The organism is Pseudomonas sp. Larv2_ips, from assembly GCF_963879675.1.
Taxonomy (GTDB): domain Bacteria; phylum Pseudomonadota; class Gammaproteobacteria; order Pseudomonadales; family Pseudomonadaceae; genus Aquipseudomonas.
This window is the reverse complement of the sequence record NZ_CAWOAW010000014.1, coordinates 959,884-1,016,596: the sequence shown is the minus strand read 5'-3', so window position 1 is coordinate 1,016,596 and position 56,713 is coordinate 959,884. Positions and strand designations below refer to the sequence as shown.

General features: G+C 61.3%; 53 protein-coding genes and 1 pseudogene (1 of these 54 cut by a window edge). 20 read left to right on the top strand and 34 right to left on the bottom strand.

From position 1 onward, the window contains the following. The 5 genes from AACV02_RS11205 to sdhC form a co-directional block, all read right to left on the bottom strand. Positions 1-318: the 5' end (the start) of a 2-oxoglutarate dehydrogenase E1 component gene (locus AACV02_RS11205; protein ID WP_106576741.1), read on the bottom strand. Its footprint begins 2,514 nt before the window's first position; only the first 318 of its 2,832 coding nucleotides appear in the window; it begins with the start codon at positions 316-318; the stop codon falls past the left edge of the window. Positions 319-579: 261 nt separating this feature from the next. Beyond that, the gene (locus AACV02_RS11200; protein ID WP_003172807.1) at positions 580-1,284 is read right to left on the bottom strand and encodes a succinate dehydrogenase iron-sulfur subunit; all 705 of its coding nucleotides are present in this window, start codon (positions 1,282-1,284) and stop codon (positions 580-582) included. Positions 1,285-1,295: 11 nt separating this feature from the next. Continuing rightward, positions 1,296-3,068, bottom strand: a complete 1,773-nt coding sequence (sdhA, locus tag AACV02_RS11195; protein ID WP_106576742.1) for a succinate dehydrogenase flavoprotein subunit — start codon at positions 3,066-3,068, stop codon at positions 1,296-1,298. A gap of 3 nt (positions 3,069-3,071) precedes the next feature. Continuing rightward, a complete protein-coding gene (gene sdhD, locus AACV02_RS11190; RefSeq protein WP_003172805.1) occupies positions 3,072-3,440 on the bottom strand; it encodes a succinate dehydrogenase, hydrophobic membrane anchor protein in 369 nt (122 codons plus the stop codon). After that, positions 3,434-3,808, bottom strand: coding sequence for a succinate dehydrogenase, cytochrome b556 subunit (sdhC, locus tag AACV02_RS11185; RefSeq protein WP_106576743.1), 375 nt, complete (start codon positions 3,806-3,808; stop codon positions 3,434-3,436). Before sdhC ends, sdhD begins: the two co-directional genes overlap by 7 nt. Before the next feature lie 364 nt (positions 3,809-4,172). Between sdhC and gltA the strand changes: the two genes are divergently transcribed. Next, positions 4,173-5,462 (top strand): citrate synthase, encoded by a 1,290-nt coding sequence (gene gltA, locus AACV02_RS11180; protein WP_078047629.1) that lies wholly within the window; start codon positions 4,173-4,175, stop codon positions 5,460-5,462. Between the two features lie 337 nt (positions 5,463-5,799). Here gltA and AACV02_RS11175 read toward each other — a convergent pair whose 3' ends face one another. From AACV02_RS11175 to AACV02_RS11165, 3 genes are all read right to left on the bottom strand, one after another. Continuing rightward, on the bottom strand, positions 5,800-7,458 hold the full coding sequence (locus tag AACV02_RS11175; RefSeq protein ID WP_106576744.1) for a cation acetate symporter: 1,659 nt from the start codon (positions 7,456-7,458) through the stop codon (positions 5,800-5,802). Next, the gene (locus tag AACV02_RS11170; protein WP_106576745.1) at positions 7,455-7,766 is read right to left on the bottom strand and encodes a DUF485 domain-containing protein; all 312 of its coding nucleotides are present in this window, start codon (positions 7,764-7,766) and stop codon (positions 7,455-7,457) included. Before AACV02_RS11170 ends, AACV02_RS11175 begins: the two co-directional genes overlap by 4 nt. 217 nt (positions 7,767-7,983) lie before the next feature. After that, positions 7,984-8,835, bottom strand: coding sequence for a glycine betaine ABC transporter substrate-binding protein (locus tag AACV02_RS11165; protein ID WP_106576746.1), 852 nt, complete (start codon positions 8,833-8,835; stop codon positions 7,984-7,986). Between the two features lie 331 nt (positions 8,836-9,166). Here AACV02_RS11165 and AACV02_RS11160 point away from each other — a divergent pair, with 331 nt between their 5' ends. Beyond that, positions 9,167-10,720, top strand: a complete 1,554-nt coding sequence (locus tag AACV02_RS11160; RefSeq protein WP_119739563.1) for a glycoside hydrolase family 17 protein — start codon at positions 9,167-9,169, stop codon at positions 10,718-10,720. Positions 10,721-10,810: 90 nt separating this feature from the next. On the opposite strand, the gene AACV02_RS11155 is transcribed toward AACV02_RS11160, so the two are convergent. Then, a complete protein-coding gene (locus tag AACV02_RS11155) occupies positions 10,811-11,179 on the bottom strand; it encodes a hypothetical protein (protein ID WP_119739562.1) in 369 nt (122 codons plus the stop codon). A 235-nt stretch (positions 11,180-11,414) separates the two neighbouring features. Between AACV02_RS11155 and AACV02_RS11150 the strand changes: the two genes are divergently transcribed. Beyond that, the gene (locus AACV02_RS11150) at positions 11,415-12,713 is read left to right on the top strand and encodes a serine/threonine protein kinase (protein WP_106576749.1); all 1,299 of its coding nucleotides are present in this window, start codon (positions 11,415-11,417) and stop codon (positions 12,711-12,713) included. After that, on the top strand, positions 12,706-13,494 hold the full coding sequence (locus tag AACV02_RS11145) for an MlaA family lipoprotein (protein ID WP_119739561.1): 789 nt from the start codon (positions 12,706-12,708) through the stop codon (positions 13,492-13,494). The genes AACV02_RS11150 and AACV02_RS11145 overlap by 8 nt, the downstream gene beginning before the upstream one ends. A gap of 64 nt (positions 13,495-13,558) precedes the next feature. Here the strand turns inward: AACV02_RS11145 and AACV02_RS11140 are convergent, their stop codons facing one another. The 6 genes from AACV02_RS11140 to AACV02_RS11115 form a co-directional block, all read right to left on the bottom strand. Then, positions 13,559-13,930: a DUF805 domain-containing protein gene (locus tag AACV02_RS11140; RefSeq protein ID WP_119739560.1), complete on the bottom strand. Its 372-nt coding sequence runs from the start codon at positions 13,928-13,930 to the stop codon at positions 13,559-13,561. A gap of 146 nt (positions 13,931-14,076) precedes the next feature. Continuing rightward, positions 14,077-14,982 (bottom strand): DUF808 domain-containing protein, encoded by a 906-nt coding sequence (locus AACV02_RS11135; RefSeq protein ID WP_119739559.1) that lies wholly within the window; start codon positions 14,980-14,982, stop codon positions 14,077-14,079. A gap of 591 nt (positions 14,983-15,573) precedes the next feature. Further along, positions 15,574-16,986 carry an efflux transporter outer membrane subunit gene (locus AACV02_RS11130; protein WP_119739558.1) on the bottom strand — a complete coding sequence of 471 codons (1,413 nt, stop codon included), beginning with the start codon at positions 16,984-16,986 and terminating at the stop codon, positions 15,574-15,576. Further along, positions 16,983-20,108 carry an efflux RND transporter permease subunit gene (locus tag AACV02_RS11125; RefSeq protein ID WP_119739557.1) on the bottom strand — a complete coding sequence of 1,042 codons (3,126 nt, stop codon included), beginning with the start codon at positions 20,106-20,108 and terminating at the stop codon, positions 16,983-16,985. Before AACV02_RS11125 ends, AACV02_RS11130 begins: the two co-directional genes overlap by 4 nt. Positions 20,109-20,112: 4 nt before the next feature. Further along, the gene (locus tag AACV02_RS11120; RefSeq protein ID WP_106576755.1) at positions 20,113-23,175 is read right to left on the bottom strand and encodes an efflux RND transporter permease subunit; all 3,063 of its coding nucleotides are present in this window, start codon (positions 23,173-23,175) and stop codon (positions 20,113-20,115) included. 13 nt (positions 23,176-23,188) lie between these two features. Beyond that, positions 23,189-24,316, bottom strand: coding sequence for an efflux RND transporter periplasmic adaptor subunit (locus AACV02_RS11115; protein WP_119739556.1), 1,128 nt, complete (start codon positions 24,314-24,316; stop codon positions 23,189-23,191). Positions 24,317-24,557: 241 nt separating this feature from the next. On the opposite strand from AACV02_RS11115, the gene AACV02_RS11110 reads away from it, so the two are divergent. Together AACV02_RS11110 and AACV02_RS11105 are read left to right on the top strand one after the other, a co-directional pair. Next, positions 24,558-25,163 (top strand): TetR/AcrR family transcriptional regulator, encoded by a 606-nt coding sequence (locus AACV02_RS11110; RefSeq protein WP_083359383.1) that lies wholly within the window; start codon positions 24,558-24,560, stop codon positions 25,161-25,163. A gap of 209 nt (positions 25,164-25,372) precedes the next feature. Beyond that, positions 25,373-25,831 (top strand): REP-associated tyrosine transposase, encoded by a 459-nt coding sequence (locus AACV02_RS11105; RefSeq protein ID WP_119739555.1) that lies wholly within the window; start codon positions 25,373-25,375, stop codon positions 25,829-25,831. Positions 25,832-25,950: 119 nt separating this feature from the next. Here the strand turns inward: AACV02_RS11105 and AACV02_RS11100 are convergent, their stop codons facing one another. Then, positions 25,951-26,391: a GlcG/HbpS family heme-binding protein gene (locus tag AACV02_RS11100; RefSeq protein WP_106576758.1), complete on the bottom strand. Its 441-nt coding sequence runs from the start codon at positions 26,389-26,391 to the stop codon at positions 25,951-25,953. A gap of 256 nt (positions 26,392-26,647) precedes the next feature. Between AACV02_RS11100 and gcl the strand changes: the two genes are divergently transcribed. The 8 genes from gcl (at position 26,648) to AACV02_RS11060 (ending at position 36,116) form a co-directional block, all read left to right on the top strand. Further along, positions 26,648-28,423, top strand: a complete 1,776-nt coding sequence (gcl, locus tag AACV02_RS11095; protein WP_119739554.1) for a glyoxylate carboligase — start codon at positions 26,648-26,650, stop codon at positions 28,421-28,423. Positions 28,424-28,433: 10 nt separating this feature from the next. Further along, the gene (gene hyi, locus AACV02_RS11090) at positions 28,434-29,216 is read left to right on the top strand and encodes a hydroxypyruvate isomerase (protein ID WP_119739553.1); all 783 of its coding nucleotides are present in this window, start codon (positions 28,434-28,436) and stop codon (positions 29,214-29,216) included. A gap of 175 nt (positions 29,217-29,391) precedes the next feature. Beyond that, the gene (locus AACV02_RS11085) at positions 29,392-30,282 is read left to right on the top strand and encodes a 2-hydroxy-3-oxopropionate reductase (protein WP_106576761.1); all 891 of its coding nucleotides are present in this window, start codon (positions 29,392-29,394) and stop codon (positions 30,280-30,282) included. Between the two features lie 190 nt (positions 30,283-30,472). Next, positions 30,473-31,753: a glycerate kinase type-2 family protein gene (locus tag AACV02_RS11080; protein WP_119739551.1), complete on the top strand. Its 1,281-nt coding sequence runs from the start codon at positions 30,473-30,475 to the stop codon at positions 31,751-31,753. Then, a complete protein-coding gene (gene pyk, locus AACV02_RS11075; RefSeq protein ID WP_106576763.1) occupies positions 31,743-33,158 on the top strand; it encodes a pyruvate kinase in 1,416 nt (471 codons plus the stop codon). Before AACV02_RS11080 ends, pyk begins: the two co-directional genes overlap by 11 nt. A gap of 119 nt (positions 33,159-33,277) precedes the next feature. Next, on the top strand, positions 33,278-34,150 hold the full coding sequence (locus AACV02_RS11070; RefSeq protein ID WP_119739549.1) for an urea transporter: 873 nt from the start codon (positions 33,278-33,280) through the stop codon (positions 34,148-34,150). A gap of 31 nt (positions 34,151-34,181) precedes the next feature. Continuing rightward, positions 34,182-35,006 carry an ion transporter gene (locus AACV02_RS11065; protein WP_106576765.1) on the top strand — a complete coding sequence of 275 codons (825 nt, stop codon included), beginning with the start codon at positions 34,182-34,184 and terminating at the stop codon, positions 35,004-35,006. Between the two features lie 105 nt (positions 35,007-35,111). After that, positions 35,112-36,116, top strand: coding sequence for a sulfate ABC transporter substrate-binding protein (locus AACV02_RS11060; protein ID WP_106576766.1), 1,005 nt, complete (start codon positions 35,112-35,114; stop codon positions 36,114-36,116). 132 nt (positions 36,117-36,248) lie between these two features. On the opposite strand, the gene AACV02_RS11055 is transcribed toward AACV02_RS11060, so the two are convergent. Beyond that, a complete protein-coding gene (locus tag AACV02_RS11055) occupies positions 36,249-36,863 on the bottom strand; it encodes a DUF5666 domain-containing protein (RefSeq protein WP_119739547.1) in 615 nt (204 codons plus the stop codon). Positions 36,864-37,041: 178 nt separating this feature from the next. Between AACV02_RS11055 and AACV02_RS11050 the strand changes: the two genes are divergently transcribed. Further along, on the top strand, positions 37,042-38,238 hold the full coding sequence (locus AACV02_RS11050) for an MFS transporter (RefSeq protein WP_106576768.1): 1,197 nt from the start codon (positions 37,042-37,044) through the stop codon (positions 38,236-38,238). A 12-nt stretch (positions 38,239-38,250) separates the two neighbouring features. Here AACV02_RS11050 and AACV02_RS11045 read toward each other — a convergent pair. Further along, positions 38,251-38,337, bottom strand: a pseudogene (locus AACV02_RS11045) (type II toxin-antitoxin system HicB family antitoxin); the annotation flags it as partial. 18 nt (positions 38,338-38,355) lie between these two features. Continuing rightward, positions 38,356-38,529 carry a type II toxin-antitoxin system HicA family toxin gene (locus AACV02_RS11040; protein ID WP_119739544.1) on the bottom strand — a complete coding sequence of 58 codons (174 nt, stop codon included), beginning with the start codon at positions 38,527-38,529 and terminating at the stop codon, positions 38,356-38,358. A gap of 238 nt (positions 38,530-38,767) precedes the next feature. Here AACV02_RS11040 and AACV02_RS11035 point away from each other — a divergent pair, with 238 nt between their 5' ends. Continuing rightward, positions 38,768-39,424 (top strand): peroxiredoxin-like family protein, encoded by a 657-nt coding sequence (locus AACV02_RS11035; protein ID WP_119739542.1) that lies wholly within the window; start codon positions 38,768-38,770, stop codon positions 39,422-39,424. A 14-nt stretch (positions 39,425-39,438) separates the two neighbouring features. Beyond that, complete coding sequence (locus AACV02_RS11030) at positions 39,439-40,353, top strand: LysR family transcriptional regulator (RefSeq protein ID WP_119739540.1); 915 nt, start codon at positions 39,439-39,441, stop codon at positions 40,351-40,353. On the opposite strand, the gene AACV02_RS11025 is transcribed toward AACV02_RS11030, so the two are convergent. Then, positions 40,310-42,349, bottom strand: a complete 2,040-nt coding sequence (locus AACV02_RS11025) for a M10 family metallopeptidase C-terminal domain-containing protein (RefSeq protein WP_119739538.1) — start codon at positions 42,347-42,349, stop codon at positions 40,310-40,312. The genes AACV02_RS11030 and AACV02_RS11025 overlap by 44 nt on opposite strands. Positions 42,350-42,669: 320 nt before the next feature. Then, a complete protein-coding gene (locus AACV02_RS11020) occupies positions 42,670-43,788 on the bottom strand; it encodes a cytochrome P450 (RefSeq protein ID WP_119739536.1) in 1,119 nt (372 codons plus the stop codon). Between the two features lie 75 nt (positions 43,789-43,863). Here AACV02_RS11020 and AACV02_RS11015 point away from each other — a divergent pair, with 75 nt between their 5' ends. After that, positions 43,864-44,559, top strand: coding sequence for an ArsR/SmtB family transcription factor (locus tag AACV02_RS11015; protein WP_119739534.1), 696 nt, complete (start codon positions 43,864-43,866; stop codon positions 44,557-44,559). A 113-nt stretch (positions 44,560-44,672) separates the two neighbouring features. Here AACV02_RS11015 and phnP read toward each other — a convergent pair whose 3' ends face one another. From phnP to phnC, 13 genes are all read right to left on the bottom strand, one after another. Further along, positions 44,673-45,422, bottom strand: a complete 750-nt coding sequence (gene phnP / locus AACV02_RS11010) for a phosphonate metabolism protein PhnP (RefSeq protein WP_119739532.1) — start codon at positions 45,420-45,422, stop codon at positions 44,673-44,675. Beyond that, positions 45,413-45,985 carry a phosphonate metabolism protein/1,5-bisphosphokinase (PRPP-forming) PhnN gene (phnN, locus tag AACV02_RS11005; RefSeq protein ID WP_119739530.1) on the bottom strand — a complete coding sequence of 191 codons (573 nt, stop codon included), beginning with the start codon at positions 45,983-45,985 and terminating at the stop codon, positions 45,413-45,415. Before phnN ends, phnP begins: the two co-directional genes overlap by 10 nt. Continuing rightward, on the bottom strand, positions 45,985-47,130 hold the full coding sequence (locus AACV02_RS11000) for an alpha-D-ribose 1-methylphosphonate 5-triphosphate diphosphatase (RefSeq protein WP_119739528.1): 1,146 nt from the start codon (positions 47,128-47,130) through the stop codon (positions 45,985-45,987). Before AACV02_RS11000 ends, phnN begins: the two co-directional genes overlap by 1 nt. Beyond that, on the bottom strand, positions 47,120-47,839 hold the full coding sequence (gene phnL / locus AACV02_RS10995; RefSeq protein ID WP_119739525.1) for a phosphonate C-P lyase system protein PhnL: 720 nt from the start codon (positions 47,837-47,839) through the stop codon (positions 47,120-47,122). The genes AACV02_RS11000 and phnL overlap by 11 nt, the downstream gene beginning before the upstream one ends. Beyond that, the gene (phnK, locus tag AACV02_RS10990; protein ID WP_164487974.1) at positions 47,839-48,648 is read right to left on the bottom strand and encodes a phosphonate C-P lyase system protein PhnK; all 810 of its coding nucleotides are present in this window, start codon (positions 48,646-48,648) and stop codon (positions 47,839-47,841) included. The genes phnL and phnK overlap by 1 nt, the downstream gene beginning before the upstream one ends. Next, positions 48,609-49,475, bottom strand: a complete 867-nt coding sequence (locus AACV02_RS10985) for an alpha-D-ribose 1-methylphosphonate 5-phosphate C-P-lyase PhnJ (protein ID WP_119739523.1) — start codon at positions 49,473-49,475, stop codon at positions 48,609-48,611. Before AACV02_RS10985 ends, phnK begins: the two co-directional genes overlap by 40 nt. After that, positions 49,468-50,544, bottom strand: coding sequence for a carbon-phosphorus lyase complex subunit PhnI (locus AACV02_RS10980; protein ID WP_119739521.1), 1,077 nt, complete (start codon positions 50,542-50,544; stop codon positions 49,468-49,470). The genes AACV02_RS10985 and AACV02_RS10980 overlap by 8 nt, the downstream gene beginning before the upstream one ends. Beyond that, positions 50,544-51,134: a phosphonate C-P lyase system protein PhnH gene (gene phnH / locus AACV02_RS10975; protein ID WP_119739519.1), complete on the bottom strand. Its 591-nt coding sequence runs from the start codon at positions 51,132-51,134 to the stop codon at positions 50,544-50,546. Before phnH ends, AACV02_RS10980 begins: the two co-directional genes overlap by 1 nt. Then, on the bottom strand, positions 51,134-51,571 hold the full coding sequence (gene phnG, locus AACV02_RS10970; RefSeq protein ID WP_119739517.1) for a phosphonate C-P lyase system protein PhnG: 438 nt from the start codon (positions 51,569-51,571) through the stop codon (positions 51,134-51,136). The genes phnH and phnG overlap by 1 nt, the downstream gene beginning before the upstream one ends. Positions 51,572-51,582: 11 nt before the next feature. Next, on the bottom strand, positions 51,583-52,287 hold the full coding sequence (gene phnF, locus AACV02_RS10965; protein ID WP_164487918.1) for a phosphonate metabolism transcriptional regulator PhnF: 705 nt from the start codon (positions 52,285-52,287) through the stop codon (positions 51,583-51,585). A gap of 36 nt (positions 52,288-52,323) precedes the next feature. Further along, positions 52,324-53,106, bottom strand: coding sequence for a phosphonate ABC transporter, permease protein PhnE (phnE, locus tag AACV02_RS10960; protein WP_017136208.1), 783 nt, complete (start codon positions 53,104-53,106; stop codon positions 52,324-52,326). A gap of 148 nt (positions 53,107-53,254) precedes the next feature. Next, positions 53,255-54,256 (bottom strand): phosphonate ABC transporter substrate-binding protein, encoded by a 1,002-nt coding sequence (phnD, locus tag AACV02_RS10955; RefSeq protein ID WP_106576784.1) that lies wholly within the window; start codon positions 54,254-54,256, stop codon positions 53,255-53,257. 32 nt (positions 54,257-54,288) lie between these two features. Next, entirely contained in the window at positions 54,289-55,122 is an 834-nt protein-coding gene (gene phnC / locus AACV02_RS10950; protein ID WP_119739515.1) for a phosphonate ABC transporter ATP-binding protein, read from the bottom strand. 241 nt (positions 55,123-55,363) lie between these two features. Between phnC and AACV02_RS10945 the strand changes: the two genes are divergently transcribed. Together AACV02_RS10945 and AACV02_RS10940 are read left to right on the top strand one after the other, a co-directional pair. Beyond that, positions 55,364-56,062, top strand: coding sequence for a DUF695 domain-containing protein (locus tag AACV02_RS10945; protein WP_256680487.1), 699 nt, complete (start codon positions 55,364-55,366; stop codon positions 56,060-56,062). Positions 56,063-56,266: 204 nt separating this feature from the next. After that, positions 56,267-56,578: a DUF6124 family protein gene (locus AACV02_RS10940; protein ID WP_256680486.1), complete on the top strand. Its 312-nt coding sequence runs from the start codon at positions 56,267-56,269 to the stop codon at positions 56,576-56,578. Positions 56,579-56,713 lie beyond the last annotated feature (135 nt).

The window sequence follows — 56,713 nt, the reverse complement described above, 5'->3', positions numbered from 1 at the left end:
ACGCATCCGGTAAGCCTGGATCAGTCGCAGTACTTCAACTTGCTTCTTCTCGTGCTCGCTGCTCACGCTCCCGGCGGAAACCGGCTGAGCGCGGCGCTGGTTCTTTGCCAGCAGCACAAACTGATCGCGAATTGTTGCGTGCGATACATCGGTGGCAGCGTTGCCGTCTGAAGACAACGTCTGAAATTTGGTGCGCCATTCTTCTGGCACAGCGTTAGGGTCGTGCAGGTAGAGCTCATAAAGCTCTTCCACATAGGCAGCGTTACCACCTGAAAGATAGCCGCTGTTCCACATGCGCTGCATCACGCTTTCTTGCATGCTTGGTCACCCTCGATTTGGGGACACCACCGGCGAAAACACCGAGTTTGCTTGCAAAAGGCCAAGTGCAGCGACCAAAACAAGCCACTTAGGATCACGCTGATAGTTCGGGTACCAACCCGAATGCCCCTGCTTGTCTCATTTCTTCAAAATAAGAGCCGCGGCTTTGTAAGTCGCTGCTCAAGTTAAAACTACGGCGCCGGTTGAAGCCTGCGCCGTAGCATTTACGGGCACAACGGTCCTGCTTTGTTACAACGTCGGTTACACGCCGCTCTGCAGCAGCATGTTACGGATGTGACCAATGGCCTTAGTCGGGTTCAGGCCTTTGGGACATACGTTGACGCAGTTCATGATCCCGCGGCAGCGGAATACGCTGAACGGGTCATCCAGTGAAGCCAGACGCTCGGACGTCTTGGTGTCACGGCTGTCTGCCAGGAAGCGATACGCTTGCAGCAGGGCAGCTGGACCCAGGAACTTGTCCGGGTTCCACCAGAAGGACGGGCACGAAGTCGAGCAGCAAGCGCACAGGATGCACTCGTACAGACCGTCGAGCTTTTCACGCTCTTCCGGGGACTGCAGACGCTCGATGGCCGGAGCCGGCGTGTCGTTCTGCAGGAACGGCTTAACTTTCTCGTATTGCTTGTAGAAGATGCTCATATCGACGACCAGGTCACGGATAACCGGCAAACCTGGCAGAGGACGAACGATCAGCTTGTTGCCTTTCACCACGGCAGACAGCGGCGTGATGCACGCCAGGCCGTTTTTGCCGTTGATGTTCATGCCGTCGGAACCGCACACACCTTCACGGCAAGAGCGACGATAGGAGAAACCCTCGTCCTGCTCTTTGATCAGGGCCAGTACGTCCAGCACCATCAGGTCTTTACCACCGGTATCAACCTGGAATTCCTGCATGAACGGCGCAGCGTCCTGATCAGGGTTGTAGCGATAAACACTGACTTTCAACATGGCAGCCACCCTTAGTAAGTCCGAATCTTCGGTTCAAACGTCGGAACCGTTTTCGGCGAGAAGTTCACGGCACGCTTGGTCACGCGCTTGTCACCCGGGAAGTACAGGGTGTGGCACAACCAGTTCTCGTCGTCGCGGTCTTCAAAGTCTTCGCGAGCGTGAGCACCACGGGATTCCTTACGAACCTCGGCGGCGATCGCAGTCGCTTCAGCCACTTCCAACAGGTTTTGCAGCTCAAGGGCTTCGATACGAGCGGTGTTGAACGCCTGGCTCTTATCGTTGATCTTGACGTTGGCGATGCGCTTGCGCAGATCGGCCAGCTGGGCAATACCCTTCTGCATGTATTCGCCGGTACGGAATACACCGAAGTAGTTCTGCATGCAGTTTTGCAGCTCGCGACGCAGGGTTGCCACGTCTTCGCCATCGGTACGCTCGTTCAGAGCGTTCAGACGCGCCAGGGCAGTTTCGATGTTGGCGTCGGTCGCGTCATCGTATTCGATGCCGTCGGTCAATGCCTTCTCGAGGTGCAGGCCGGCAGCACGACCGAATACCACCAGATCGAGCAGCGAGTTGCCGCCCAGGCGGTTGGCGCCGTGAACCGATACGCACGCCACTTCGCCTACCGCGAACAGGCCGTGAATGATCTCGTCCACGCCGTCGGCGTTCTGAGTGATCGCCTGACCATGAATATTGGTCGGCACGCCGCCCATCATGTAGTGGCAAGTCGGAACAACCGGAACCGGAGCAACCACCGGGTCAACGTGAGCAAAGGTCTTGGACAGCTCACAGATACCCGGCAGGCGGCTGTGCAGTACTTCTTCGCCCAGGTGATCGAGCTTGAGCAGTACGTGGTCGCCATTGGGGCCACAGCCGTTACCGGCAATGATTTCCTTGACCATCGAACGCGCTACAACGTCACGACCGGCAAGGTCTTTCGCGTTCGGGGCATAACGCTCCATGAAGCGCTCGCCGTTCTTGTTGATCAGGTAGCCACCTTCACCACGGCAACCTTCGGTTACCAGTACGCCGGCGCCGGCAATGCCGGTTGGGTGGAACTGCCACATTTCGATGTCTTGCACCGGTACGCCTGCACGCAGTGCCATGCCAACGCCGTCACCGGTGTTGATCAGGGCATTGGTGGTCGATGCGTAGATACGGCCTGCACCGCCAGTCGCCAGAACGGTAGCCTTGGCGCGGATGTAGGAGGTTTCACCGGTTTCGATGCAGATGGCGATCACACCGACGAATGCGCCGTCAGCGTTTTTTACCAGGTCAACCGCGTAGTACTCGTTCAGGAACGTGGTGCCGGCCTTCAGGTTGCCCTGATACAGGGTGTGCAGCAGCGCGTGACCGGTACGGTCGGACGCAGCACACGTACGGGCAGCCTGGCCGCCTTTACCGTAATCCTTCGACTGGCCGCCGAATGGACGCTGGTAGATACGACCCTGCTCGGTACGCGAGAACGGCAGACCCATGTGGTCCAGCTCGAACACGGCGGCCGGGCCTTCCTGACACATGTATTCGATAGCGTCCTGGTCACCGATGTAGTCGGAACCCTTGACGGTATCGTACATGTGCCAGCGCCAGTCATCGTTCGGGTCGGCGGACGCGATGGCGCAGGTGATGCCACCCTGGGCCGATACGGTGTGGGAACGCGTTGGGAACACTTTGGTGATCACGGCAGTCTTGTGACCGCCCTGGGCCAGCTGCAGCGCTGCGCGCATGCCAGCACCGCCGCCACCAATAATGATGGCGTCGAAGGAAATAGTTGGAATGTTAGCCATGAATCAGATACCCCAAAGAATCTGCACACCCCAGACGAAGTAAGCGAACATCGCAACGCCGCATACTGCCTGGAAGAGGAAACGGACTGCAGTCGCGGACTTGCCCAGCGCCATCGGCGTCAGGTAGTCAGTCGCGATGGTCCACATGCCGACCCAGGCGTGAGCGCCCAGAGCTACAAGTGCCAGCAGACTGAAGATTCGCATCGCATTGTGGGAAAACAGGCCGTGCCATTGCTCATAGCCAATACCCGGGTTTGCGACGAGGTATCCGATCAGGAAAATGAAATAAGCCGCGAGAACGACCGCAGACACACGCTGCGCCATCCAGTCATAGAGGCCTGAACGCGAAAGGTTCGTAACGCTGGTTACCATATCCAAACTCCTGCCAGAACGATCAGCACCACGGAAATGGCGATGATGATTTTCGAGCCCAGGCGGCCGCCTTCCAGCGTCTCACCGATGCCCATATCCATGATCAAGTGGCGCACGCCGGCTACCAGATGATAAAGCAGAGCGGACAGGAGGCCCCATGCTACGAACTTGGCCAGCGGGCTGGTCAAGCATGCCTTCACCTCGGCAAAACCTTCCTCGGAACCCAGGGATTTGCTCAATGCATAAAGCATGATGCCCAAGCCCAGGAACAGGATGATGCCGGAAACACGGTGCAGGAACGACGTAACGCCGGTGATGGGGAGTTTGATGGTCCTTAGGTCTAGGTTTACAGGTCGTTGGCTATTCACGGCTTTTTTTCACACTGAAGAGCCCCTAACAATCAGGGCAAAGTTGTTGGGGAGTGCACTGGTCAGGTAAGCACCACCCAGGGAGTGCGACCCCCAATGAAAGCAAGCCCAAAAGCCCTTGGCGGTCGGTGGCCGAGTATAGACAGTTAGGTTACTAATGACAACGCGCGCTCCTCACCCTAATAGCTGATTGCGCTGGCGGGATAAAAGGCGTAAATGGCAGTCAATTTCGACGAAAAAGTACGGTTAAAGCCTTCTGGAGCAAGACTTTAGGCAAATTGACATCTGAATTTATCTCACTATAGTGGTGCGGGCCCTGCGTGGGGGGTCTGTCTGATGATTTGAAGCATAAATAGGAGGCCACATGGCTGACAAAAAAGCGCAGTTGATCATCGAGGGCGCAGCCCCCGTCGAGCTGCCCATTTTAACCGGCACCGTTGGTCCCGATGTTATCGACGTACGGGGCCTGACGGCCACGGGCCGTTTCACTTTCGACCCAGGCTTCATGTCGACCGCCTCTTGCGAGTCGAAGATCACCTATATCGACGGCGACAATGGCATTCTGCTGCACCGGGGCTACCCGATCGAGCAGCTGGCCGAGCAATCGGACTACCTCGAAACCTGCTACCTGCTGCTAAATGGCGAATTGCCAACAGCCGAGCAAAAAGCCCAGTTCGTCAGCACCGTGAAGAACCACACCATGGTTCACGAGCAGTTGAAGACCTTCTTCAACGGCTTCCGTCGCGACGCCCACCCGATGGCCGTGATGTGCGGCGTGGTTGGCGCCCTGTCGGCCTTCTATCACGACTCCCTGGACATCAATAACCCGCAGCATCGCGAAATCTCCGCGATCCGCCTGGTTGCCAAGATGCCAACCCTGGCCGCAATGGTTTACAAGTACTCCATGGGTCAACCCATGATGTACCCGCGCAACGACCTGACGTACGCGGAAAACTTCCTGCACATGATGTTCAACACCCCGTGCGAGATCAAACCGATCAGCCCGACACTCGCCAAGGCCATGGACCGGATCTTCATCCTCCACGCCGACCACGAGCAGAACGCCTCCACCTCTACCGTACGCCTGGCAGGCTCCTCGGGTGCCAACCCGTTCGCCTGTATCGCCGCCGGTATCGCCGCACTCTGGGGCCCTGCCCACGGCGGTGCGAACGAAGCCGTATTGACCATGCTCGATGAAATCGGCGATGTCTCGAACATCGACAAGTTCATCGCCAAGGCCAAGGACAAGAACGATCCGTTCAAGCTGATGGGCTTCGGTCACCGCGTCTACAAGAACCGTGACCCGCGCGCCACCGTGATGAAGCAGACCTGCGACGAAGTGTTGAAGGAGCTGGGCATCAAGAACGATCCGCAACTCGAACTGGCCATGCGCCTGGAAGAGATCGCGCTGACCGATCCGTACTTCATCGAGCGCTCGCTGTACCCGAACGTCGACTTCTACTCGGGGATCATCCTCAAGGCGATCGGCATTCCAACCAGCATGTTCACCGTGATCTTCGCCCTGGCGCGGACCGTGGGCTGGATCTCCCACTGGAAAGAAATGCTCTCCAGCCCGTACAAGATTGGCCGCCCGCGCCAGCTGTACACCGGCTACGAGTCGCGTGACATCACCAAGCTGGAAGACCGCAAGTAAGCCATCAAGCGCTTAGCTGTACTGAAAACGGCCTCCTTTGTGGAGGCCGTTTTTGTTTGTGTCGCCAGGCCCGGCGCCATCGCAGGCAAACCAGCTCCCACGGGAGAGTGCATTTCAAAGGTGGGAGCCGGGCTTGCCCGCGATGAGGCCAGCCAAAACACCCCAGAAACCCCAGCCACCGACTGATCGTTCGCACGCTCTGCGTGGGAACGATCAACTATCTGCTTTTTATTGATGCCAGACTTGAGAAACAGTTTTGTGAAATCCGTTACCAATAAAAGCAAAAAAATGCCCCGATCTCACGACCGGGGCATTTTTTTTGTAACCGTTACGACGCTTAGTGGTTAACAGCCCCACTCGCTCCCAGGCCCGTTTGTGAACGCACAAACTGCGGGAAGTACAGCGCACGCTCTTTCTCTGCCGCCGCCGACTTGTCGGTGATGGAGAAGAACCAGATGCCGATGAACGCAATGATCATCGAGAACAGCGCCGGGTATTCGTACGGGAAGATAGCTTTCTCGTGGTGCAGGATCGACACCCAGATGGTCGGGCCGAGGATCATCAGGCCAACGGCACTGATCAAGCCCAGCCAGCCGCCAATCATCGCGCCGCGGGTGGTGAGGTTTTTCCAGTACATGGAAAGCAGCAGCACCGGGAAGTTACAGCTGGCAGCAATGGAGAACGCCAGGCCGACCATGAACGCAATGTTCTGGCTCTCGAACAAGATACCCAAGCCGATTGCCAGCACCGCCAGGGCGATGGTGGTGATCTTCGACACGCGAATCTCATCCTTCTCGTTGGCCTTGCCCTTCTTGATCACGCTGGCATACAGGTCGTGGGACACCGCCGAAGCACCCGCCAGGGTCAAGCCGGCAACCACTGCCAGAATGGTGGCAAACGCCACGGCCGAGATGAAGCCCAGGAAAATACTGCCGCCCACCGCGTTGGCCAAATGCACCGCCGCCATGTTGTTGCCGCCGAGCAAGGCGCCTGCCGCGTCCTTGAACGCCGGGTTGGTGCTGACCAGCAGGATCGCGCCAAAACCGATGATAAAGGTCAGGATGTAGAAGTAACCGATGAAGCCGGTGGCATACAGCACGCTCTTACGCGCTTCCTTGGCGTCGCTTACGGTGAAGAAGCGCATCAGGATGTGCGGCAGGCCAGCAGTACCGAACATCAGCGCCAGCCCGAGGGAGAACGCCGAGATCGGGTCTTTCACCAGGCCGCCCGGGCTCATGATCGCTTCACCTTTAGGGTGAACCTTGATCGCCTCGGCAAACAGCGTGTTGAAGTCGAAGTTGACGTGCTTCATCACCATCAGCGCCATGAACGAGGCACCGGACAGCAGCAGCACTGCCTTGATGATCTGCACCCAAGTGGTCGCCAGCATGCCGCCGAACAACACATACAGGCACATCAGGATGCCCACCAGAATCACCGCCACGTGGTAATCCAGGCCGAACAGCAGTTGGATCAGCTTGCCCGCGCCAACCATCTGCGCGATCAGGTAGAACGCCACCACCACCAGCGAGCCACAGGCCGACAGGCTGCGGATCTGGGTTTGCCCGAGGCGATAGGACGCCACGTCGGCAAAGGTGTACTTGCCCAGGTTACGCAGGCGCTCGGCGATCAGGAACAGAATAATCGGCCAGCCCACCAGGAAGCCGATCGAATAGATCAGGCCGTCGTAGCCGGAAGTGAACACCAGCGCGGAAATACCCAGGAAAGACGCTGCCGACATATAGTCGCCAGCAATCGCCAGGCCGTTCTGGAAGCCGGTAATCTTGCCGCCGGCCGCATAGTAGTCAGCCGCCGATTTGTTGCGCTTGGACGCCCAGTAGGTGATGCACAGCGTTGCGCCGACAAACGCCACGAACATCAGGATCGCTGCGATATTCAGCGGTTGCTTGTGCACCTCACCGGTCAAGGCATCCGCTGCCCAAACGGCGGGCGCGAAGATCGAAGCGCCACCTACAGCCAATAAACGCCGGATCATTGCGCAGCCTCCTTGAGAATCGCATTGTTCAGGTCGTCGAATTCGCCGTTGGCGCGCCGTACGTAGATGCCGGTAAGAATGAAGGCCGACACAATCAGCCCGACCCCGATCGGGATTCCCCAGGTAATCGAGGAACCGGGGCTGAGCTTGGCCCCCAGCACTTGTGGCCCGTAGGCAATCAACAGGATGAAAGCGGAGTAAAGCCCTAGCATGATCGCCGAGAGAATCCAGGCGAACCTTTCCCTTTTTCTCACCAGCTCCTTGAAACGCGGGCTGTTTTGAATCGAGAGGTAAATGCTGTCGTTCATTGTTTTTATCCTCGCAGCACAGCTTTTTTATTATTGGAACGTATCCACTGTATGCGGCTGCAGAACAGGTTCCAGACGACCTTAGTATTAGAACGACATTAGCGTTGGCGCCAACTTTGAACTGATTAAAGTGACAGCCTTTACCCCAGAAACGACAAAACCCGCCTGACGAAAACGCCAGGCGGGCTTGCAAGGTGCTAACTAGACAGCTCGACGGTTATTTACCAATCCACTCGGCCACACGCTCAGGGTGCTTGGCCACCCAGTCCTTGGCTGCCGCATCCGGCTTGGCACCCTCTTGAATCGCGAGCATGACTTCGCCGATTTCATCCTTGGAGGCCCACTGGAATTTCTTCAGGAAGGCGGCGACTTCCGGCGCCTTCTTCTCCAGGCCCTTGCTGCCGATGCTGTTGACGGTTTCAGCAGCCCCATAAATTCCTTTTGGATCGTCCAGGAAACGCAGTTTCCACTTGGCGAACATCCAGTGCGGCACCCAACCGGTGACCGCAATGGACTCCTGTTTGTCTTCGGCACGGGTCAGTTCGGCGATCATCGCGGCGCCCGAGCTGGCTTGCAGCTTGTAGTCCAGGCCATAGGCCTTGATGGCTTCGTCGGTCTTGAGCATCACGCCTGAACCGGCATCGATGCCGACAATCTTGTTCTTGAAGGTGGTGTCGGTCTTGAGGTCTTCAATCGATTTGGCCTTGACGTACTCCGGCACGATCAGGCCAATTTTTGCATCCTTGAAGTTGGGGCCGTAGTCGACCACCTTGTCCTTGTTCTTGGCCCAGTACTCACCGTGGGTCACGGGCAGCCAGGCAGAGAGCATGGCGTCGAGCTTGCCGGTGGCCACGCCCTGCCACATGATCCCGGTAGCGACGGCCTGCAGTTTCACGTCATAACCGAGCTTTTCCTTGATCACTTCTGCCGCCACGTGGGTGGTGGCAACGCTGTCAGACCAGCCATCTACGTAACCGATGCTCAGGGTTTTGCTGTCGGCGCTGGCCAGTGTGGAGCTCATCGCAACTACCAGAGTGGCAGCTGCGCCCAAGAGTCGTCGCATCTTCATAGTACTTCCCCGAAAGTGCTGCGCCCGGCGGATGCCGAGCGACGTCAACCTGTTGTTATGTGGTGCACCGCGCCCCCTTCACGCGCATCGATCCGGCGGCCCAGACATCAGTGGAGTGCTGACACTTCGATCATCAACCTGCCGGGGCCTTGGACCTGCTCTGACTGCGACCTCAGGTGAGCAAGAAACGACATCACATCGCCAGCAGGACGATTTGTAGGACATCGCAGCAAAATCCCGCCCGAACTTTGCATGTCTAAATTATGCGACCGCACTGGGACGGGCTAAATCCGGGTAAGATGCGCGCCTTTGCTCCCCAGATAAGCCGACCATGCCCGCGACTGCCCGCTTCCCTGCCCTGCCCTATATTTTCGCCCTGATCCTCGGCGTGCTTGCCCTTGTCGGCTATTGGTACGGCCTCGGCCGGCCCGTGGTGTTGCCGGACGTGGCCAGCGCCAGCCACAAAATGCAATGCGCCTCGTACACGCCGTTCGACAAGGACCAGTCGCCGTTCGACCAGCCTTTCAAGCTGCGCCCCGAGCGCATGGACGCCGACCTGGCCCTGCTGGCCACCCGCTTTGAATGCATTCGCACCTACTCCATGACCGGCCTGGAAGCCTTGCCGGACCTGGCACGCAAGCATGGGTTGAAGTTGATGGCCGGCGCCTGGGTCAGCAGTGACCCGGTTGCCACCGAAAAAGAAGTCGCCGAGTTGATCGCTGCCGCCAACGCCAACCCGGACGTGGTCACCTCGGTGATCGTCGGCAACGAAGCGCTGCTGCGCAAGGAAGTCACCGCCAAGCAGTTGGTGACGCTGATCCATAAGGTCAAAAGCCAGATCAAGCAGCCGGTGACTTATGCCGACGTATGGGAGTTCTGGCTCAAGCACCCGGAAATCGCTCCGGCGGTGGATTTCCTGACCATTCACCTGCTGCCGTATTGGGAAGATGACCCGTCGGGCATCGACCAGGCGCTCAAGCACGTGGGTGATGTACGTCAGACTTTCGGCAACCAGTTCGCTCCCAAGGATGTGCTGATCGGCGAGACTGGCTGGCCCAGCGAAGGCCGCCAGCGCGAAACCGCCGTGCCGAGCCGGGTCAATGAAGCCAAGTTCATGCGCGGCTTTGTGGCCATGGCCGAGGCCAATGGCTGGCATTACAACCTGATCGAAGCCTTTGACCAGCCATGGAAACGCGCCAGCGAAGGCGCGGTCGGGGGTTACTGGGGGCTGTTTGATGCTGATCGCCAGGACAAGGGCATCCTCGCCGGGCCGGTCAGCAATGTGCCGTACTGGCCGCTGTGGCTGGGCGTGGGCGGGATTATCCTGCTGGGCACCTTGCTACTTGGTGGGCGCGTTCGCAGCACGCGCGCAGCACTCATGCTGCCATTGCTCGGTGCCGTAGCGGCCTGTTCCATCGGCACCTGGGCCGAACTGACCCGCGTTACCGCGCGCTTCAACGATGAATGGGTGTGGGCAGGCTTGCTGGTGGTGTTGAACCTGCTGGTGCTGGCCCACGCCGCCCTGGCCCTGAGCGCGCGCGACGGTTGGCGTGAGCGGGCCTTTAACTGGCTGGAGCAACGCGCGGGCTGGCTGCTGGCAATCGCCGGGTTCGCCGGTGCGGTAATGATACTGGCGCTGGTGTTTGACCCGCGTTATCGCAGCTTCCCGAGTGCGGCGCTGGTGTTGCCGGCGCTGGTTTACCTGGTTCGCCCGGTAACCGGCCCGCGTCGGGAGATTGCGCTGCTGGCCTTCATCATCGGCGCTGGCATTGCGCCACAGCTGTATCGCGAAGGCGTGCAGAACCAGCAGGCGTGGGGTTGGGCAATCGTGAGTGTGCTGATGGTTGTAGCCTTGTGCCGTTGCTTGCGCGTGCGCAAGGCTTAAGGCCGCCATCGCAGGCAAGCCCGCTCCCACATTAAGGCCGAATTCACGCGGTCAACCTGTGGGAGCGGGCTTGCGGGCGAAGAGCCCCTGTCAGGCCGCCCGCGGCTTTCTGACCAGCCGCAACCCTGCAATCACCACCGCAAACACCGCAAACGTGGTGTTGTACAACGCCAGCGCCGGCAAGCCGAACACCATCCCAAACACGGCCAAGCCCCATCCGGCACGGCCCGGCACAAAAAATCCCAGCACCGATGTAACCAACGCGGCCCAGCCCAACACCTTGAAGTGAATCATCAACCCCAGGTTCGAGCGCAACTGGCATTCCCAGCGGCTGGCCTCATCGGCGCAGATGCCAACCCACTGGCCATCCTCCATAAAGCCATAACGAGCGCCATAACTGGCGGCCAGCCATAAAGGCAAGGCAATAAGCAGCAGGATCAACGGCAAACGACGGGACATGGAGCACTCCGATAGGCAAAAACGGCGCTCAGCTTAATCCCACGGCGGCCGTTAGCAAGCGGTGTGCGCAGATAAGTGTTCATCCAGGCCTCGCAAAGTGTATCTTCTCGCTACTATTACCCCGATTCCGTGGCTTTTTTCCGACTTTTAGTGCCGAAGGCTGGCACTTCGGTGGCAACGCGGTGGTCATAGCCTGCGAACTTCATTCAGCACGTTTCCTCTTAGGGATTAAGTCATGCTCCGTTCCTTGCGCTGTGCTGCCTTGCTGGGCAGCCTATTTTTGAGTGCGTCAGCACTGGCCGTCGACATCGACCAGGCCAGCTATGGCTACCCTTTGACCAACCCGTTCGAAGCGACCATTGCGACCACCCCGCCTGACCTTCGGCCTAAATTGCCGACCGACGACGAGATCAACCAGTCCGACTACACGCTGAACATGCGCCCCGAGCGCGAGTTCAGCCTGCCGGACAACTTCTGGGCGGTGAAGAAACTCACCTATCGCATCGCCAAACAAGACCACGCCGCGCCATTGATCTTTCTGATCGCGGGCACCGGCGCGCGGTTTGACAGCAGCATCAACGAATACCTGAAAAAACTCTATTACCAGGCCGGCTACCACGTGGTGCAGCTGTCGTCGCCGACCAGCTTCGACTTCATCAGCGCCGCCTCGCGCTTCGCCACCCCGGGGATTACCCAGGAAGACGCCGAGGACATGTACCGCGTGATGCAAGCCGTGCGTGCGCAGAACGCCTCGCTGCCGGTAACTGACTTCTACCTCACCGGCTACAGCCTCGGTGCCCTGGATGCGGCGTTTGTCAGCAAGCTCGACGAGACCCGTCGCAGCTTCAACTTCAAAAAGGTGCTGCTGCTCAACCCGCCGGTCAACCTCTACACCTCCATCACCAACCTCGACAAGCTGGTACAGACCGAGGTCAAAGGCATCAACAACACCACCACTTTCTATGAGCTGGTGCTGAGCAAGCTGACCCGCTACTTCCAGCAAAAGGGCTACATCGACCTTAATGACGCCCTGCTCTACGACTTCCAGAACTCCAAGCAGCACCTGACCAACGAACAAATGGCGATGCTGATCGGCACCTCGTTCCGCTTCTCGGCGGCCGACATTGCCTTTACCTCGGACCTGATCAACCGCCGTGGCCTGATCATTCCGCCTAAATACCCGATCACCGAAGGCACCAGCCTCACGCCGTTCCTCAAGCGTGCGCTGCAATGCGACTTCGACTGCTACCTCACCGAACAAGTGATCCCCATGTGGCGCGCGCGTTCCGACGGCGGCAGCCTGCTGCAACTGGTTGACCAGGTGAGCCTGTACGCGCTCAAGGACTACCTGCACAGCAGCCCGAAAATCGCGGTGATGCACAACGCCGACGACGTGATCCTCGGCCCTGGCGACCTCGGTTTCCTGCGTAAAACCTTCGGCGATCGCTTGACCGTCTACCCGCTGGGCGGCCACTGCGGCAACCTCAATTACCGCGTCAACGCCGACGCCATGCTGGAGTTCTTCCGTGGCTAAATATCTTCTGCTGCTCGCCGCCCTGATGTGCGCGGGCGTCGCCAATGCCGACAACAGCAAGGCGCATGAACCGGTCAAGGTTGATTCCGACGGTTTCAAGGAGCCGCTGACCAAGCTCAAGTTCAACCCGGGCCTGGACCAGCGCGAGTTCGAGCGTTCATCGCTGACCGCGCTCAACGTGTATGACCCGCTGGAGTCGTGGAACCGCCGCGTGTACCACTTCAACTATCGCTTCGATCAGTGGGTGTTCCTGCCGGTGGTAGACGGCTACCGCTATGTCACCCCGAGCTTCCTGCGCACCGGCGTGAGCAACTTCTTCAACAACCTGGGCGATGTGCCCAACCTGTTGAACAGCCTGCTGCAGCTCAAGGGCCATCGCTCCCTGGAAACCACCGGGCGCCTGCTGCTCAACACCACCATTGGCGTCGCCGGCCTGTGGGACCCAGCCACTGCCATGGGCCTGCCGCGTCAGAGCGAAGACTTCGGTCAAACCTTGGGCTTCTACGGCGTGCCTGGCGGCGCCTACCTGGTGCTGCCGATCTTCGGCCCGTCGAACCTGCGCGACACCACCGGCCTGATCGTCGACTACGGCGCAGAAACCGAGATCAACTTCCTCAACGTGTCCAAGGTCAGCGAAAACCACCCGGAAATCTGGGCCCTGCGCGCCGTCGACAAGCGCTACCAGACCAGCTTCCGCTACGGTCAGATGAACTCGCCGTTTGAGTACGAGAAAGTGCGGTATATCTACACCGAATCGCGCAAGTTGCAGATTGCCGAGTAAACGCCATCCAGATGCGAAAAAGCCACTCACCTAAGTGAGTGGCTTTTTTGTTTATGCTCCAACATTACTCCGCAGTACGTGACGTATCCACAGAGCGACTGCCAGATTGTTCTTTAACGCCCGGGCATAACCCAAAACCAACCCAGAAGAGCGACCCGACAAAAGGCAACAACGTCCAGAACGAGTTGACCTGGCTAATGCCGTTATCGGTGAGCCTTCGGCATAACAGAGTGACCCTGGCTGGCAGCGTCAGCAGCAAATAACCCAAGCCAATACCCAAGGTAATTTTTATCCAATCTTCAAAAAACCAACTGCAAATCGCTATGTATGCCCCTGCAATTACCTTATCAACCAACTGAAAATACCAGAAGGCTCGCCTGTGCGACCGCCCCTCGAATACAAATGATTTCTTCAGTGCGTCCAGATACCAATTCATTTGAAACTCCCTGATTACAGACTCTGTAAAACGCCTGGATAGGCCAAACAGAGCCGCAGATCTTAGGAAGGTTTGAATGGGTCCTCTGTAGGGAAAAGCCTAAAGCGCAGCGACTAGACTGACTCACACGCCCTGGCAAACACCTGTCAATGCCTTACTGCGTGCCAAATTTTCTCGCAGATCTGAACCACCACCAACGCTACCGCCCCCGCAATAATGCCGGCCACCGCATTGAGCAGCGTCGGCATCAGCCACGCCAGCCCACCGGTGCTCTGGCTCACCGTCTCAATCCAGTGATGCACCACCGGCACGCCGTGGGTGAGAATCCCGCCGCCGACCATGAACATCGCTGCCGTGCCGATCACCGACAGGCTTTTCATCATGTAAGGCGCGGCACGCAGAATCGCCCCGCCGATACTACGTGCGGCCTGGCCGGGCTTTTGGGTCAGCCACAGGCCGAGGTCATCAAGCTTGACGATACCGGCGACCAGGCCGTAAACGCCGATGGTCATGACAATGGCGATGCCGGACAGCACGATCACTTGCTGCATCAACGGTGCATCGGCGACCGTGCCGAGGGTGATGGCGATGATTTCCGCCGACAGAATGAAGTCGGTACGGATCGCGCCCTTGATCTTGTCCTTCTCAAACGCAACCAAGTCAGTCGCCGGGTCCGCCACCGCTTCAACCAAGTGCGCCTGTTCCTCAGTGCGCTTGTGTATGAAGCTATGCGCGAGCTTCTCAAAGCCCTCGAAACACAGATAAGCCCCGCCCAGCATCAACAACGGCGTGACCGCCCACGGCGCAAACGCGCTGATTAGCAGCGCCGCAGGCACCAGAATCAACTTGTTGAGAAACGAACCCTTGGCCACCGCCCACACCACCGGGATCTCCCGCTCGGCACGCACCCCGGAAACCTGCTGGGCATTCAACGCCAAGTCATCGCCGAGCACCCCGGCAGTCTTCTTGGCGGCCATTTTGGTCATCAACGCCACATCGTCGAGGACGGCGGCGATGTCGTCGATCAGTACCAATAAGCTGCTTCCTGCCATGACGCGGTCATCCTGAAATTAAAGTGCCGCGAATATAACGCGGCGACCGTGAGGGAATATAGGTATCCACTGCGTGGATTGCTTTTGATCTTGATCTTGATCTGAGTCGCCCCGTCAACCACGCTGGCCGAACGCAGGCTTGAATCCGTGACTAACCCGGCAGGACGCCGGGTTAGCCGCGCTGGGCCAAGGATGGCCCATCGCGGCGGCCCACGGATTCAAGCCTGCGTGCGGGCATGCCGAGCCTAGGCGAGGCACCGAGTGGTGGGGCGAAGACTTTTTGGTCACTTTTGTGTCTTTACAAAAGTGACCCGCTGTAAGAGCGGAATCCTAAGCGGCCGTTGCCGCAGCAGTGGATATGCACTCCGAATCAATATCCCAGCAAACTGACATATAGCCTTCGCGAGCAAGCCCGCTCCCACAGTTGGAATGTGCTGGGTCAGCAAAATACTGGGCGGCCCGGAGGCCGCTATCGCAGGCAAGCCAGCTCCCACCGTTCAATTGTGTTGGGTCAGCAAGACACCGGGCGGCTCGGAGGCCGCTATCGCAGGCAAGCCAGCTCCCACAGTTTGATTGCGGTGTATCAACTCATCAGGGCGCCTGCCAACCACCGCCCAGGCTCTGGATCAACGCCACGCTGCCCTGGCTCAGTTGCCCTTGGGTATCACGCAGGTTCTGCTCCGCTTGCAGCAACACCAGTTGCTGGGTCAGCACCGTCTCCTGGCTGACTGTGCCTGCGCGCAACTGCGCTTGCTGACTGCCGAACAACTGCTGATTGCGCTGGTACACCTGCTGGAAGGCATCCGCCTGGGTTTGCAGATGATTGATCGCCGACAAGTTGTCCTCGACATTCTGCAAGGCACTCAACACCGTGCCCCGGTAGTTGGCGGCAATTTGGTCATAACTGGCCTCAGCCTGCTTGACCGCCGCCTCGCGCGCGCCGCCATCAAAAATCGTCTCCGCCAGCGCCGGCCCCAATGTCCAGATGCGGTTGGGCAGGGAGAACAACCCACCCAGCGCACTGCCGCGATACCCCAGCTGGGCAGTCAGGTCCAGGGTGGGAAAGAACGCCGCCTGCGCCACGCCGATCTTGGCATTCGCCGCCGCCGCCGAGCGCTCGGCCGCAACCACGTCAGGCCGGCGTTGCAACAAAGTCGAGGCCAGGGTCAACGGTGGCCGTGGCACCACGAATGCAAAATCAGTGCGTGGCGCAATGCTGAACTCACTCGGCGCCACGCCCACCAGCACCGCCAAGGCATGCTCGTACTGTTCGCGATCACGCAGCGAGGTCTGCAAGCCGGCTATCGAGGTGGTCAATTGATCCTGAGCCACCAGCAACTGGTCATTGGTCGCCACGCCCTGGGTGAACTGCGCCTGGATCATGTCGAGCAATTGCTGATTGATGCTCTGCTGCTGTTGCAACAGGCGCACATCGATATCCATCTGCCGCAACGCCAGGTAATTGCTTGCCACGCTGGAACTGATCGACAACCGCACACCGGCCAGCAGCGCATCCGATTGCTGGGCGGTGGCCTGGCTCGATTCGATCCCCCGGCGCACTTCACCCCACAAATCCGGCTCCCAGCTCGCGGTCAAGGTGGCGCTGACACTGTTCTTCACCCCGGTCGATGCGGTGGTGGTGCTGGACGTGCTGCCGTCGCCGCCCTCGCCGCGCGAACCGGACAAGCCCACGCCCACCGTCGGCCACAACCCGGCGCGGCTCGACGCCACCTGCGCCTGGGCCAATCGATACGCCGCCTCGGCCGCAATAATCGACTGGTTGGCCTTGGCCGAACGCGCCACCAAATCATTGAGCACCGGGTCCTGATAGGCCAGCCACCACTGGCTGTCCAGCGCCCCTTGGGGGTTGGACACCGCGCGCTGCCACTGCGCGTCTTCCTTGAACGACTGCGGCAGCTCCATTGCCGGTTTCTGGTAATCCGGCCCCACCATGCAGCCCCCCAGCACCAGGCTGGCCAACAGCACGCTATATCTGAGTTTCATGACCTTGCTTCCTTGTGCCGCCCCAGGCGTTGCGACGCCCGGTCGAGCCAGAGGTAAATCACCGGAGTGGTGTAGAGCGTCAGCACCTGGCTGAGCAACAGCCCACCAATAATCGCAATCCCCAACGGCCGGCGCAGTTCCGAGCCATAACCTGAGCCGAGCACCAGCGGCAGCGCGCCGAGAATCGCCGCCAGCGTTGTCATCATGATCGGCCGGAAGCGGATCAGGCAGGCACGCCGGATCGCTTCCTTGGCCGTGAGGCCGAACTCACGCCGCTCGGTGATCGCGAAGTCGATCATCATGATTGCGTTCTTCTTGACGATGCCGATCAACAGGATCACGCCCACCAGCGCGATGATCGACAGTTCGGTGCCGGTCAGCAGCAAGGCGATCAACGCACCGACGCCCGCCGAGGGCAAGGTGGAGAGGATGGTCAGTGGGTGCATCAGGTTTTCATACAGAATGCCCAGCACGATGTACACCGAGAGCAACGCGGCGACGATCAGCAGCGGCTCGCTGGCCACCGACGACTGGAACACCTGGGCCGTGCCGGCAAACTGGCCGGTGACGCTGGCCGGCATGCGCAGCTGTTTCACCGCGTCCTCCACCAGCGCGGTGGCCTGGCCGATCGAGGTGCCGGGGGCGAGGTTGAACGAGACGGTCACGGCGGGAAAAGTGCCTTGGTGGCTGATCGAAATCGCCGTGCGCGAGATGCTGTTATCGGCCAGCGCGGACAGCGGCACCAACGTCGTGGGCGTGGTCAGGTTCGGCGCGACGGTGGTGCCCTTGGCCGCCACTGCCGTGTTGCCGGCCGGCACGTAAATACCCTCGAGCGCTTGAGGATCGGTCCAGTACTGCGGGGCGATTTCCATCACCACGTGGTACTGGTTGGCGGCGCGGTAAAGGGTCGAGACCTGACGCTGGCCGAACGCGTCGTACAGCGTCTGGTCCACCGCCGACATGCCCACGCCGAGCCGCGCGGCGGTGTCGCGGTTGATGCTCACATTGGCCAATAGACTGTTGTCTTGCTGATCGGTGTTCAAGTCGGTGAGTTGCGGCAACGTGTGCAGCACTTCCACCACCTTGGGCACCCATTCATCCAGGGATTGCTGGTCGTCGGCAGTCAGCGTGTATTGGTACTGCGCGCCGCTTTGTCGCCCCCCCACGGTGATGTCCTGGGCGGCCTGCAAAAACAGCTTGGTGCCAGGCAGATCGCCGAGGCTGCGGCGGATCTGGCCGATCACATCGACGGCACTGTCCTTGCGCTGATCAATCGGCTTGAGCAGCACAAACAGCTGCGCACTGTTGACCGCCCCGCCGCCACCGCCACCACCGCCGACAAACCCGGCAGCGGTTTGCACATTGGGGTTTTGCATGACCTTGTGGTTGATCTCGGTGAAGTCCTTTTGCATCGCCCCGTAGGAAATACTCTGCGCCGCGATGATGCTGCCCTGCAGGCGGCCGGTGTCTTCCTGGGGAAAAAAGCCCTTGGGCACCAGCACGTACAGCACGCCCGCGAGCACGATCACCAGCACCGTCACTCCGCCCATCAGAATCGAGTGCTCGATGACCCAGCCCAGCGTGCGGTCGTAAAAGCGGTGAAAGCGTGAATCCGGGTGTTCATTGCCTTCGCGGATTTCCTTCGGCGCGCGCAGCAGCACGCTGGCGAGCATCGGCGTCACCGTCAGCGAAATCACCATCGAGATGACGATGGCCACCGACAGCGACACCGAGAACTCGCGAAACAGCCGCCCGACAATCCCGCCCATCAGCAGCAACGGAATAAACACCGCCACCAGCGACACGCTGATGGTCAGCACCGTAAAGCCGACTTCCTGCGCCCCGGCCAGCGCGGCTTCGACCCGTGTCTTGCCGCGCTCCAGGTGGCGCATGATGTTTTCCACCACCACGATCGCATCGTCGACCACAAAGCCGGTGGAAATCGTCAGCGCCATCAGCGACAGGTTATTCAGGCTGTAGCCGAGGAAGTACATCGCGCCAAAGGTGCCAAGCAACGACAACGGCACCACCACGGCGGGCACCAGGGTGCTGCGCCAGTCGCGGAAGAAACCGAAGGTCACCAGCGTCACCAGCAGGATCGAGGCCAGCAAGGTCACTTCCACGTCATGCAACGACGCGCGAATAGTGGTGGTGCGGTCCATCAACAGGTTGAGCTTGATCGACGCCGGGATCGAGCTTTGCAAAAACGGCAGCGAGGCTTTCACCGCATCCACCGTGTCGATCACGTTGGCGCCCGGCTGCTTGAACACCACCAGCAGCACCGCCGGCTTGCCGTTGGACAGGCCGAAGTTGCGCAGGTCCTGCACGTCTTCGCGCACATAGCCGAGGTCGGCAATGTGGATCAGATCGCCGTTTTTGGCCTTGACCACCAGCGGCCCGTAGTCGTTGCTGTCGAGCAACTGGTCATTAGCGCCAATGCCATACGAGCGGTCGCCAACTGCCACGTTGCCCTTGGGCAAGTTGGCGTTGGAGGCGCTGATAACCTGGCGCACCTGCTCCAGGCTGACGCCGTATTGGTTGAGCCGGTCCGGGTTCAGCTCAATGCGCACCGCCGGCAACGCGCCGCCGCCCACCGTGACGTCGCCGACGCCGGTGGTCTGCAACAGGCGTTGTTCGAGTACGGTCGAGGCGGCGTCGTACATCTGCCCCGGCGTGGCGCTGTCGGAGGTCAGGCTGATGATCAGGATCGGCGAATCGGCCGGGTTGACCTTGCGGTAGGTCGGGTTGCCGGACAAGTCGCTGGGCAAGTTGCTGCGCGCGGCGTTGATCGCCGCCTGCACATCCCGCGCGGCGCCGTCGATGTCGCGGCTCAAGTCGAACTGCAGGGTGATGCGCGTGGAGCCGAGGCTGCTGGCCGAGGTCATTTGCGTGACCCCGGCGATCTGCCCGAACTGGCGTTCCAGCGGCGTGGCCACGGAGCTGGCGACGGTGGTGGGGTCGGCGCCAGGTAATGAGGCGCTGACGCTGATGGTGGGGAAATCCACTTCCGGCAGCGGCGCCACCGGCAACAGGTTGAAGGCCAACACACCAAACAACGCCAGCCCGGCCGCCAGCAACGTGGTGGCAATCGGGCGATTTATAAACGGCGCGCTGAGGTTCATCGCATCATTCCAGCGCCACCGGGCGGCGGCTGAAACGCTGCCCCAGGCCGTGCATGGCGAGGAAGATCACCGGCGTGGAAAACAGCGTGAGCAACTGGCTGAGCAACAGCCCGCCGATGATCGCGATGCCCAGCGGGTGGCGCAGCTCCGAGCCGATGCCGGTGCCCAACGCCAACGGCACGGCACCGAACAGCGAGGCCATGCTGGTCATCAGGATCGGCCGAAAGCGCAGCTCCGCCGCCTGGCGAATCGCTTCTACCGGGCTCAAGCCGCCCTCACGTAGAAGCTCCAGCGCGAAGTCGACCATCATGATGCCGTTTTTCATGACGATGCCGATCAGCAACACAATGCCAATCAGGCCGATGATGTCGAACTGCGTGCCCGTCACCAGCAACGCCAGCAACGCGCCGAGGGCCGCCGACAACAGGGTCGACAGGATGGTCACCGGGTGCACGAAGCTCTCGTACAGAATGCCCAGCATCAGGTACACCACCACGATCGCCGCCAGCACCAGAAACACCTGGTTTGACAGCGATGCCTGGAACGTCGCCGCCGCACCTTCAAGATTGGCTTGCACCGACAACGGCAGGCCGACCTTGGCTTCAATGTCCTGCAGCCGCGTCACCGCCGCGCCCAGCGTCTGGCCGGGCGCGAGGTTGAACGACACATCCGCATAGGGAAACTGCCCCAACCGGTTGATGGTGACCGGCGAACGCACCACCTCCAGGGTCGCCATGCTCGACAGCGGCGCCACGCCACCGCCAGGAATATCCACGTACAAACCGGTGAGCAAGTCCGGCAAGTTGCGCGGCGGGTGGTCGGTGGCGATCACCACGTGGTACTGGTTGAGCTGGGTGTAGATGGTTGAGACCTGGCGCTGGCCGAACGCGTCGTACAGCACATCGTCAATGGCCTGCGGTGTAATCCCCAGGCGCGAGGCGGTGGCGCGGTCGAAGGTCAGCTTGATCTGGTTGCCAAACTGCATGGCCTGGCTTTGCACGTCGGTGAACATCGGGTCTTGCTTGATCGCGGCCAGCAGCTTGGTGGTCCACTGCTCCAGCTCATCCGGGTCGGTGGCTTGCAGGCCCAGGCGGTAACTGGTGGTGGACACCGTGGCGTCCAGGGTCAGGTCCTGCACCGAGTGCAGGTACAGGCGGATGCCGGCGTCGTCGGCATTCGCATCGGCCAGGCGGCGGATCACTTCGGTGCTGCTGTCTCGCTCGCCACGCGGCTTGAGGTTGATCAGCAAGTTGCCCTGGTTGATGGTCGGGTTGGTCTGGTCGATACCGACGAACGACGACAGGCTTAGCACCGCCGGGTCCTTGAGGATGCGTGCGGCCAGGCGTTGCTGTTCAACCTGCATCTGCTGAAACGAGATGGTCGGCGAGGCCTGGGAAATGCCCTGGATCAGGCCGGTGTCCTGATCGGGAAAAAAGCCCTTGGGCATGATCACCAAGGTGAACAAGGTCAGCGCGGCGGTGAGCACCACCGAGATCAGGGTCAAGGTGCGGTGCGCCAACACCCAATCCAGGCCGCGTACGTAGTGGTTGTTGATGCGGTCGAAGAAGTCCGGGCGGCGCTCCTCATGCTTGGACTTGAGCATGCGCGCGCACATCATGGGCGTCAGCGTCAGTGAAATCACTGCCGAAATCACGATGGTCACCGCCACGGTCATGGCGAATTCGCGGAACAATCGCCCGACCACATCGCCCATGAACAGCAGCGGGATCATCACCGCAATCAGCGCGATGGACAGCGAGATGATGGTGAAGCCGATCTGCTCCGCGCCCTTGAGCGCCGCTTGCAACGGGGTGTCGCCGGCCTCCAGGTAGCGCGTGATGTTTTCGATCATGACGATGGCGTCATCGACCACAAAACCGATGGCGATGGTCAATGCCATCAACGTCAGGTTGTTCAGCGAAAAGCCCAGCGCGTAGGCCACCGCCAGGGTGCCGATCAACGTCAGCGGGATGGTGACGGCAGGAATGATCGTGGCCGCAATATTGCGCAGGAAGATGAAGATCACGATCACCACCAGCAAAATCGCCAGCCCCAGCTCGTACTGCACATCGGTGACCGAGGCGCGGATGGTCTGGGTGCGGTCGGTGAGCACCGCGACCTTCAAGGTGCCCGGCAGGCTGGCGCGTAATTTGGGCAGCAGTTGCTGCACGCGGTCGACCACTTCGATCACGTTGGCGCCGGGTTGGCGCTGGATGTTCAACACGATGGACGGCGTGTCATTGGTCCACGCCGCCTGGCGGGGGTTTTCCGCGCCCTGGGTGGAACTGGCGATCTGCGACAGGCGAATCGGCGCGCCATTTTTGTAGGCAATCACCAGGTCACGGTATTCCTCGGCCGACTGCAGTTGGTCGTTGGCGCCAATGGAATAGGCCTGAAACTTGCCATCGATATTGCCCTTGGCCTGGTTGACGTTGGCCGTACCGAGCGAGGTGCGCAGGTCATCCAGGGACAGGCCGAGGCTGTTCAGCGCCGACGTGTTGGCCTCGACCCGCACCGCCGGGCGCTGGCCGCCACTGATGGTGACCAGCCCGACGCCGGTGATCTGCGAGATTTTCTGTGCCAGGCGCGTGTCGGCCAGGTCTTCGACCTTGGTCAGCGGCAACACGTCGGAGGTCAATGACAGGGTCAGCACCGGCGCATCTGCCGGGTTGACCTTGCTGTACACCGGCGGGTACGGCAGGTTGGCCGGCAGGAAGGTGCCCGCCGCGTTGATCGCCGCCTGCACTTCCTGTTCGGCCACGTCCAGCGACAGCGACAGGTCGAATTGCAGGGTCACCACCGAGGCGCCGTCCGAGCTGGTGGAGTTCATCGACTTGAGGCCGGGCATTTCGCCGAGCTGGCGCTCCAGCGGCGCGGTGATCGAAGAACTGACCACGTCGGGGCTGGCACCGGGGTATTGGGTGAACACCTGGATGGTCGGGTAATCCACCTCCGGCAGCGCCGACACCGACAGCAAGTGGTAACCCAACAGGCCGAGCAGCAACACCGCGACCATCATCAGCGTGGTGGCCACCGGGCGTTCGATAAAGGGCCGCGAAATATTCATGCTCGGCAGCTCCTCACTGGGCGACGACCTTCACCGCCGAGCCGTCGTCGAGCTTGTCGGCGCCTTCGGTGATCACCTGCTCACCGGCCTTGACGCCATTGTCGAGCACCGCCGAGACATCGCCGCTGGACGGGCCGGTCTTGATCGTGCGCAGGCTGGCCTTGTTGCCGTTGACCACAAACACGAAGTCGCCCTTGCTGCCGTGCTGGATCGCACGGGTCGGGACCACGGCGATCTGGCTCAAAGTGTCGGCCTTGAGCCGCGCATTGACGAACTGATTGGGAAACAGCGCATTGCCCGAATCATCGAACTGCGCCTTGACCTTGATCGTGCCGGTGCTGGTGTCCACCTCGTTGTCCAGCGCCAGCAGCGCGCCGGTGGCAAGCAGGGATTTCTTGTTGCGGTCGTAGGCCAACACCGTGACGCTGCCATGGGACATGGCCTGGTTGATCGCGCCCAGGTCATCTTCGGGCACGGCAAACACCACGGTGGCCGGGTTCATCTGGGTGATCACCACGATGCCAGTGGTGCTGGCGGTGGTCACGTAGTTGCCAGGATCGACCAGGCGCAGGCCGACCACGCCATCCACCGGAGAGGTGATGGTGCAGTAGCTCAATTGCACTTCGAGGTTTTGTACGTTGCCTTGGTCGGCGGCCACAGTGCCTTGTTGTTGCTGCACCAGCGAGGCTTGGGTGTCGAGGGTTTGCTGGCTGGTGGAGCCGGCTTTGACCAGGTCGCGGTAACGGGCCAGGTCGCGCTGGGCATTGCTCAACACTGCCTGGTCGTGAGCCAGGGTGCCCTTGGCCACGGCCAGCTGCGCCTTGAGCGCGCGGTCGTCGATACGGGCGATGACCTGGCCTTTGCTGACGTGCTGGCCTTCCTTGAATTCCACGCTGCTGAGGATGCCATCGACCTGGGTCACCACCGTGACACTGCGGGTGGGCGTGACGGTGCCGAGGGCGTCGATGTACACCGGCACATCCTGCAAGGCCACCGGCACTGCTGCCACCGGTTCGCCGGGGGACACGGGCTTGCCTTTATGGGCGCCGCCAAACAAATGCATGCCCAGGCCAATCAACAGCGCCACCACCAATAACGCGCCAACAACCCAGGCGAACGTACGTCGTCTGCTTTTCTCCACGGTTTCTCACTCGAACGCCGAATACAGGACTGAACGCAGACCCGGATGGCCGCGTCCTTGCTCTGAACTCTAGCAGCGCGCCCAGCCTGTGCCTGTACTACCGTGAATGCGTTCAGCATCAAGACAGACAAAGTCAGCTGCAAGGCCCGGCGTACAAGGGCTGCGCCGGCATTCTTGAGCGCTGCGTCAAGCCGGTGCTACCATGCTCGACCGCCTGTCCTGGCAAGGAAAATCCTGGTTTATGAGCACCATTCGCGAGCGCAATAAAGAAATGATCCTGCGGGCGGCCAGCGAGGAGTTTGCCGACAAGGGCTTCGCCGCGACCAAAACCAGCGACATCGCCGCCAAGGCCGGGCTGCCCAAGCCCAACGTCTATTACTACTTCAAGAGCAAGGACAACCTCTACCGCGAGGTGCTCGAAAGCATTATCGAGCCGATCCTGGCGGCGTCCACGCCGTTCAATCCAGACGGCGAGCCCGCGGTGGTGCTGAGCAATTACATCCGCTCCAAGATCCGCATCTCCCGCGACCTGCCGTTTGCCTCCAAGGTATTCGCCAGCGAAATCATGCACGGCGCACCGCACCTGAGCAGTCAGCAGGTCGAGCAACTGAACGCCCAGGCCAAGCACAACATCGACTGCATCCAGAGCTGGGTGGATCGCGGCCTGATTGCCGCCATTGACCCCAACCACCTGATGTTCAGCATTTGGGCGGCGACGCAGACCTACGCCGACTTTGATTGGCAGATATCGGCGGTGACCGGCAAGGCCAAGCTGGATGAGGCCGATTATGAAGCGGCGGCGCAGACGATTATTCGGTTGGTGCTTAAGGGGTGTGAGCCGGACTGAGAGACCGCGGCGCCTGTGCCATTCGCGAGCAAGCCCGCTCCCACAGGTTTTTGCGCTAGACACACAGTGTATGAACACCTTAGAGCCAATGTGGGAGCGGGCTTGCTCGCGAAAGCGCCCTCCCAGACACATCCTGCCAAAAGCCTGACGATCAGCATCCGTCACTAGGATCTAGCCTCTCAGAACACTCTCTGAAGGGAGGCAATGGAATGCCTGATCACGCGACCTCACACCGCCTGCGCATCGGCCGATTCAGCGAATCAAATCGCACCTACCTGATCACCACCAACACCCACGAACGCGTACCAATATTCAGCGACTTTCACCTCGGTCGCCTGGTGGTCTGGCAGTTCAGATTGGCCCAGTACCAAGGGCTGGCTAACTCCCTGGCCTGGGTGGTGATGCCTGACCATTTTCACTGGCTGATCGAACTGAAAAAAGGCTCGCTGGGGGATCTGCTGTGCCAGGTGAAATCCAAAAGCACTCGGACTGTGAACGGTGCCACGGGCCGCAAGGGGCGGCTGTGGCAGACCAGCTTTCATGATCGTGCGCTGCGCAAGGAAGACGACTTGGTGAAAATGGCCAGGTATGTTGTCGCCAACCCTCTGCGGGCCGGGTTGGTGAAGCGCATTGGCGACTATCCGCTGTGGGATGCGGTTTGGGTATAGAGCCGGGACCGAGTCGTCGCCTTCGCGAGCAAGCCCGCTCCCACATTTAATCTGTGAACACGGTCAAAAAACTGTGGGAGCGGGCTTGCTCGCGAAGGGGCCAGCCCAGTCATCTCAAATCAAGCAGACACCCCCGCATCCGCCAACAACCCCACCCCCTCAATCGCCGTAATCGCGCACTGCTCATCAATATCCGAAGTGTCCCCACTGATCCCGATCGCCCCCAGTACCGCCCCCGCCTGATCCCGAATCAACACGCCGCCCGGCGCGGGCACCACGCTGCCCTGCCCGAGGCTGTTCAACGCCGCGATAAATGCCGGGCGCTGCTGCGCATCCAACGCCAGCAAGCGCGAACCCTTGCCCAGCGCAATCGCGCCCCAGGCCTTGCCGATGGCGATTTGCGGGCGCAGCAGGCTGGCGCCGTCTTCGCGTTGCAGGGTAACCAAGTGGCCGCCGCTGTCGAGCACCGCAATGGTCAGCGGCGCGGCGCATATGGTGCGGCCTGCGGTGAGGGCCTGGCTGGCCAGTTGGGTGGCGAGTTTCAAGGTTAAAGCGCTCATGGGTGCCGTCCTTCTTTTGTTATTGGGAAAGGGTTGAAGCCTGTTTGATCAGAAGCTCGATCAAACAAATAGAACACAATGAAATTATTTTTTGTATACAATATTTCCGCACAAAGGCTCCATACGTCGAAAAAATCTATCCAGACCTGCGTAAAGGCGAGTTTATAAAATGCATTGACCTGCCCCGCTCGCCGTGAATACACTTCGACCAGAAACCACTTGTATACAATTACAAAACGCAAGAGGCACCAAAACCATGAGCAAAATGAGAGCAATCGAAGCCGCCGTCCTGGTGATGCGCCGTGAAGGCGTAGACACCGCCTTCGGCATTCCAGGCGCCGCCATCAACCCGCTGTATTCGGCCTTGCAGAAGGTCGGTGGCATCGATCACGTCCTTGCTCGCCACGTTGAAGGCGCCTCGCACATGGCCGAGGGCTACACCCGCACCAAGGCCGGCAATATCGGTGTGTGCATCGGCACCTCGGGCCCGGCGGGCACCGACATGGTCACCGGCCTGTACAGCGCCTCGGCCGACTCGATCCCGATTCTGTGCATCACCGGCCAGGCCCCGCGTGCACGCATGCACAAAGAGGATTTCCAGGCCGTCGACATCACCAGCATCGTCAAGCCGGTGACCAAGTGGGCGACCACCGTCCTGGAGCCGGGCCAAGTGCCTTACGCGTTCCAGAAAGCCTTCTATGAAATGCGCTCCGGCCGCCCAGGCCCGGTGCTGATCGACCTGCCATTCGACGTGCAGATGGCCGAGATCGAATTCGACATCGACGCCTACCAGCCGCTGCCCCTGGCCAAACCATTGGCCACGCGCATCCAGGTCGAAAAAGCGTTGGCGCTGCTGGAGCAGGCCGAACGGCCATTGCTGGTCAGCGGTGGCGGCGTGATCAACGCCGACGCCAGCGAACTGCTGGTGGAGTTCGCCGAATTGACCGGCATTCCGGTGATCCCGACGCTGATGGGCTGGGGCACGATCCCGGACGATCACCCGCAGATGGTCGGCATGGTCGGCCTGCAAACCTCGCACCGTTATGGCAACGCGACGCTGCTCAAATCGGACGTAGTGCTGGGTATCGGCAACCGCTGGGCCAACCGCCACACCGGCTCGGTGGAGGTGTACACCGAAGGGCGCAAATTCATCCACGTCGACATCGAGCCGACGCAGATTGGCCGTGTGTTCACCCCGGACCTGGGCATCGTTTCCGATGCCGGCTCCGCCCTGACGATGTTCATTGAAGTGGCCCGCGAGTGGAAAGCCGCCGGCAAACTCAAGGACCGCAGCGCCTGGCTGCACGACTGCCAGGAGCGCAAGGCCACCCTGCACCGCAAGACCCACTTCGACAACGTGCCGGTCAAGCCGCAACGCGTGTATGAAGAGATGAACCAGGTGTTCGGCAAAGACACCTGCTACGTCAGCACCATCGGCCTGTCGCAGATTGCCGGCGCGCAATTCCTGCACGTCTACAAGCCACGTCACTGGATCAACTGCGGCCAGGCCGGTCCCTTGGGCTGGACCATTCCGGCCGCGCTCGGTGTGGTCAAGGCTGACCCGAGCCGCAAAGTGGTGGCGCTGTCGGGCGACTATGACTTCCAGTTCATGATCGAAGAGCTGGCCGTGGGCGCGCAGTTCAAGCTGCCGTACATCCACGTGGTGGTGAACAACTCCTACCTCGGGTTGATCCGCCAGGCCCAGCGCGGGTTTGAGATGGACTACTGCGTGCAGCTGTCCTTCGACAACCTCAACGCCCCGGAACTCAATGGGTATGGCGTCGATCACGTGGCCGTCGCCGAAGGCCTGGGGTGCAAGGCACTGCGTGTATTCGAACCGGGCCAGATCGCCCCGGCGCTGCGCAAGGCCAAGGAAATGATCGAAGAATTCAAGGTTCCGGTGATTGTTGAGATTATTCTGGAGCGCGTGACCAATATTTCCATGGGCACCGAGATCAACGCCGTCAACGAATTCGAAGATCTGGCCCTGGTCGGCAACGATGCGCCGACTGCCATTTCCCTGCTCGATTAAGGAGAACCCTATGCCGCGTTTTGCCGCCAACCTGTCCATGCTGTTTACCGAGCAGGACTTTCTCGCCCGTTTCAAAGCGGCTGCCGATGCCGGCTTCCAGGGGGTCGAGTACCTGTTCCCGTACGAGTTCAGCTCCGCCGAGATCAAGGCGCACCTGGACGCCAACGGCCTGACCCAAGTGCTGTTCAACTTGCCGGCCGGTGACTGGGCCAAGGGCGAACGCGGCGTGGCGTGCCACCCGGACCGGATCGAGGAGTTCCGCGCCGGGGTCAAGCTGGCCATCGCCTACGCCCAGGTGCTGGGCAATACCCAGATTAACTGCCTGGCCGGCATCCGGCCGCAAGGCGTTGACGACCAAACCGTGGAAAAAACTTTTGTCGCCAACCTCAAGTACGCCGCCGACAAGCTGCAAGCCGCGGGCATCAAGCTGGTCATGGAGATGATCAACACCCGTGACATCCCGGGCTTCTACCTCAACAACACGGCGCAGGCCCTGTCGATTCGCGAGCAGGTGGGCAGTGCCAACCTGTTCCTGCAGTACGACATCTATCACATGCAAATCATGGAAGGCGATCTGGCCCGGACCATGGCCGCGCACCTGGATGAGATCAACCACATCCAGCTGGCGGACAACCCGGGGCGTAACGAGCCGGGAACCGGGGAGATCAACTATCGCTTCCTGTTCGAGCATCTGGACCGCATTGGTTATACGGGTTGGGTCGGCTGTGAATACAAGCCGTTGACCACGACTGAAGCGGGTCTTGGCTGGCTCAAGAGCCACAACGCGATCTGATTGAACAAACACGGACCAAATGTGGGAGCGGGCTTGCTCGCGAAAGCGGTGTATCAGTCGACATCAATGCTGAGTGTCAGACTGCCTTCGCGAGCAAGCCCGCTCCCACATTGGATCTCCTGTGTTTAGACGGCCGTGCCAGGCCCATACACCTAATAAAAAGAGGATTTTGATCATGGCTAAAATCGGATTTATCGGCACCGGCATCATGGGCGAGCCCATGGCTGCGAACCTGCAGAAAGCAGGTCACCAACTGTTCCTCTCCGAACACCACGGCAAAGCCCCGCAGGCCCTGATCGACGCGGGCGCAGTGGCCCTGGCCAACCCGCAGCAAGTGGCGCAGGAAGCTGAGTTCATCATCGTCATGGTGCCCGACACCCCGCAGGTCGATGACGTGCTGTTCCGCAAGGATGGCGTCGCGGCCGGCCTGTCGCCGAACAAGGTGGTGATCGACATGAGTTCGATCTCGCCCACCGCCACCAAGGGGTTCGCGGCGAAGATCAACGAAACCGGCGCGCAGTACCTCGACGCCCCGGTGTCCGGTGGTGAAGTCGGCGCCAAGGCCGGCACCTTGAGCATCATGGTCGGTGGCGAGCCGCAGACCTTCGAACGCGCTTTGCCCCTGTTCCAGAGCATGGGCAAGAACATCACCCTGGTCGGCGGCAACGGCGATGGCCAGACCGCCAAGGTCGCCAACCAGATCATCGTCGCGCTGAATATTCAGGCGGTGGCCGAAGCGCTGCTGTTCGCCTCGAAAAACGGCGCCGACCCAGCCAAGGTGCGTGAAGCGCTGATGGGCGGCTTTGCTTCCTCGAAGATTCTGGAAGTGCATGGCGAGCGCATGATCAAAGGCACCTTCGATCCGGGCTTCCGCATCAACCTGCACCAGAAGGATTTGAACCTGGCACTGGCCGGTGCCAAGGAGCTGGGCATCAACCTGCCGAACACCGCCGGTACGCAGCAGGTGTTCAGTACCTGCACGGCGATTGGCGGCGGCAATTGGGACCATTCGGCGCTGATCAAGGGCCTGGAGCACATGGCGAATTTTTCGATTCGCGATAAGTAACCCACACCGCTCCTCCCGTTGAAATGCGGTCGAATGTGGGAGCGGGCTTGCTCGCGAATGCGCCAGGTCAGTCAGCACGGATGTTGAATGAAAGACCGCATTCGCGGGCAAGCCCGCTCCCACATTTGATCGCATTCCAAGTCTGAAATTGATGCCTATCTAATAACAAAAAATCCCCGGGAGCCCGCTTATGTCGGTCGATCCGCAACACCTGCTTCGCGAGCTGTTTGCCACAGCCATCGACGCCGCCCACCCCCGGCAAGTGCTTGAACCTTATCTGCCCGCCGACCGCAGCGGCCGTGTGATCGTGATCGGCGCCGGCAAAGCCGCAGCGGCCATGGCTCTCGTGGTCGAGGAGTGCTGGCAAGGCGACGTTTCGGGCCTGGTGGTCACCCGCTACGGCCACGGCGCACCGTGCAAAAAAATCGAAGTGGTCGAAGCCGCACATCCGGTGCCCGATGCCGCCGGCCTGGCGGTGGCCAAACGCGTGCTGGCACTGATCGGCAACCTCACCGAAGACGACCGCGTGATCTTCCTGCTCTCCGGTGGCGGTTCGGCCTTGCTGGCGCTGCCCGCCGAAGGCATCACCCTGGCCGACAAGCAGACCATCAACAAAGCCCTGCTCAAATCCGGCGCGACCATTGGCGAGATGAATTGCGTGCGCAAGCACCTCTCGGCGATCAAGGGCGGGCGCCTGGCCAAGGCGGCTTGGCCGGCAACGGTCTACACCTACGCGATCTCCGACGTGCCGGGCGATCAGGCCACCGTCATCGCCTCCGGCCCCACCGTCGGCGACCCAAGCACCTCGCAGCAAGCCCTGGCAATCCTCAAGCGTTACAGCATCGACGCGCCCGCTTCGGTGCGCAGCTGGTTGCAAGACCCCGCGTCGGAAACCGTCAAGCCCGGCGACCCTGTGCTCGCGCGCAGCCACTTCCAACTGATCGCCCGCCCACAGCAGTCGCTGGAAGCCGTGGCGGTGAAAGTGCGCCAGGCCGGGTTCAGCCCGCTGATCCTCGGCGACCTCGAAGGCGAAGCGCGGGATGTGGCCAAGGTGCACGCCGGCATTGCCCGGCAGATCGTGCAGCATGGCCAGCCGCTGGCGGCACCGTGCGTGATCCTCTCCGGCGGTGAAACCACCGTCACCGTGCGCGGCGATGGCCGTGGTGGGCGCAATGCCGAGTTCCTGCTCAGCCTCACCGACAGCCTCAAGGGCCTGCCCGGCGTCTACGCCCTGGCCGGCGACACCGACGGCATCGACGGCTCGGAAGACAACGCCGGCGCGATCATGACCCCCGCCAGCTACGCCCGCGCCGAAGCCCTGGGCCTGTCGGCCAGCGACGAGCTGGACAACAACAATGGCTACGGCTATTTCGCCGCCCTCGACGGCTTGATCATCACTGAGCCGACCCGCACCAACGTCAATGATTTCCGCGCCATCCTGATTCTTGAGACTGCCAAACATGACGCCTGACAAGAAGGTCAAAATCCTCGCCACCCTGGGCCCGGCCACCGACGGCATCGATGACATCCGCGAGCTGGTGGAGGCCGGGGTGAATATCTTTCGCCTCAACTTCAGCCATGGCGACCACGCCGATCATGCCCAACGCTACCAGTGGATCCGCCAGGTGGAGCGCCAGCTCAATTACCCACTGGGCATCCTGATGGACCTGCAAGGGCCGAAGCTGCGCGTGGGCACGTTTGCCGAGGGCAAGGTGCAACTGGTGCGCGGCCAGGCGTTGCGTCTGGACCTGGACCCAACGCCGGGCGATCAATGCCGGGTCAACCTGCCCCACCCGGAAATCATCGCGGCGCTGGAGCCGGGCATGGACCTGCTGCTCGACGACGGCAAGCTGCGCCTGCGGGTGATCACCAAACATGCCGAGGCCATCGACACCACCGTGCTCAATGGCGGCGAACTGTCCGACCGCAAAGGCGTGAATGTGCCACAAGCCTTGCTGGAACTCAGCCCACTGACCGCCAAGGACCGCCGCGACCTGAGTTTCGGCCTGGAGCTGGGCGTGGACTGGGTGGCGCTGTCATTCGTGCAGCGCCCGGAAGATATCCGCGAGGCCCGCGAGTTGATCGGCGACAAGGCGTTTTTGATGGCCAAGATCGAAAAGCCGTCCGCCGTCCTACGCTTGCAGGAAATCGCTGAGCTGAGTGACGCAATCATGGTGGCCAGAGGCGACCTGGGCGTGGAAGTGCCCGCCGAAAGCGTGCCGCAAATCCAGAAAGACATCATCAGCACCTGCCGCCAGCTGGGCAAACCGGTGGTGGTGGCCACGCAGATGCTCGAATCCATGCGCTTTTCGCCTGCGCCGACCCGCGCCGAAGTGACGGATGTGGCCAACGCGGTGGCCGAAGGCGCAGACGCGGTGATGCTGTCGGCGGAAACCGCTTCGGGTGAATACCCGCTGGAAGCCGTGCAGATGATGAGCAAGATCATCCGCCAAGTGGAAAACGGCCCGGACTACCAGACGCAGCTGGACGTCAGCCGGCCGAAGGCGGACGCCACGGTGTCAGACGCAATCAGCTGCGCGATTCGGCGTATCAGCAGCATTCTGCCGGTGGCGGTGCTGGTCAACTACAGCGAGTCCGGCAGCTCCAGCCTGCGCGCGGCGCGGGAGCGGCCGGTGGCGCCGATCCTCAACCTTACGCCAAACCTGTCCACGGCGCGGCGCTTGAGCGTGGCGTGGGGCGTGCATTCGGTGGTCAACGATCGACTGCGCCAGGTGGATGAGGTGTGTTCCACGGCGCTGGAGATTGCTCAGGCGCAAGGCATGGCGCAGCGCGGGGATACGTTGGTGATTACGGCGGGGGTGCCGTTCGGGCAGCCGGGGTCGACCAACTCGTTGCGCATCGAGACGTTGATTTAGCGTCTGTAAGTGCCTCATCGCGGGCAAGCCCGCTCCCACATTTTGATCTGCAATGCGTTCAAATGTGGGAGCTGGCTTGCCTGCGATTGGGGACGACTCTGTCTCACTGACTAACCACCATGCACAACCCAACCTGCCCCGACTGGGCCGAAGCCCTGCTCAACGGTTTCAGCCAGATCTTCCTGCAACGCCAGCCGCTGTGTGGCTTGCTGTGCCTGCTGGCCATCCTGATCGGCGCCCCGGCCTTATTCGGCGGCGCATTATTGGGTGGCGTCGCCGGTTTGCTCACTGCCCAGCGCCGGGGTTATCCCAAGGCCGAACGCCAAGCTGGCCTTTACAGCTACAACGGCGTGCTGCTGGGCTTGCTGATCAGCCAGCACTTCGCCTGGTCGGCCTTGTTGCCGCCGCTGATCCTGGCGTGCGGCGGCCTGAGTGCGATGCTCACGCGGCAATGGTTGAAACACGCCACTGCGCCACATGACTTGCCCGCCTACACCGCGCCCTTTGTGGGCCTCGGCTGGTTGCTGGTGGGCACAGTGCCTGACAGCACATTCACGCTCACCGCACCCGACACCCTGGACGTGCTCACCGCGCCGTTCACCGGGCTTGCGCAAATCATGCTGCTGGACCGGCCGTTGGCTGGCGCGCTGATTGCGCTTGGCCTGTTGCTGGCCAACCGCCGCGCCGCACTATGGGCACTCACGGGCGCCGCTACCGGCGTGTTGATCGCCCTGTGGCTGGACGAACCGGCCAGCGCCCTCCTCGGTCTGCACAGCTACAACCCGGCGCTGGCCGCGCTGGCGTTAAGCCAGTCATGCCGCCGCCCCTGGCAGCCGCTGCTCGGCATCCTTCTGGCGGTCATCCTCACGCCCGGTTTCACCGCCCTGCACCTGCCCGCATTGACGGCCCCGTTTGTCCTGGCCTGCTGGCTGGTACACGCCAGCCAGCGGATGTTCAAAGCCCGCGTGGACAGCCCGTTCGAATCCCCCTAGGCTTGCCCGATATTCGATTTGGGCGGGTTTTATGGACAGCAACAACGACTGGCGTCAGCGCCTCTATGTAATGGTGTTCCAAAGCGACACCGTGGCCGGCCGGCGCTTCGACAGCACCCTGTTGCTGATCATCCTCGCCAGCCTTGTGATCGTGATCCTCGACAGTATCCAGACCGTGCACGATAACTACGCCGACGTGCTGGCCTATATCGAGTGGGGCTTTACCGTCATCTTCGCCATCGAATACGGCCTGCGGCTGTATTGCTCGCCCAAGCCGTTGCGCTATGCGTTCAGTTTTTATGGGCTGGTGGATTTACTCGCCATCGTGCCCGGCATCCTCGCGCTGTATTACAGCGACGCGCAGTACCTGCTGATCATCCGCATCATCCGGATGCTGCGGATTTTCCGCGTGCTCAAGCTCAGCCCCTACCTCAAGCAAGCCAACTATCTGATGGCGGCGCTGCGTGGCAGCAAGCAGAAGATCGTGGTGTTTCTGCTGAGCGTGTGCACCCTGGTGACCGTATTCGGCACGCTGATGTACGTGATCGAAGGCCCGGAACACGGGTTTACCAGTATTCCCAAAGGCATCTACTGGGCGATCGTGACGCTCACCACCGTGGGCTTTGGCGACATCGTGCCGAAGACTCCGCTGGGCCAGGTCATCTCGTCGCTGGTGATGATCACCGGTTATTCGATCATCGCCGTGCCCACGGGGATTTTTACCGCTGAATTGGCCAGTGCCATGCGCGGCGAACAGCTGCAGCACGATTGTCCGGTGTGCCAGAAAGACAACCACGAGCCCAACGCAGCGTTTTGCTCGCGCTGTGGCAGCAATCTGTTTCGTAAAGTGGAATAAGCAAAGTTCGTTTTAATCTTTAAACGTCTATACGGGCGCGGCTATAGTCAGTGGCAAAATGCCCCCACTCAATCGACAACCTTCTCGAACAACAAGGAATGAGCAGTGAAAAAACTCGTTAGCGCCTCTTTACTGGCCGCCGGCCTAGCCCTGGCGGGCGCCGTACAGGCTGCCCCCGTCACACTGCTCAACGTCTCCTATGACGTGATGCGCGACTTCTACAAAGACTATAACGCCGCCTTCCAGAAGCACTGGGAAGCCGAGCACCCGAACGACAAGCTGACCTTGCAGATGTCCTTCGGCGGCTCCAGCAAACAGGCGCGCTCGGTGATCGACGGCCTGCCGGCTGACGTGATCACCATGAACATGGCCACCGACATCAATGCCCTGGCGGACAACGGCAAGCTGGTGCCGGACAACTGGGTCACCCGCCTGCCGAACAACAGCGCGCCGTTCACCTCCGCCACGGTGTTTATCGTGCGCAAGGGCAACCCCAAGGCCCTCAAAGACTGGCCGGACCTGCTCAAGGATGGCGTGCAAGTAATCGTGCCCAACCCGAAAACCTCGGGTAATGGCCGCTACACCTACCTGTCGGCCTGGGGTTATGTGCTCAAGAACGGCGGCGATGAAGACAAGGCGAAGAAGTTCGTTGGCGAACTGTTCAAACACGCGCCAGTGCTGGACACCGGCGGCCGTGCAGCCACCACCACGTTCATGACCAACCAGATCGGCGACGTGCTGGTGACCTTTGAAAACGAGGCAGAAATGATCGCGCGTGAGTTCGGCCGTGATCAGTTCGAAGTGATCTACCCAAGCGTTTCCGCCGAAGCGGAGCCACCGGTGTCGGTGGTCGACAAAGTGGTTGAGAAAAAAGGCACCCGCGTGGCGGCCGAAGATTACTTGAAGTACCTGTGGTCGCCTGAAGGTCAGGAAATCGCAGCCAACAACTACCTGCGTCCCCGCGACCCGAAGGTGTTGGCCAAGTACACCGACCGCTTCCCGAAAGTCGACTTCCTGTCGGTGGAGAAGACCTTTGGTGACTGGCGCACCGTGCAGAAAACCCACTTCAATGATGGTGGGATTTTTGATCAGATCTACAGCGGTCAGTAACTGAATAAACGCGGTAAACAATGTGGGAGCGGGCTTGCTCGCGAAGGCGGTGGTTCAGTCGATTGATTCGATGACTGACACTGCGCTTTCGCGAGCAAGCCCGCTCCCACATTTGGCTCTGTGTTTTGGCCGTTACATCGGCGGTGTCACGCCGTCCTTACCGGCCGAAATCGCCTGAGCGGTAACCGTCCCATCCGCCGCCTGCGATGCAAACATCACCACCTTCACACCGGGCTTCAACAAACTGCGATCCCCTGGCTCCAGGTTGACGATCGGCACATCATCCGGCACCACAATCTTCTGCTCGCCGCCTTTGTACTTCACGGTCAAGGTGCGCCCGTTGCTGACCACCAGATCGCCGACGGTGCCGTTGGTCATGCTGCTGCCTTCTTTCAAGTCAAACGCACGGTGCCCATCCCCCGTGCCGGCCATGGCCGGTGGAAACACGTGAACTTCCAGGGCAGTCAGGGTGCCATCGGCATTCGGCATGGCGGCCGACCCGATGTAGCTGCCGGGCTTGATTTCATCAATCTTGGCCAGGGTGACGGCGCGGACCTGGGTGTCTTTGGTCAGGTGCACGGTGACGTCTGCGCCGCTGTTGACCTTGACGTACATTGCGTCACCATCGATCGCCGTAATGGCGCCGCGCACACCGACCCGCGGAGCCTCGGCGGCATTGGCCAAGCCAATGGCCATGGCGGCGGCCAGGGTTGAAGCCAGGATCATCTTGTTCAGCGAAATTTTCATGAAAGTGGATTTCCTGTTTCGGCAGTTGTGACTGAATGTATCATTGCCGTTCGACTCAAAAGTTAACGATTCAGTCATTAATTTGCGGCATGAGTGTTATCACCCACAGCGCCCTACTCCGGCCATGCGATTGTCTTTACTCTCGCACGCCCTCTTCCTTCGCTTTAACGAGAACACCATGAACGCTACCCCACACGCTTCAAGCACCATGACCCGAGGCATGGTGATGCTGTTTGCGTTCTGTTGCGGCGCCATTGTTGCCAACATCTACTACGCCCAACCGATCATCGAACTGATTGCACCCGACATTGGCCTGACGCCGGCGATGGCCAGCCTGATCGTGTCCCTGACACAAATCGGCTACGCCTTGGGCCTGTTTTTTCTGGTGCCGCTGGGCGACTTGCTGGAAAACCGCAAGCTGATGATCGCCACCACCGTGTTGGCCATCGCCAGCCTACTGGGTGCTGCCTTTACCGAGCAGCCGAATTTGTTCCTGCTTGTGTCGTTGCTGATCGGCTTCAGTTCTGTCTCGGTGCAAATCCTGATCCCGCTGGCGGCGCACCTGGCGCCCGCCGAATCCCGGGGCCGCGTGGTTGGCAGCATCATGGGCGGCCTGTTGCTCGGCATTCTGCTGGCACGGCCGGTGTCCAGCGTGGTGGCCGACCACTTCGGCTGGCGCGCGATGTTCATGGCCGCCGCGGCATTGATGGCTTTCATCAGCGTGGTCCTGCTGATGACCATCCCCAAGCGCCAGCCCGACCACAGCGCCAGCTACGGCCAGCTGCTGCGCTCCCTTGGCACGCTGCTGCGCCAGCAACCGGTCTTGCGCCAGCGCGCGTTCTACCAGGGTTGCATGTTCGCCACGTTCAGCCTGTTCTGGACTGCCGCCCCGCTGGAACTGTCGCGCAACCACGGCTTGAGCCAAAGCGAGATCGCGCTGTTCGCCCTTGTCGGTGCCTTGGGCGCCATCGCCGCGCCTATCGCTGGCCGCCTGGCCGACGCCGGCCACACGCACCGCGCTTCGCTGCTGGCGATGCTGTTTGCCGCCTTGAGCTTTTTGCCCGCCTTCGTGCATCCGCTGTACAGCGTGATCGGCCTGGCCGTCACCGGTGTGGTGCTGGACTTCTGCGTGCAGATGAACATGGTCCTCGGCCAACGCGCCATCTACGCCCTCGACGCCAACAGCCGCAGCCGCTTGAACGCGCTGTACATGACCAGCATCTTCATCGGCGGCGCCTTCGGCTCGGCGATTGCCAGCAGTGTGTATGAACACGGCGGCTGGCTGGGCGTGATGCTGGTGGGCAGTGCGTTCCCACTGGTGGCGTTGTTGCGGTTCCTGAGTGCTTCGCGCACGGTGGCCGTTGCCACAGCCTGACCGCAACCAGGCGCGCACCAACTTCTCCAGGGCCGCATCCGCCAGAAATGACGAGCGGCTTTTGACCTTGTGCTCGCGCACATAGCGGTCGATTCGTTGGTTGCATGAATGCTCTGCTCAACACTGAAACAGCCCGGCGCGTTTCCTGATGCTTTTGACGGTGCCCAGGGGCACGTCCTTCTTGGGATGCGGCACCAGGATCGTGTACGGGTTATAGCGGTGAGTAAAAATAGGATGGCTGCCGGTGACCCGATCCAGCACCCCACCCGCGTCTTGCAGCTCCTTGATCAATAACCCGCTTTGCGCCTCAGCCTTCTTGGCCCGGCTTGATAAACGTAACCCTGGAGTTATTTGCTCAAGCGCAGATTGCTTTAACGGGAGTGACGGCTGTATGCCTAAAGAGTGGAAATAAGCGGTGTTTATTCCCGCAGGGCATAATTGCTATGCGCCTCACCCTGCTTCTTCGCCCGCCCCGCCGCGCCCATTATCCCTCCCGCCAACTCGGCTTATCTCCTGAGGGAATATCGCAATGACACTTCAAGCCACACTTGATGCCTTCCGTGCTGACTTCAAAGCCGGCAAGCCTCCCTACAACGCGCCGGCGCATATCCATCCGATCATGGAACGCGCCACGGCCGAGCTGATCGCGTCCGGCGCCGCACAGCGTGCGTTGAAGGTGGGTGACAAGGCGCCGCTGTTCAGCCTCAAGGATGCCAACGGTACGTGGGTGTCCTCAGCCGATCTGTTGGCCAACGGCCCCTTGGTGCTGGCGTTCTACCGCGGCGTGTGGTGCCCGTATTGCAATATGGAGCTGCAAGCGCTGCAAACCTTTTTGCCGACGTTGAAAGACCACGGCGCGAGCCTGCTGGCCCTGTCGCCGCAGACTGCCGCCAACAGCCGTAAATCCGAACGCATCACCGAGCTGGGTTTCCCGATCCTCAGCGATACCCACAACGACGTTGCCGATGCATTCGGCCTGCGCTTTCAACTGCCGGACTACCTGATCGAACTCTACAAGGCCCTGGGCAACAACTTGCCGCTGATCAATGACGACCCGGCCTGGACCCTGCCGATGCCAGCGCGCTACGTGATCGGCCAGGACAGCGTGATTCGTTACGCCGAGGTCAACCCGGATTACACTCAACGCCCAGAACCGTCGGCGATGCTCGACGCCCTCACTCAATAACCCAAGGACACCCGATGGACCGCCTCACCGCCATGGAAACCTTCGTGAACGTGGTCGAAACCGGCTCGTTCTCAGCTGCCGCCAAACGCTTGGGGATAGGCCAGCCCGCTGTCTCCAAAAGCATCGCGCAATTGGAAGCGCGCCTGGCGGTGCGGTTGGTGTTGCGCTCCACGCGCGGCCTGACACCGACCGAGGCAGGCCTGGCGTTTTTCGAAAAAGCCAGGCGCGCCATCGACGAAGCCAACGAGGCCGACGACGCCGCGCGCGGTGCAGGCGCCGGGCTGTCGGGCAACTTGCGCATCAGCGCCGCAACCACCTTCGCCCGGTTGCACATCATTCCTCACCTGGGCGCGTTCCTGGCGCAATACCCCGCCCTGAACGTCGAAGTGGTGCTCAACGACCACAGCCTCAACCTGGTGGAAGAAGGCATCGACGTCGCCCTGCGCATGGGCAACTTGAGCGACTCGGGCCTTACCGCCCGCAAGATCGGCCAATCCCCGCGGCAAATCCTCGCCACCCCGGCCTACTTCGAACGCTGTGGCGAGCCGGCCACCCCGGCGGATTTGCTGCAACACCAGGCAATCATCTACAGCCTGGGCGGCGGCTCAAACTGGACGTTCAGCCAGGGCGACAGTCACTACCCGGTCGTCGCCCGCGGCCGCATCCGCGTCACCGCCGCAGAGGGCGTGCGCGCCGCGGTGCTGAACCATTTGGGCCTGACCATGGCATCGACCTGGATGTTTGCCCCGGAACTGGCGAGTGGTGAGGTCAAGCCGGTGCTGACTGACTGGCAACTGCCGCCGATTGATTTATGGGCAGTGTTCCCTACTGGCAGGATGGCGAGTGCCAAGGCACGCGCGTTTGTGGAGTACGTGCAAACCCTGATCAGCGCCGATGCGCAGTCAGGCCAAGCACATCCTGGGGCTTGATCAAACGCGCGCTCTTGATCAGGAAGTCAGACCGGCGGTGGCCCAGCAGGTCGATGCCCACAACGTAGCGGCCGCTCTGTGGGTGGTAGTTGATTACGGTGTCGCCAACGCGCCCCGTGTAGTCTTGCACCAGGCGCAAGGGGGTTGCGTACTGTTTGGCCAGTGCCCTCAGATCGACAGTGTCCTCGCCACTGGCGAAATCCATGAGCACATCGGCATCGTGACCGGTCGAGTCACTGGCCTGGTCATATTTGAACGTGTTTCTACCGCCCACACCCCAGAGCACATCGCCGCCAGCACCGCCAGTGAGGACGTTGTCCACCGCGTTGCCAATGAGCGTGTCCTGGCCGGAGCCGCCAATCGCATTCTCCACGACAACGCCTTTGGCGATGGCGACGTTGTTGCGCAGACCGCCCACGCTGGAAGCGGAGTTATGGCGCAAATCGATGGTTTGGTGATGCTCGAAACCGGAAAAATCCAGGGTGTCATTGCCACCCGCGTCCTGTACCAGGAAACGCGGCGCGCCGCTGCCGGCATGCAGGCTGCTTGAGCGCTCACCGCTGTTGGCGTTGAAGCCATAGACGGTATCGTGCGCCTTGAGGCCCGATAGAAGCCCCGGCGTGGAGCTGCGTTGGCGTTTGAGGCCCGTCAGCCCAAGCCCGGACCCGGTGCCCGTGACAATGTCACTGGCGCGAATCCTCCCCACACTTTTGAGAAACAAATCGGCTTTGCCCTGGCCGGTAAGGTCAAGGCTCAAGCTACCAGCGCCACTGCTCTGGTCATGGCTGAGGACGATCTCGCCGGCTCGTCCCGTGAACTGCTCAACCACGTAAAAATGCCTGATGGAGGTATTTTTCAACAGGCCGGAAAGATCGATCCTGTCGGTGCCACTGGTGAAATCCAGAATCTCGTCTGGCTGGCCAAGCGTAGAATCGCTCGCACTGTCGTACACAAAAACATCCGCGCCGCCACCGCCGCGCAACCTGTCCGCGCCCGCGCCACCGCGGAGTCTGTTGCCCACCTCGTTGCCGTTGATTTGGTCGTTGCCCGAACCGCCGACAGCGTTTTCCAGCGTAACGCCCTCGGCGATGGATACATTGCCCTTCAAGCCGCCCACACTGGAAAACGACTCAGCGTGCAGGTTGATGGCCTGATCCTGGGAAAACCCGGAAACGTCCAGCGTGTCATTGCCGCCCCCATCCCAAATGCAAAAGATCGGCGCATCATTCGCGGACGCAAGGCTCAAGTGATCACGGCCCGTGTTGGAGTTGAACCCGTAGGTCGTGTCGGTAGGTCGCGTATTGACATTGGCACCGTAGAGTTTTTGTATCGCGCCAATGTCATCTTTCATCGGCACGCACGGATGGCGCTGTTGGAAGTCATGGCCCGGTTGATTGGTTTCATCCCAATAACTCATTACGCTGCAGGCCTTGGTGTCTTGCTCGTATGCGGTCTGTGCATAGGTGTGTACTCGCTTGCCATATTCGCCAGGGTGACCAAGGCCCAGGGCGTGCCCCAACTCATGAACTGCGGTAAATAAAAAGTAATCGCCGTGCGCGGGGACTTCGCGAGCGCCCTGCGTTCCAATGGTGGTTTTCATGTCACCGTAATACTGATTGGGTAACTGTGACACGCCACCACTGGTACGAGGATCGGCTGCAATGGTTATTGAACCGTCGGCGCAGGTTGAATTTTCTTTGAATATAATCGTGGTCACGTCTTGCCACATTTGAAGTGCCTGGCGAATGGACACTTTTTGTTTGGCAGAGAACTTTTCGTCAAGGGTAAAAGACAATTCGATTTTACCGTCGCCATCGCGATCGTAATGGCGATAGCCTCCCCGCAGGATCTGGTTGGCGGCCTCCTGCGTGCCAAAAGCGGGCTTCTGGGCTGGCGCCATGGAGACGTGGGCAAGGTGTGTGAAAGCCGGCGCACTGAATTCAGGCAATTTAGGCTGATGTAGAGGATGGGCAACAAATGAAGAGGCAACGCGCATATAACATCCTTTGAAAACATTAAGCCGACCCGAAACAGGGCCCAAGACGCGGCAACCTACTTAACCGCCAAACTAACCTCCCACATCAAAAAACCGCGCACCAGCCCTGACTATGTTTCACGCCCAAACATATAACAACTGGATACATACACTTCACATCCACACACAAGAATAATCATATACGCGCACTACACGCTCAAACCCTCGCCCGAAAACACGGACTTTAAAACACTGTAAAACATATAAAGTTTAGAAAACCCTCACGCGTCAAACTCGGCATGGAAACAAAGCCCTACACACTTGATCGGAAGCGGCTCGCGTTACGGATATAGGCCTGCACATTCAAACCGCGGGATGCGCCCATTCAGCGACGGCCAGTAACCGCATTGGCGAGCATCGGCCCAGACGCTCGGCTGGCGCAATAATTCGCGCAGCGCTTGCGATGCGATGTTCAACGCGAGCGCTTGGCCAGGGCAGTGGTGTTTGCCAACGCCAAAGCTGAACAAGCGCCGGCCGGGTCGCTCAAGCAGAATGCTGTCCGGGTCAGGGTTTGCATCGGGGTCCCGGTTCGCAGCGGCCAGCAACACGAGAACGGTATCGCCCTTCTCTAGAAAGCGATTGCCAATCGAGCAGGGCCCGGCCGCAAATCGCCGCGTGTTCTGCACCGGCGAGTCATAGCGGGCCACCTCCTCCACCAGCGCGGGCACCAGGGCCGGCATGCGCTGGATGTGCGCCAGCAGGTCAGGCCGCCGGGCGAGTGTGACCAGCGTATTGCCAATCAGGCCGGCACTCGCTTCACACGTCTGGGAGAGCAAGCCGATCAGGTTAGGCGTCAGTGCATTCGGGTCACCCCACTCGCCGTGGAGAAGCTGCTTGAGCAACCCGGTCTGCTTGAGCACCGTGCCGAACAGCTGCCCCAGGTGTACAGCGCCAGCATCGGCGGCGCGCAAATGAACCTGGCTGCTCAGCGGCGAAAGACACGCGACAAAATCCCGGGTCAACGCGGCGACTCTGTGCAACCGCTCGCCAGGCACACCCAGCAGCGAACCCACCACAGCGACCGGCAATGTAAACATCCACTCGTCGAGGCTGTGCAGGCGCCTGCTGACTTGCCTCACCACCCTGGCGATATGCACCGCGTCCAACCTGGCCAGTGCAGGTTCGACCACCGCCCTGGGGCACTGGTGGGCCGCGCCCTCGTTCATGCGCATCAACCTGGCGAACACCTGACCCGCCGCGCCGTTCGCGATCGCCTCAGGCACCGGCTCGTGTGACGGGCGTACCAGGCAGTCAGGGTGCGTCAGCACGGCCTCGACAGTCCTGGCGCTACTGGCGATCCACAGTCCCAGTTCAGCATCGAACGACAGCTCATCGTTGCGCCTGAGGGCCGCGTAATAGGCGTAAGGGTCGGCATGGGTCGCGGCTTGCAGCGGTGTCATCGGGCACGTCCTGTTTGCAAAAGAAGCGTTACTATCTGCCCTCTCACACGGCAACGATTCGCTCAGGAACGAAATATGCACGCTCAGGACGAGGACACGGCGCTTTCACACGTGGCGGGTGCGATTGCGGAGCCCGCACGAACGAAAATGCTCTGTTCGCTGATGGATGGCCACGCAAGAACCAGCACCGAGATGGCGGCAATTGCCCAGGTCAGCGCCTCGACCGCCAGTGCCCATTTGGCCAGGCTCAAGAACGATGGCCTGCTTACGCTGCACACCCAGGGACGTCATCGCTATTACAGCCTGGCTGGGCCGCACGTGGCGCAGGCCATCGAGGGCCTGATGGTGATCAGCCGCCACACCAGCAGGGGTTTCGTCTCGACCACGCCCACGCGTTTGCAGTTTGCGCGCACCTGTTACGACCACATGGCCGGTACCCTGGCCGTACACCTGCACGACCATTTCATCGCTTGCGGCTGGTTGACGGGCGACGGCGCTTACCAGCTGAGCGCGGCGGGTGAACAAGCCATGACCGAGCTGGGCATCGATGTGCCCGCACTGCGCACGCAGCGCCGACGTTTCGCCTGTTCGTGCCTGGACTGGAGCATGCGCCGCCCGCACCTGGCCGGTGCTTTGGGCGCAGCATTGCTGCAAAATGTTATCCGCCGTGGATGGGTGACCCAGGACCTGGACAGTCGCGCGTTGGGGTTGACGGCCAAGGGACGCAAGGCGCTGGCAAGCCGATTTGGAATGGATATCTGCAGACAATAAAAATCACAATGTGGGAGCGGGCTTGCTCGCGAAAGCGCTGGGTCAGTGAAGAATCCCTCAACTGACACACCGCATTCGCGAGCAAGCCCGCTCCCACAGACGTCATGCCGTGTTCAAAGCACCCGGCCATCCCACGCCACTGTCACATGCCTGGGCAACTCGCGCCGATGTTCCAGCAACCACGCGTCCAGCGTATGCCCCACGTGCGTCAGTACGCCCAATTGCGCACCTGTTTGCTCAATGCTGCGCAATGCCAGCGTCACGTCATTGTGATTGCGCGGTGCCTGGGGCTGCGGCGGCATGGAGCAATCGAGCACCAACACCTCCAATGGCGCGCGTTGCAGCCAGGCCAGCGTGGCAGGCGGCAGGCCGACCGTGTCGGTGAGGTAGGCGATGCGCCGACCTTCGCCTTCCAGCAGATAACCAAAGGTGGGTTTGGAGTGCTGCAATGGCAGCGCCGTCACGCGCAACTCGCCAAATTCGCGGGTTTCGAATGCGCCAAACGGCTGGCTGAAATCCAGAATCCCCGGGTGCTTGTAAAGGTCGGACAACCCTTGCGGGTCCGCCGGCCCGTGCACCGGAATCACCAGCCCCTGGCCCCAGCGCAAATGCAGCAAACCTTGCGCATGGTCAGCGTGGTAGTGGGTCTGGAAAATCCCGTTGAAACTGCGCGGCGGGAAGCGTTCGGTCAGGTCCGGCAAACCGCTGTCGATCAACCAGCGCTGGTCGCCACATTCGATCAACGCGCTGCACGGTCGGCGGCGTAACCCATCATCGCTGCGCGCCAGGGCGCAGGCAGCGCATTCGCAGCCGTACACCGGAACTTGCCGCGCGTCACCGGTGCCAAGCAAGGTCAGGCGCATGCCGAGCGCCCGTGATCCAGGCAGCACAGCAAGCGCTCGACGGTATGCACCAGCGGGCCGGAGTTATCCAGCACCAGCAGCCCCGCACCATTGCCGGCAATCAGGTCTGCGGTGAACCGCGCATTGCGTGCCAGGCGCTCCTCGATATCGGCCAACGACTCACGCCCCCGCGCGATCAAGCGCTGGCGCAACACGGTTTGATCGACCGTCAGCAACAGCACCAGCACCGAGGGATAGCGTTCGCGGGTTTGCGCCAGGTGCGCGCGGGACCCATTGACCAGCACGTCTTCCCCCGCCGCCAGCCAGTCGTCGATCACACGCGGGATGCCGTACGACAACCCATTGGCGTGCCAACTGAGGGCAAACGCGCCCTCGGCCTGCATCGCGGCGAACTGCTCCGGGCTCACACCCTGGGCCGCCTCGCCCACCGCTTCGGCCGAACGGGTGATCACCCGCCGCACAATGCGGCAGCCGCGCTCGGCCAAGCGCGGGCGGGCGGCATCCAGCAGGCTGTCCTTGCCCGAACCCGATGGCCCGATGAGATAGATCAACCTGCCTGCCATCAAAACACCCTCTTCGCTTGTCGCCACACTTGTTGCACCACGGGCAGCCCTTCGCGGCGTTTGGCCTGGACCAGGTCAGCGCGCAGGCCCACCGCAATTTCACCGCGATCGGTCAGGCCCGCCGCGTGCGCCGGTGCCCGGCTGATCATCTTGACCGCGCGCGCCAGGTCGCCGCCGTCCTGCTCATCGGCCAGCACGAACGCGGCCTGCAACAGGCTGGCCGGGTAGTAGTCGCTGGAAAGTATATCCAGCAATCCCTGCGCAGCCAGGCCGGCGGCGGCCACATTACCCGAGTGTGACCCGCCGCGCACCACGTTCGGCGCACCCATCAACACTTTCATGTTCAGCGCCCGGCAGCCCTGGGCTGCTTCAAGCGTAGTGGGGAATTCGGCAATGGTCATGCCGTAGCGCGCCGACTCTTCAACATGCGCCAACGTGGCGTCATCGTGGCTGGCTACCGACAACCCACGCCCCAGGCAATGCTCGACGATGGCCGCGCGATAGCGGTCGCTGTACTCGCGGGAGTTGGCCATTTGCAACACGATAAACGCGTCCATGGTTTCGTCGTTGAGGTGGTACTTGCCCATGTAGTACTCACGGTACTTGGCTTCGAGCACGAACTGGCGCTGGCCCGGCGAATGGTCCATCACCGACACCAGACGCACCAGCGGGTTTTCCACCAGGTCGCGGAACACGCTCAGGGTGTCCGGGTGGCACAGCTCGCAGCGCAGGTGCAAGTGGTGCTCGGCGCGGGTCAGCCCGGCGCCTTCAGCCGAGGCGATGGCGTCGAGCATCGCCGGCAGTTTCTTCATGCGGTTGCCCTTGGGGTTCACATCGCCGATGGACACCGCGTCGAACACCGTGGTGATGCCCGCCGCGATGATCTGCGCGTCATGGCTGAGCACCGCCGAGGTCGACGGCCAGTCCACGCCGGGGCGCGGGGTCATGTGTTTTTCCAGGTTGTCGGTGTGCAACTCCACCAGCCCCGGCAGCAGGCAATCACCGCCCAGGTCCTGGGCCTGGGGCAACTGGCTGCGGCCTTCGGCAATGTCGACGATCTGGCCGTCGCGCAACACCACCGAACCGAGGAACACACGCTCAGCCGTAACGACCTGGGCATTACTGAGGATCTGTTCAGCGGGCATGGGCGTATTCCTCTGCGGCAACGGGCGTGGGGGTCATGTCGAAATGGCGGTCGGCAACCGCTTCACGGGCGGCGCGGTCGTGGAAAATGCCGATCAGTGCTGCGCCGCCAGCCTTGGCTTCGTTCATCAGTTCCAGCACCACCTGGCGATTGTTGTCGTCCAGGGACGCGGTGGGTTCGTCCAGCAGCATCACCGGCCAGTCGACCATGAAGCCACGGGCGATATTCACGCGCTGTTGCTCGCCACCGGAGAAGGTGCCGGGCGCCAGTTGCCACAGGCGTTGGGGAATATTCAGGCGTGTCAGCAAGTGTTCGGCGCGGGACTGCGCATTGGCCTTCGACCAACCACGGGCGAGCGCGGGCTCCATCACCACGTCCAGGCAGGCCACGCGTGGGATCACCCGCAAGAATTGACTGACGTAACCCAGGGTTTGCTGGCGCACCTGCAAAATGTCACGCGGCTCGGCGCCCACCAGCTCCAGCCACTCACCGGCATGCCTTACGCGAATGCTGCCACCTGCCGGCAGATAGTTGCCGTACAGCGTGCGCAGCAAGGTGCTTTTACCCGCGCCGGACTGGCCGTGCAGCACCAGGCATTCGCCGCCCTGCACGCTGAAATCCACGCCGCGCAGCACGTTGAGCACTACGCCGTTCTGCTGGTGCAAGGTGAAGGTTTTCGAGAGGTCGCGAACCTCGATCAAGGCATTCATCATGGCTGCAATACCGAAGACACCAGCAGTTGAGAGTAAGGGTGCTGTGGATCGTCGAGGATCTGGTCGGTGAGCCCCGTTTCCACCACGCGCGAACGGCGCATCACCATCAGGCGGTCGGCCAACAGACGGGCCACGGCCAGGTCATGAGTGACAATCACCACCGCCAAATCCAGCTCACGCACCAGGCCGCGCAGCAGGTCGAGCAAACGCGCTTGCACCGACACGTCCAGACCGCCGGTGGGTTCGTCCATGAACACAAGGCGTGGGCTGGAGACGAGGTTGCGGGCGATTTGCAGGCGCTGCTGCATGCCGCCCGAGAAGGTGCGCGGCAGGTCATCGATGCGCTGCGGGTCGATTTCCACCTGGCCCAGCCAATCCAGACCGGCGCCGCGCAGTTGCGCATAGTTGCGCACGCCCTGGGCCATCAGACGCTCGCCAATATTGGCGCCGGCCGACACCCCCATGCGCAGGCCGTCACGGGGGTTCTGCTCGACAAAGCCCCACTCGGTGCGCAGCAAGGTGCGGCGCTCGGCTTCGCTGGCGCTGTAGAGGTCGAGCCATTCACCGTCCTTGCTGCGGTAGCCAATGCTCCCGGCTTGCGGTGGCAAACGCCCGCTCAGCAGCGAGAGCAAGGTGGATTTGCCTGAGCCGGACTCGCCGACAATCCCCAGTACTTCGCCGGGGTACAGATCAAAACTCACGCCCTGGCAGCCCTTTTCCGGGCCGTAGAGCAAAGACAGGTCGCGCACGTGCAATAACGGCTGGCTCACTGGTTGTTCTCCTTCACGCGCTGGGCGCAATACCAGGTGTCGGAACACACAAAACTCTGGGTACCGGCGTCGTCGAGAATCAGCTCATCGAGAAACGACTCATGGCTGCCGCAGATCGCGCAGTTGTGTGCCCACTTCTGCACCTCGAACGGGTGGTCTTCAAAGTCGAGGCTGGTGACTTGGGTGTACGGCGGCACTGCGTAGAGGCGCTTTTCACGCCCGGCGCCAAACAGCATCAGCGCCGGGCTCATGTCGAGCTTGGGGTTGTCGAATTTGGGGATCGGCGATGGGTCCATCACGTAGCGCTCATCGACCATTACCGGGTAGGCGTAGCTGGTGGCAATGTGGCCGAAAGTGGCGATGTCTTCGTAGAGTTTTACGTGCATCACCCCGTAATCGTTAAGCGCGTGCATGGTGCGCGTCTCGGTTTCCGACGGTTCGATAAAGCGCAGTGGCTCCGGGATGGGCACTTGGTAGACCATGATCTGGTCGGCCTGCAGCGGCGTTTCCGGGATGCGGTGGCGGGTCTGGATCACGGTCGCCTCCGGCGTGGCTTCGGTGGTGGCGACACCGGCCGTGCGCGCAAAGAAGCGCCGGATCGACACGGCGTTGGTGGTGTCGTCGGCGCCCTGGTCGATGACCTTGAGCACGTCATCGGCGCCGAGGATCGCGGCGGTCAATTGCATGCCGCCGGTGCCCCAGCCGTACGGCAACGGCATCTCGCGGCCCCCGAAGGGCACTTGGTAACCGGGGATCGCCACGGCCTTGAGCAAGGCGCGGCGGATCATGCGTTTGGTCTGCTCGTCGAGGTAGGCAAAGTTGTACGCCGGGTCACGCGCAGGTGTTTGAGTCAGGTCATTCATGGCGCGTGCCCTCGGCCGGTTGGCGCAGTTTGCGGATCAGTTCCAGCTCGGACTGGAAGTCCACGTAGTGAGGCAATTTGAGGTGCGAAACAAAGCCCGCGGCTTCGACGTTGTCGCAATGGGCCAGCACGAACTCTTCGCGCTGAGCCGGCGACACCACCTCTTCGTTGTATTCCTCGGCGCGCAGCGAGCGGTCGACCAACGCCATGCCCATGGCCTTGCGCTCGGCATGCCCGAACGCCAGGCCATAGCCACGCGTGAACTGCGCCAGCTGCGTGGCCGAACCAACGAACTGGTTGACCATCTCGCACTCGGTCACTTCGATGCTGCCCAGGCACACCGGGAAGCCCAGTTCTTCGGGGTCGATCCACACCTCTACGTCGCCGATGCGAATCTCGCCGGCAAACGGGTGATTGCGGCCATAGCCACGTTGGGTCGAGTAACCCAGCGCCAACAGAAACCCCTCATCGCCACGGGCCAGGGCTTGCAGGCGCTCGGCGCGGCTGGCCGGGTATTCCAGCGGGTCGCGGGTGATGTCGGCGACGCTGGCGTTGTCGTCAGCTTCGTTTTGGATCAGGCCTTCTTTGGCGAGCAAACCGAGCACCCGTGGGCAGGCTTCGATGCGCGCATCCGCCGTGGTTTGTGGGCCTGGGTATGTACCTTCGGCCAGCAGCGAAAAATCCAGCAGCCGGTGGGTGTAATCGAAGGTCGGGCCGAGCAACTGGCCGCCGGGCACGTCTTTGAAGGTGGCCGACAGGCGTCGACTCAATACCATGTGCGCCGTATCAATCGGCAGGCTCGGGCTGAAGCGCGGCAGCGTGGTGCGGTAGGCGCGCAGCAAGAAGATTGCTTCCACCAGGTCGCCCGCCGCTTGCTTGATCGCCAGCGCGGCAAGTTCTTCGTCGAACAGCGAGCCTTCGGTCATCACCCGCGCCACGGCCAACGGCAGTTGTTCGCGGATTTGTGCAACGCTGAGTTCGGGAATGGCGGTATCGCCCCGGCGTTTTTTCGCCAGCAGGCGGTGGGCATTGTCGATGGCTTGCTCGCCACCTTTGACGGCTACGTACATCAGGCGTGCTCCTGTGCAATGCGGCTGCTGCGTGGCAGGCCAATCAGGTGATGACCTGCGCTGAACACCACGTCCAGGCCACGCGGGAAGGCTTCGCGGCGTTGGCGTTCCAGCCAGAAATCCTGCGGCACCGGCAGGTTCACCCGGCGTTGCGTCTTGATGCCGGGGCCATGCCAGTGCAGGCCGCGACCGGACTCCAGATCGGTAAGCTGAACCAGCAAGGTGCAGGACTGGTCGGGGTAACGGTCGTTACCGTGGTCGAAGCCGCTGAGGTCGAGCAGGTCTTGTTCGCCGAGCAACGCAAAGGCCGCTTCTTCGCGCTTATCCGTCAGTGGGCAGCCGCAGTGAAAGGCCAGGTTGGCGCGGATCAGCGGCGTGTCGAAGCTCGGCGCCAGCCACACTGGCGTGTCCCCATCCAGCAGCGCCAGGCACAGTGCGTAGGTGGCGGGTGCCAGGCCATCCAGGCGCGGCGCTGAAGGCAAGTGCTGGATCAGGCCCGGTTCGGCCAGGGCTTTGAGCGCCGCGCGAAAACCGCGCTGGGCATCGAGTACCGGGTCGACAAACGCCGGTTGCAACAGGTGCGCATTCATCAGTTTTCTCCTCGCACCAAGGTGAAGAACTCGACCTTGGTGGCGGCAGTGTCGGCTTCTTTTTGCGCGCGGCGTTTGGCTTGGGCAGCGGCCAGCGCCGTGATCAAATCGCTGAGCCACAGGCTCGGTTGCGTGCCTTGCAGGTGCGCGTCGGCCAAGGCGGCCAACTCGGCGCGGGCTTTGTCGCGCCCGGCCAAATAGCTGTAGCCGGTGCGGCCGTCAGCCAGGCGCACCACGCAACGGGTCACGCTCATTTCACCGACGTTGAAGGCGGCGCCATCCCCGCCCATGCGGCCACGCACTAACGTCATGCCGATTTCAGGGGCGCGAATCAGCTGGTACTCGGCGTCCTTCAAAGCCGCTTCGTGAGGTTGCAATTCATTGAGTTGGGCGCGGGCAAGCACACCCATCCAATGCTGACGCGGGGACAGGTTCATCGGGGTCTCCATCAGGTCACCACTTGGTACTGGAAGCGATCCGAACGGCTGGTGGACTGCGCCAGCTCCACCGGGCGGCCGTCGCGATCGCGGGAAAGGGTGAATACGGTGAGGGCCGGCAAGTGCCGGGGCATCATCAGCAGCGCGGCTTCGTCACGGTTGGGCAAACGCGCGCCGATCAGGCTTTGGGTGCGGGTCAGTGGCAAGTCCCGCTCGCGCAAGTACTGGCGCAACGAGCCGCCGGTGTAATCGGCCAGCAGCGGCGCGCGGCTGGCGCAGTAGCGATGGCGGATCAGGCTGACGGGCTGGTGGTCGAGCTTGCGCAGGGTTTGCAGTTCGATCATCGGCGCCATTTCGGCGATGCCCAACTGCAGCGCTTCGTCTCGGCTGGCGTAGCAGTAGCGGCGCTTGAGCAGCACCGCCTGCACGCCCATTCCCTGAGCCGACAGCGATTGGCTGTAGGACGTCTCGGCGCCCATCGGGTAAATCAGCGGGCGGTCCAGCACCTGAGTGCCCTTGCCCTGGCGGCGCAACAGGCTGCCTTCGAACACCAGTTCGTCGATGGCACGGCGCAAAGTATGGCGGTTGACGCCAAAACGCTCGGCCATGTGCACCTCGCCGGGCAGGAAGTCGCCGGCCTGGTAGCTGCTCAGTTCACGGCGCAGGATGTCCGCGAGTTCGCGGTACACCGGCTCATCTTGTCTAGACAACTGCATGCTTAAAAAAAGCGCCGCGCGGGCACCCCTCTGGCGTCAGATGAACTGCTTGCGCAGGCGTTGGGACAGCACGTCGATACAGCTCACGACAACGATGATCACCAGCAGCACCGCGCAGGTCTGGACGAACTGGAAGGCGCGGATGTTTTCCCAGAGGATCACGCCGATGCCGCCGGCGCCGACCATGCCGACCACCGTGGCCGAACGCACATTGGCTTCGAAGCGATACAGCGCGTAGCTCACCCACAGCGGCATCACTTGCGGGATCACGCCGTAGATCACTTCCTGCAAGGCGCTCGCGCCGGTGGCGCGCACGCCTTCGACCGGGCCTGGGTCAATGGCTTCGACGGCTTCGGCAAACAGCTTGGCGAGCACGCCGGTGGTGCTGATCCACAGGGCCAGAACGCCCGCGAAAGGACCGAGGCCGACGGCGACCACGAACAACATGGCGAACACCATTTCATTGATGGAGCGGAACGCATCCATCACCCGGCGCAGCGGTTGGTGCACCCACCAGGGGGTGATGTTGTCAGCGCACAGGATGCCCAGTGGCACCGAGCACACGATCGCCAGCACCGTGCCCCAGAGGGCGATTTGCACGGTGACGATCATCTCTTTGAGGTAGGAGCGCCATTCGTGGAAGTCGGGCGGAAAGAAGTCGGCGGCGAAGGTCGCCATGTTTCCAGAGTCGCGGTACAGCGCCAGCGGGTTCATCTCCGCGCCGTGCCAGGCCCAGGCCAGCAGGACCAGGAACAGGCCCCAGCCGAGGTATTGCGGCCAAGTGCGTTTGCCTACAGCTTCAGCGTGCAGAGTTGTCATGGGTCACTCTCGGTGTAGGGTTGGAACCGGGCTTGAAGTGGGAGCGGGCTTGCTCGCGAAGGCGGTGAATCAGTCGCCGGATGCGTTGAATGACACACCGTCTTCGCGAGCAAGCCCGCTCCCACATAGAGCCCGGTTCCTACAGGGGTTAGCCGTTGGCTGCAGTCTTCTTGTCCAGCTCGGTGATGCGCTGCTGCAGCTTGGCCAGGTCGGCGTCGATGTCCGCCAGCTTCTTGGCCTTGTCAGCGGCTTCGAGGTGGTCGTCAGCGCTGATGGTGGTGCGCTGCTTGAACAGCTCCAGCTGGCGGATCGGCAACAGCTGGTCATCGCTCGACGGCAGGAACTTGCCCAGCTGCATGTTCTTCAGCACGGCCTTCTCTTCATCGGTGTCGCCGTAGTGGGCGAAGAAATCGCGGATCTTGGTCTTCTCGCTGTCGCTCAGCGCCTTGCTCCACACCATCGGGTCAGCCGGGATCAGCGGCGATTTCCAGATCACCTTGAGCATGGCGGCCTTGTCCGGCTGGGTGACTTCAAGGCGGTCCCAGCTTTCGGTGTTGAAGGTGGCAACGTCCAACTGCCCTTTGGCCACGCTGAGTGCGTTGACTTCATGGCTGGAGTTCAGCGTGCGTTTGAATGCGGTGGCGGCATCCACATTGTTCTTGGCAAACACGTAGTAGCCCGGCACCAGGTAGCCCGAGGTGGAGTTCGGGTCGCCGTTGCCGAAGGTCAGGTTCTTGGCGTTCTTGAGCATGTCGTCAACGTTGTTGATCGGGCTGTCCTTGCGCACGATCAGCACGCTCCAGTAACCGGCGGCACCGTTGGCGGCGGCGGTCTGGGCGAAGATCTCGCCGTTGGAGCGGTCCACGGCTTCCATCGCCGCCTTGTTGCCCAGCCAGGCCACGTCGACCTTGTTGAAGCGCATGCCCTGGATCAGCCCGGCGTAGTCGGAGGCGAACGTGGCGTTGATGGTCAGGCCGGTCTTCTTGTGCATGTCATCCAGAAACGGTTGCCAGATGCTCTTGAGGTTCTGCGAGGACTCGGTGGACATGATGCCGAAGTTGATGGTTTTGTCGGCGGCCTGGGCGTTGCCCAGTGCGACGCCGGCCAGCAACACCGCAGACAGAAACACGTGGCCGATACGGTTCAACATGGAAGGAATTCCTGTGGGTCGTGAGTAGGGTTTCAAGCGCGCGCCAGGGCCAGCCGAGGGGTAACGTCGGTGTGGCGGGTCTGGTCGGAAAACATCAGGCTGGTGTCGACGTCGGCACCGTACAAATCGTTGAGGAACTGGCTGCTCATGGCGCTGCCCTGCCCGTCGAAATGAATCCGTCCACCTTTGAGGGCCACAGCCCGCGGGCAATAACGCATGGCGTAATCGACTTGATGCAGGGTCACCACCACGGTCTTGCCGTCGCGGCGGTTGATGTCGGCGAGGATCTCCATGACCTTGCGCGCCGACTCAGGGTCCAGCGACGCGATAGGCTCATCGGCCAGAATCACTTCGGCGCGCTGGGTCAAGGCACGGGCAATCGCCACGCGCTGTTGCTGACCGCCGGACAAGGTCGACGCACGTTGCGCGGCCAGATCGGCCAGGCCAACACGGGCGAGGGATTCGAGGGCAAAGGCCTTTTCCTCGGCATTGAACAAACCCAGGTTGCCGCGCCAGCGCGGCATGCGGCCCAGGCAACCGAGCAGCACGTTGTCGAGCACGCTCAGGCGATTGACCAGGTTGAACTGCTGGAAGATGTAGCCGATGTCTGCACGCAGCCGCCGCACCTTGCCATTCAACCGTCCACTGGCCTGTACCTCCCGGCCCAGCACCTTGACGCTGCCGCCGTTGCTTTTGTCGCAACAGGCCAGGCCTGCCAAGTGGCGCAGCAACGTGGACTTGCCGGACCCGGAAGCGCCAATCAGCGCGACCATCTCACCGGCAGCAATGGTGAGTTCGAGGTCGACCAGTGCGGATTTCTTCGCAAAGGTCTTGTTCAAGTGATCGACATGGATAGCGTGAGTCATGGGCATCTCTGTCTGGTTTGAACAGCCAGGGGATGGCTGCGGTTGAGTTCAAACGACAGTAGGCGCGCCAGGTGTCAGTGCTATTACTTGCACATGACTGGCGGGCGCCGGTTTGATGAAGGTTTTGTGAAAGGTTGGAGGTGGGTATCCAGTGGTCTGCGGCGAAGACGTCTGGCACACTCCGCGCTATCAACTAGCCACTATTTGATGGCACTCCCGTAGCGTTAAAGGAAAAACACGGATGTTCACTGACCAAACACGTCCTCTGGCCTATCACCGACTGTGTGGGCTGACGCTCGCCAGCCTGCTCCTCGCGGGTTGCGCCACCCCTGCCCCTCAACCACCGCCGGTGGCTGTACGCGATCAGTGCTTGGATAAAGGGTCTGCAGCAAGTGCGGCATTCGAGCGTTGCGTGGCCGACCGGCAAGCGCAAAAAGCGAAAATGCTCAAGGACGTCCTCGCCGTGCTCGACACGACGCCCGGTCGCCAACCTTTGGCTGATGCGGGCCCGGACGGTTATCAGCAAGCCGACTTCCCGGAAACGCCCAAGGTCCTGAGCTACCAGGGCGAACGCTCGATCTCGGTCGCTGAAAAACAGGCGCGGCCTTACAAGGTCAGGATCACCTGGAAATACGACTCACCTTTCCCCGTGCCCTTACCGGGCGACGTCTACAGGATGGGCCAAATGCGCCAGCAGGTCGTGCCGGCCGTGGAGGCGCAAGGGCTTGCGAAGTTTGTGTGCACAGTGACGGCTGACCAGCAGGTGCAGTGGATTTTCTACGCCAAAAGTGAAGAGACGTTCATGGCACGGGTGAATGCCGCGCTGGCCAAGAGCGAGCCTTACCCTCTGATATTCACGGCGACTGAAGAGCCCGCGCTGAACAGCGACATGGTCAAGACGGGGACACTGCGCATCACACCCAAAACCTGCATGGAATGATGATCGCGGACACAGCTTGCCTTAAGGTATTCAGTGTCGACCGATCGTTCCCACACTCTGCGTGGGAACGATCGGTACAACGACAGCTGAACAAGACTTTCCCTACGCTCAGTCATTTAACCGCTCTGCATTATGTGGACCGAGCCGTACGCAGGAGGGCCAAGCCCTGCCGGGTCTCCCATTCCCCGGTCGACCAACCTGCGTATGGCTCACCCTTTCCAACCTGCTTGGTGGCAGCTGTGCACGGGAGGCTTCGGCCTGCCGGGTTTCTATGACCGGTCTACCACCCCACATACACCACCCGACCTCATCTTCACCCTCCGCCCCGGCCTCAGCATCGAAGTTGCCCTGACCACTGCCAGCGAAATGCTGGAATCGGCGACGGTGTGTGCGCACGACTGTGCCGAGCATTTGGAGGGCACAGGCCGCAAGCAGGTGCTGGCGGTGGTGCAGATGATTGAGATTGCTCAGCTGTCAGTAGATCAGGTGCTGGATAGGGAGTGTCCCGCCGCTTGATAGCGCGGTGGTCCCCTGTGGGAGCTGGCTTGCCTGCGATGGCGGTGGGTCCGCTGACGGATTTATGGCTGACACACGGCTATCGCAGGCAAGCCAGCTCCCACACTGAGTGTGGTGTACATCAGGGGATTTCTC

What these genes read in the sequence shown, in the direction of transcription:
- AACV02_RS11000 (WP_119739528.1), bottom strand. Translation starts at nt 47,130, where the DNA reads ATGCCCGCTGAACAGATCCTCAGTAATGCCCAGGTCGTTACGGCTGAG.
- AACV02_RS11065 (WP_106576765.1), top strand. Translation starts at nt 34,182, where the DNA reads ATGGACAGCAACAACGACTGGCGTCAGCGCCTCTATGTAATGGTGTTC.
- AACV02_RS11125 (WP_119739557.1), bottom strand. Translation starts at nt 20,108, where the DNA reads ATGAACCTCAGCGCGCCGTTTATAAATCGCCCGATTGCCACCACGTTG.
- sdhD (WP_003172805.1), bottom strand. Translation starts at nt 3,440, where the DNA reads ATGGTAACCAGCGTTACGAACCTTTCGCGTTCAGGCCTCTATGACTGG.
- AACV02_RS11035 (WP_119739542.1), top strand. Translation starts at nt 38,768, where the DNA reads ATGACACTTCAAGCCACACTTGATGCCTTCCGTGCTGACTTCAAAGCC.
- AACV02_RS11020 (WP_119739536.1), bottom strand. Translation starts at nt 43,788, where the DNA reads ATGACACCGCTGCAAGCCGCGACCCATGCCGACCCTTACGCCTATTAC.
- AACV02_RS11085 (WP_106576761.1), top strand. Translation starts at nt 29,392, where the DNA reads ATGGCTAAAATCGGATTTATCGGCACCGGCATCATGGGCGAGCCCATG.
- gcl (WP_119739554.1), top strand. Translation starts at nt 26,648, where the DNA reads ATGAGCAAAATGAGAGCAATCGAAGCCGCCGTCCTGGTGATGCGCCGT.
- AACV02_RS11150 (WP_106576749.1), top strand. Translation starts at nt 11,415, where the DNA reads ATGCTCCGTTCCTTGCGCTGTGCTGCCTTGCTGGGCAGCCTATTTTTG.
- AACV02_RS11120 (WP_106576755.1), bottom strand. Translation starts at nt 23,175, where the DNA reads ATGAATATTTCGCGGCCCTTTATCGAACGCCCGGTGGCCACCACGCTG.
- phnC (WP_119739515.1), bottom strand. Translation starts at nt 55,122, where the DNA reads ATGACTCACGCTATCCATGTCGATCACTTGAACAAGACCTTTGCGAAG.
- AACV02_RS11165 (WP_106576746.1), bottom strand. Translation starts at nt 8,835, where the DNA reads ATGAAGATGCGACGACTCTTGGGCGCAGCTGCCACTCTGGTAGTTGCG.
- hyi (WP_119739553.1), top strand. Translation starts at nt 28,434, where the DNA reads ATGCCGCGTTTTGCCGCCAACCTGTCCATGCTGTTTACCGAGCAGGAC.
- phnN (WP_119739530.1), bottom strand. Translation starts at nt 45,985, where the DNA reads ATGGCAGGCAGGTTGATCTATCTCATCGGGCCATCGGGTTCGGGCAAG.
- AACV02_RS11055 (WP_119739547.1), bottom strand. Translation starts at nt 36,863, where the DNA reads ATGAAAATTTCGCTGAACAAGATGATCCTGGCTTCAACCCTGGCCGCC.
- sdhA (WP_106576742.1), bottom strand. Translation starts at nt 3,068, where the DNA reads ATGGCTAACATTCCAACTATTTCCTTCGACGCCATCATTATTGGTGGC.
- phnP (WP_119739532.1), bottom strand. Translation starts at nt 45,422, where the DNA reads ATGCGCCTGACCTTGCTTGGCACCGGTGACGCGCGGCAAGTTCCGGTG.
- AACV02_RS11015 (WP_119739534.1), top strand. Translation starts at nt 43,864, where the DNA reads ATGCACGCTCAGGACGAGGACACGGCGCTTTCACACGTGGCGGGTGCG.
- AACV02_RS11025 (WP_119739538.1), bottom strand. Translation starts at nt 42,349, where the DNA reads ATGCGCGTTGCCTCTTCATTTGTTGCCCATCCTCTACATCAGCCTAAA.
- AACV02_RS11105 (WP_119739555.1), top strand. Translation starts at nt 25,373, where the DNA reads ATGCCTGATCACGCGACCTCACACCGCCTGCGCATCGGCCGATTCAGC.
- AACV02_RS11070 (WP_119739549.1), top strand. Translation starts at nt 33,278, where the DNA reads ATGCACAACCCAACCTGCCCCGACTGGGCCGAAGCCCTGCTCAACGGT.
- AACV02_RS11050 (WP_106576768.1), top strand. Translation starts at nt 37,042, where the DNA reads ATGAACGCTACCCCACACGCTTCAAGCACCATGACCCGAGGCATGGTG.
- AACV02_RS11110 (WP_083359383.1), top strand. Translation starts at nt 24,558, where the DNA reads ATGAGCACCATTCGCGAGCGCAATAAAGAAATGATCCTGCGGGCGGCC.
- AACV02_RS11155 (WP_119739562.1), bottom strand. Translation starts at nt 11,179, where the DNA reads ATGTCCCGTCGTTTGCCGTTGATCCTGCTGCTTATTGCCTTGCCTTTA.
- phnE (WP_017136208.1), bottom strand. Translation starts at nt 53,106, where the DNA reads ATGACAACTCTGCACGCTGAAGCTGTAGGCAAACGCACTTGGCCGCAA.
- AACV02_RS10985 (WP_119739523.1), bottom strand. Translation starts at nt 49,475, where the DNA reads ATGAATGACCTGACTCAAACACCTGCGCGTGACCCGGCGTACAACTTT.
- phnD (WP_106576784.1), bottom strand. Translation starts at nt 54,256, where the DNA reads ATGTTGAACCGTATCGGCCACGTGTTTCTGTCTGCGGTGTTGCTGGCC.
- phnL (WP_119739525.1), bottom strand. Translation starts at nt 47,839, where the DNA reads ATGAATGCCTTGATCGAGGTTCGCGACCTCTCGAAAACCTTCACCTTG.
- AACV02_RS11160 (WP_119739563.1), top strand. Translation starts at nt 9,167, where the DNA reads ATGCCCGCGACTGCCCGCTTCCCTGCCCTGCCCTATATTTTCGCCCTG.
- phnH (WP_119739519.1), bottom strand. Translation starts at nt 51,134, where the DNA reads ATGAATGCGCACCTGTTGCAACCGGCGTTTGTCGACCCGGTACTCGAT.
- AACV02_RS11135 (WP_119739559.1), bottom strand. Translation starts at nt 14,982, where the DNA reads ATGGCAGGAAGCAGCTTATTGGTACTGATCGACGACATCGCCGCCGTC.
- AACV02_RS11170 (WP_106576745.1), bottom strand. Translation starts at nt 7,766, where the DNA reads ATGAACGACAGCATTTACCTCTCGATTCAAAACAGCCCGCGTTTCAAG.
- pyk (WP_106576763.1), top strand. Translation starts at nt 31,743, where the DNA reads ATGACGCCTGACAAGAAGGTCAAAATCCTCGCCACCCTGGGCCCGGCC.
- AACV02_RS11130 (WP_119739558.1), bottom strand. Translation starts at nt 16,986, where the DNA reads ATGAAACTCAGATATAGCGTGCTGTTGGCCAGCCTGGTGCTGGGGGGC.
- AACV02_RS11080 (WP_119739551.1), top strand. Translation starts at nt 30,473, where the DNA reads ATGTCGGTCGATCCGCAACACCTGCTTCGCGAGCTGTTTGCCACAGCC.
- AACV02_RS10945 (WP_256680487.1), top strand. Translation starts at nt 55,364, where the DNA reads ATGTTCACTGACCAAACACGTCCTCTGGCCTATCACCGACTGTGTGGG.
- AACV02_RS11175 (WP_106576744.1), bottom strand. Translation starts at nt 7,458, where the DNA reads ATGATCCGGCGTTTATTGGCTGTAGGTGGCGCTTCGATCTTCGCGCCC.
- AACV02_RS11030 (WP_119739540.1), top strand. Translation starts at nt 39,439, where the DNA reads ATGGACCGCCTCACCGCCATGGAAACCTTCGTGAACGTGGTCGAAACC.
- AACV02_RS10940 (WP_256680486.1), top strand. Translation starts at nt 56,267, where the DNA reads ATGGCTCACCCTTTCCAACCTGCTTGGTGGCAGCTGTGCACGGGAGGC.
- AACV02_RS11100 (WP_106576758.1), bottom strand. Translation starts at nt 26,391, where the DNA reads ATGAGCGCTTTAACCTTGAAACTCGCCACCCAACTGGCCAGCCAGGCC.
- AACV02_RS10980 (WP_119739521.1), bottom strand. Translation starts at nt 50,544, where the DNA reads ATGTACGTAGCCGTCAAAGGTGGCGAGCAAGCCATCGACAATGCCCAC.
- gltA (WP_078047629.1), top strand. Translation starts at nt 4,173, where the DNA reads ATGGCTGACAAAAAAGCGCAGTTGATCATCGAGGGCGCAGCCCCCGTC.
- AACV02_RS11200 (WP_003172807.1), bottom strand. Translation starts at nt 1,284, where the DNA reads ATGTTGAAAGTCAGTGTTTATCGCTACAACCCTGATCAGGACGCTGCG.
- AACV02_RS11140 (WP_119739560.1), bottom strand. Translation starts at nt 13,930, where the DNA reads ATGAATTGGTATCTGGACGCACTGAAGAAATCATTTGTATTCGAGGGG.
- phnG (WP_119739517.1), bottom strand. Translation starts at nt 51,571, where the DNA reads ATGAACCTGTCCCCGCGTCAGCATTGGATGGGTGTGCTTGCCCGCGCC.
- phnF (WP_164487918.1), bottom strand. Translation starts at nt 52,287, where the DNA reads ATGCAGTTGTCTAGACAAGATGAGCCGGTGTACCGCGAACTCGCGGAC.